At 70.6% G+C, this 55,661-nt stretch carries 57 protein-coding genes (1 of these 57 running past the window's edge); 39 read left to right on the top strand and 18 right to left on the bottom strand.

Annotation, left to right across the window (positions count from 1 at the left end; all coding sequences use genetic code 11):
• The 3 genes in view from ACWEN0_RS33465 to ACWEN0_RS33455 are tightly spaced (at most 12 nt apart) and all read left to right on the top strand, a layout consistent with a single transcriptional unit that may run on beyond the window.
• Positions 1 to 252: the 3' end of an ABC transporter ATP-binding protein gene (locus ACWEN0_RS33465; protein WP_451982728.1), read on the top strand. The gene continues 453 nt to the left of window position 1, outside the view; the window shows 252 of its 705 coding nt (coding positions 454-705); its start codon lies off the left edge, out of view; it ends in the stop codon at positions 250 to 252.
• Positions 249 to 1,451: an ABC transporter permease gene (locus ACWEN0_RS33460; RefSeq protein WP_451982725.1), complete on the top strand. Its 1,203-nt coding sequence runs from the start codon at positions 249 to 251 to the stop codon at positions 1,449 to 1,451. The genes ACWEN0_RS33465 and ACWEN0_RS33460 overlap by 4 nt, the downstream gene beginning before the upstream one ends.
• Positions 1,452 to 1,463: 12 nt before the next feature.
• Entirely contained in the window at positions 1,464 to 2,006 is a 543-nt protein-coding gene (locus ACWEN0_RS33455; protein WP_451982722.1) for a hypothetical protein, read from the top strand.
• Here ACWEN0_RS33455 and ACWEN0_RS33450 read toward each other — a convergent pair.
• The gene (locus ACWEN0_RS33450; protein ID WP_451982719.1) at positions 2,003 to 2,479 is read right to left on the bottom strand and encodes a TspO/MBR family protein; all 477 of its coding nucleotides are present in this window, start codon (positions 2,477 to 2,479) and stop codon (positions 2,003 to 2,005) included. The two genes, ACWEN0_RS33455 and ACWEN0_RS33450, sit on opposite strands and share 4 nt — an antisense overlap.
• A 60-nt stretch (positions 2,480 to 2,539) precedes the next feature.
• Between ACWEN0_RS33450 and hemL the strand changes: the two genes are divergently transcribed.
• From hemL to ACWEN0_RS33415, 7 genes are all read left to right on the top strand, one after another.
• Complete coding sequence (hemL, locus tag ACWEN0_RS33445) at positions 2,540 to 3,841, top strand: glutamate-1-semialdehyde 2,1-aminomutase (protein WP_451982716.1); 1,302 nt, start codon at positions 2,540 to 2,542, stop codon at positions 3,839 to 3,841.
• Positions 3,838 to 4,464: a histidine phosphatase family protein gene (locus tag ACWEN0_RS33440; RefSeq protein WP_451982713.1), complete on the top strand. Its 627-nt coding sequence runs from the start codon at positions 3,838 to 3,840 to the stop codon at positions 4,462 to 4,464. Before hemL ends, ACWEN0_RS33440 begins: the two co-directional genes overlap by 4 nt.
• Complete coding sequence (locus ACWEN0_RS33435) at positions 4,461 to 5,027, top strand: TlpA family protein disulfide reductase (protein WP_451982710.1); 567 nt, start codon at positions 4,461 to 4,463, stop codon at positions 5,025 to 5,027. The genes ACWEN0_RS33440 and ACWEN0_RS33435 overlap by 4 nt, the downstream gene beginning before the upstream one ends.
• Before the next feature lie 136 nt (positions 5,028 to 5,163).
• The gene (locus ACWEN0_RS33430; protein WP_451982707.1) at positions 5,164 to 5,937 is read left to right on the top strand and encodes a cytochrome c biogenesis CcdA family protein; all 774 of its coding nucleotides are present in this window, start codon (positions 5,164 to 5,166) and stop codon (positions 5,935 to 5,937) included.
• Entirely contained in the window at positions 5,934 to 7,535 is a 1,602-nt protein-coding gene (gene resB, locus ACWEN0_RS33425) for a cytochrome c biogenesis protein ResB (RefSeq protein ID WP_451982704.1), read from the top strand. The genes ACWEN0_RS33430 and resB overlap by 4 nt, the downstream gene beginning before the upstream one ends.
• A gap of 3 nt (positions 7,536 to 7,538) precedes the next feature.
• Positions 7,539 to 8,507: a c-type cytochrome biogenesis protein CcsB gene (ccsB, locus tag ACWEN0_RS33420; RefSeq protein ID WP_451982701.1), complete on the top strand. Its 969-nt coding sequence runs from the start codon at positions 7,539 to 7,541 to the stop codon at positions 8,505 to 8,507.
• Between the two features lie 76 nt (positions 8,508 to 8,583).
• Positions 8,584 to 9,933 carry a nucleotide-binding protein gene (locus ACWEN0_RS33415; protein WP_451982698.1) on the top strand — a complete coding sequence of 450 codons (1,350 nt, stop codon included), beginning with the start codon at positions 8,584 to 8,586 and terminating at the stop codon, positions 9,931 to 9,933.
• Here ACWEN0_RS33415 and ACWEN0_RS33410 read toward each other — a convergent pair.
• Positions 9,930 to 10,115: a hypothetical protein gene (locus tag ACWEN0_RS33410; RefSeq protein WP_451982695.1), complete on the bottom strand. Its 186-nt coding sequence runs from the start codon at positions 10,113 to 10,115 to the stop codon at positions 9,930 to 9,932. The genes ACWEN0_RS33415 and ACWEN0_RS33410 overlap by 4 nt on opposite strands.
• Before the next feature lie 548 nt (positions 10,116 to 10,663).
• Positions 10,664 to 10,876, bottom strand: coding sequence for a BldC family transcriptional regulator (locus ACWEN0_RS33405; protein ID WP_072474890.1), 213 nt, complete (start codon positions 10,874 to 10,876; stop codon positions 10,664 to 10,666).
• Positions 10,877 to 11,156: 280 nt separating this feature from the next.
• Between ACWEN0_RS33405 and ACWEN0_RS33400 the strand changes: the two genes are divergently transcribed.
• The 4 genes from ACWEN0_RS33400 (at position 11,157) to ACWEN0_RS33385 (ending at position 13,982) form a co-directional block, all read left to right on the top strand.
• Positions 11,157 to 11,630 carry an Lrp/AsnC family transcriptional regulator gene (locus tag ACWEN0_RS33400; protein WP_451982692.1) on the top strand — a complete coding sequence of 158 codons (474 nt, stop codon included), beginning with the start codon at positions 11,157 to 11,159 and terminating at the stop codon, positions 11,628 to 11,630.
• Positions 11,631 to 11,641: 11 nt separating this feature from the next.
• Positions 11,642 to 11,917, top strand: a complete 276-nt coding sequence (locus ACWEN0_RS33395) for a DUF4229 domain-containing protein (protein WP_451982689.1) — start codon at positions 11,642 to 11,644, stop codon at positions 11,915 to 11,917.
• Positions 11,914 to 12,990, top strand: coding sequence for a PLP-dependent cysteine synthase family protein (locus ACWEN0_RS33390; RefSeq protein ID WP_451982686.1), 1,077 nt, complete (start codon positions 11,914 to 11,916; stop codon positions 12,988 to 12,990). Before ACWEN0_RS33395 ends, ACWEN0_RS33390 begins: the two co-directional genes overlap by 4 nt.
• Before the next feature lie 188 nt (positions 12,991 to 13,178).
• The gene (locus tag ACWEN0_RS33385; protein WP_451982683.1) at positions 13,179 to 13,982 is read left to right on the top strand and encodes a DUF7405 family protein; all 804 of its coding nucleotides are present in this window, start codon (positions 13,179 to 13,181) and stop codon (positions 13,980 to 13,982) included.
• A 7-nt stretch (positions 13,983 to 13,989) separates the two neighbouring features.
• On the opposite strand, the gene ACWEN0_RS33380 is transcribed toward ACWEN0_RS33385, so the two are convergent.
• From ACWEN0_RS33380 to ACWEN0_RS33365, 4 genes are read right to left on the bottom strand one after another with little or no spacing between them, the layout of a single operon-like run.
• Entirely contained in the window at positions 13,990 to 14,859 is an 870-nt protein-coding gene (locus tag ACWEN0_RS33380) for a 1,4-dihydroxy-2-naphthoate polyprenyltransferase (RefSeq protein ID WP_451982680.1), read from the bottom strand.
• 49 nt (positions 14,860 to 14,908) lie between these two features.
• Positions 14,909 to 15,052, bottom strand: coding sequence for a hypothetical protein (locus ACWEN0_RS33375; protein WP_451982677.1), 144 nt, complete (start codon positions 15,050 to 15,052; stop codon positions 14,909 to 14,911).
• A gap of 52 nt (positions 15,053 to 15,104) precedes the next feature.
• On the bottom strand, positions 15,105 to 16,229 hold the full coding sequence (gene menE / locus ACWEN0_RS33370) for an o-succinylbenzoate--CoA ligase (RefSeq protein ID WP_451982942.1): 1,125 nt from the start codon (positions 16,227 to 16,229) through the stop codon (positions 15,105 to 15,107).
• Position 16,230: 1 nt separating this feature from the next.
• Complete coding sequence (locus ACWEN0_RS33365; RefSeq protein ID WP_451982674.1) at positions 16,231 to 17,154, bottom strand: 1,4-dihydroxy-2-naphthoyl-CoA synthase; 924 nt, start codon at positions 17,152 to 17,154, stop codon at positions 16,231 to 16,233.
• A gap of 51 nt (positions 17,155 to 17,205) precedes the next feature.
• On the opposite strand from ACWEN0_RS33365, the gene menD reads away from it, so the two are divergent.
• From menD to ACWEN0_RS33350, 3 genes are all read left to right on the top strand, one after another.
• Positions 17,206 to 18,891, top strand: a complete 1,686-nt coding sequence (gene menD, locus ACWEN0_RS33360) for a 2-succinyl-5-enolpyruvyl-6-hydroxy-3-cyclohexene-1-carboxylic-acid synthase (protein ID WP_451982671.1) — start codon at positions 17,206 to 17,208, stop codon at positions 18,889 to 18,891.
• 134 nt (positions 18,892 to 19,025) lie between these two features.
• On the top strand, positions 19,026 to 20,537 hold the full coding sequence (locus ACWEN0_RS33355) for a M1 family metallopeptidase (RefSeq protein ID WP_451982668.1): 1,512 nt from the start codon (positions 19,026 to 19,028) through the stop codon (positions 20,535 to 20,537).
• Positions 20,538 to 20,553: 16 nt separating this feature from the next.
• Positions 20,554 to 20,997 (top strand): DUF3592 domain-containing protein, encoded by a 444-nt coding sequence (locus ACWEN0_RS33350; RefSeq protein WP_451982666.1) that lies wholly within the window; start codon positions 20,554 to 20,556, stop codon positions 20,995 to 20,997.
• Between the two features lie 27 nt (positions 20,998 to 21,024).
• Here ACWEN0_RS33350 and ACWEN0_RS33345 read toward each other — a convergent pair whose 3' ends face one another.
• A complete protein-coding gene (locus tag ACWEN0_RS33345) occupies positions 21,025 to 21,861 on the bottom strand; it encodes an inositol monophosphatase family protein (RefSeq protein WP_451982663.1) in 837 nt (278 codons plus the stop codon).
• Between the two features lie 176 nt (positions 21,862 to 22,037).
• Between ACWEN0_RS33345 and ACWEN0_RS33340 the strand changes: the two genes are divergently transcribed.
• From ACWEN0_RS33340 to nuoN, 18 genes are all read left to right on the top strand, one after another.
• Positions 22,038 to 23,108, top strand: a complete 1,071-nt coding sequence (locus ACWEN0_RS33340; RefSeq protein WP_451982660.1) for a glycosyltransferase family 4 protein — start codon at positions 22,038 to 22,040, stop codon at positions 23,106 to 23,108.
• Between the two features lie 2 nt (positions 23,109 to 23,110).
• Positions 23,111 to 24,214: a glycosyltransferase family 4 protein gene (locus tag ACWEN0_RS33335; RefSeq protein ID WP_451982657.1), complete on the top strand. Its 1,104-nt coding sequence runs from the start codon at positions 23,111 to 23,113 to the stop codon at positions 24,212 to 24,214.
• Between the two features lie 31 nt (positions 24,215 to 24,245).
• Positions 24,246 to 24,935, top strand: coding sequence for a demethylmenaquinone methyltransferase (locus ACWEN0_RS33330; RefSeq protein WP_451982654.1), 690 nt, complete (start codon positions 24,246 to 24,248; stop codon positions 24,933 to 24,935).
• A gap of 10 nt (positions 24,936 to 24,945) precedes the next feature.
• Complete coding sequence (locus tag ACWEN0_RS33325; protein WP_451982651.1) at positions 24,946 to 26,232, top strand: geranylgeranyl reductase family protein; 1,287 nt, start codon at positions 24,946 to 24,948, stop codon at positions 26,230 to 26,232.
• 587 nt (positions 26,233 to 26,819) lie between these two features.
• On the top strand, positions 26,820 to 27,239 hold the full coding sequence (locus tag ACWEN0_RS33320; protein ID WP_284750520.1) for an NADH-quinone oxidoreductase subunit A: 420 nt from the start codon (positions 26,820 to 26,822) through the stop codon (positions 27,237 to 27,239).
• A gap of 4 nt (positions 27,240 to 27,243) precedes the next feature.
• The gene (locus tag ACWEN0_RS33315) at positions 27,244 to 27,792 is read left to right on the top strand and encodes a NuoB/complex I 20 kDa subunit family protein (RefSeq protein ID WP_451982648.1); all 549 of its coding nucleotides are present in this window, start codon (positions 27,244 to 27,246) and stop codon (positions 27,790 to 27,792) included.
• 3 nt (positions 27,793 to 27,795) lie between these two features.
• Positions 27,796 to 28,545, top strand: coding sequence for an NADH-quinone oxidoreductase subunit C (locus ACWEN0_RS33310; protein ID WP_451982645.1), 750 nt, complete (start codon positions 27,796 to 27,798; stop codon positions 28,543 to 28,545).
• Complete coding sequence (locus ACWEN0_RS33305; RefSeq protein ID WP_451982642.1) at positions 28,542 to 29,873, top strand: NADH-quinone oxidoreductase subunit D; 1,332 nt, start codon at positions 28,542 to 28,544, stop codon at positions 29,871 to 29,873. The genes ACWEN0_RS33310 and ACWEN0_RS33305 overlap by 4 nt, the downstream gene beginning before the upstream one ends.
• Positions 29,870 to 30,727 (top strand): NADH-quinone oxidoreductase subunit NuoE, encoded by an 858-nt coding sequence (gene nuoE / locus ACWEN0_RS33300; RefSeq protein WP_451982639.1) that lies wholly within the window; start codon positions 29,870 to 29,872, stop codon positions 30,725 to 30,727. Before ACWEN0_RS33305 ends, nuoE begins: the two co-directional genes overlap by 4 nt.
• Positions 30,727 to 32,007: an NADH-quinone oxidoreductase subunit NuoF gene (gene nuoF / locus ACWEN0_RS33295; RefSeq protein WP_451982636.1), complete on the top strand. Its 1,281-nt coding sequence runs from the start codon at positions 30,727 to 30,729 to the stop codon at positions 32,005 to 32,007. The genes nuoE and nuoF overlap by 1 nt, the downstream gene beginning before the upstream one ends.
• The gene (locus ACWEN0_RS33290) at positions 32,004 to 34,478 is read left to right on the top strand and encodes an NADH-quinone oxidoreductase subunit G (RefSeq protein WP_451982633.1); all 2,475 of its coding nucleotides are present in this window, start codon (positions 32,004 to 32,006) and stop codon (positions 34,476 to 34,478) included. The genes nuoF and ACWEN0_RS33290 overlap by 4 nt, the downstream gene beginning before the upstream one ends.
• On the top strand, positions 34,475 to 35,833 hold the full coding sequence (gene nuoH / locus ACWEN0_RS33285; protein ID WP_451982630.1) for an NADH-quinone oxidoreductase subunit NuoH: 1,359 nt from the start codon (positions 34,475 to 34,477) through the stop codon (positions 35,831 to 35,833). The genes ACWEN0_RS33290 and nuoH overlap by 4 nt, the downstream gene beginning before the upstream one ends.
• Positions 35,820 to 36,344, top strand: coding sequence for an NADH-quinone oxidoreductase subunit NuoI (nuoI, locus tag ACWEN0_RS33280; protein ID WP_451982627.1), 525 nt, complete (start codon positions 35,820 to 35,822; stop codon positions 36,342 to 36,344). Before nuoH ends, nuoI begins: the two co-directional genes overlap by 14 nt.
• On the top strand, positions 36,341 to 37,195 hold the full coding sequence (locus tag ACWEN0_RS33275) for an NADH-quinone oxidoreductase subunit J (RefSeq protein WP_451982624.1): 855 nt from the start codon (positions 36,341 to 36,343) through the stop codon (positions 37,193 to 37,195). The genes nuoI and ACWEN0_RS33275 overlap by 4 nt, the downstream gene beginning before the upstream one ends.
• A complete protein-coding gene (nuoK, locus tag ACWEN0_RS33270; protein ID WP_003081840.1) occupies positions 37,192 to 37,491 on the top strand; it encodes an NADH-quinone oxidoreductase subunit NuoK in 300 nt (99 codons plus the stop codon). Before ACWEN0_RS33275 ends, nuoK begins: the two co-directional genes overlap by 4 nt.
• An 11-nt stretch (positions 37,492 to 37,502) precedes the next feature.
• Positions 37,503 to 39,404 carry an NADH-quinone oxidoreductase subunit L gene (gene nuoL / locus ACWEN0_RS33265; protein WP_451982621.1) on the top strand — a complete coding sequence of 634 codons (1,902 nt, stop codon included), beginning with the start codon at positions 37,503 to 37,505 and terminating at the stop codon, positions 39,402 to 39,404.
• Entirely contained in the window at positions 39,404 to 40,954 is a 1,551-nt protein-coding gene (locus tag ACWEN0_RS33260) for an NADH-quinone oxidoreductase subunit M (protein ID WP_451982618.1), read from the top strand. Before nuoL ends, ACWEN0_RS33260 begins: the two co-directional genes overlap by 1 nt.
• Positions 40,955 to 40,956: 2 nt before the next feature.
• Positions 40,957 to 42,525: an NADH-quinone oxidoreductase subunit NuoN gene (gene nuoN, locus ACWEN0_RS33255; RefSeq protein WP_451982615.1), complete on the top strand. Its 1,569-nt coding sequence runs from the start codon at positions 40,957 to 40,959 to the stop codon at positions 42,523 to 42,525.
• A gap of 46 nt (positions 42,526 to 42,571) precedes the next feature.
• Here the strand turns inward: nuoN and ACWEN0_RS33250 are convergent, their stop codons facing one another.
• The 5 genes from ACWEN0_RS33250 to ACWEN0_RS33230 form a co-directional block, all read right to left on the bottom strand.
• Positions 42,572 to 43,252 (bottom strand): ESX secretion-associated protein EspG, encoded by a 681-nt coding sequence (locus ACWEN0_RS33250; protein WP_451982612.1) that lies wholly within the window; start codon positions 43,250 to 43,252, stop codon positions 42,572 to 42,574.
• Between the two features lie 2 nt (positions 43,253 to 43,254).
• On the bottom strand, positions 43,255 to 44,505 hold the full coding sequence (locus ACWEN0_RS33245; RefSeq protein ID WP_451982609.1) for a PPE domain-containing protein: 1,251 nt from the start codon (positions 44,503 to 44,505) through the stop codon (positions 43,255 to 43,257).
• Complete coding sequence (locus tag ACWEN0_RS33240; protein ID WP_451982606.1) at positions 44,505 to 45,131, bottom strand: DUF3558 domain-containing protein; 627 nt, start codon at positions 45,129 to 45,131, stop codon at positions 44,505 to 44,507. Before ACWEN0_RS33240 ends, ACWEN0_RS33245 begins: the two co-directional genes overlap by 1 nt.
• On the bottom strand, positions 45,131 to 45,556 hold the full coding sequence (locus ACWEN0_RS33235; protein ID WP_451982603.1) for a hypothetical protein: 426 nt from the start codon (positions 45,554 to 45,556) through the stop codon (positions 45,131 to 45,133). The genes ACWEN0_RS33240 and ACWEN0_RS33235 overlap by 1 nt, the downstream gene beginning before the upstream one ends.
• Positions 45,557 to 45,717: 161 nt before the next feature.
• Positions 45,718 to 46,374 carry a hypothetical protein gene (locus tag ACWEN0_RS33230; protein WP_451982600.1) on the bottom strand — a complete coding sequence of 219 codons (657 nt, stop codon included), beginning with the start codon at positions 46,372 to 46,374 and terminating at the stop codon, positions 45,718 to 45,720.
• A gap of 276 nt (positions 46,375 to 46,650) precedes the next feature.
• Here ACWEN0_RS33230 and ACWEN0_RS33225 point away from each other — a divergent pair, with 276 nt between their 5' ends.
• Together ACWEN0_RS33225 and ACWEN0_RS33220 are read left to right on the top strand one after the other, a co-directional pair.
• Positions 46,651 to 47,703, top strand: a complete 1,053-nt coding sequence (locus ACWEN0_RS33225; protein ID WP_451982939.1) for a polyprenyl synthetase family protein — start codon at positions 46,651 to 46,653, stop codon at positions 47,701 to 47,703.
• Between the two features lie 17 nt (positions 47,704 to 47,720).
• Positions 47,721 to 49,013 carry a sunset domain-containing protein gene (locus tag ACWEN0_RS33220; protein ID WP_451982598.1) on the top strand — a complete coding sequence of 431 codons (1,293 nt, stop codon included), beginning with the start codon at positions 47,721 to 47,723 and terminating at the stop codon, positions 49,011 to 49,013.
• A gap of 3 nt (positions 49,014 to 49,016) precedes the next feature.
• Here ACWEN0_RS33220 and ACWEN0_RS33215 read toward each other — a convergent pair whose 3' ends face one another.
• The 5 genes from ACWEN0_RS33215 to ACWEN0_RS33195 all read right to left on the bottom strand — a co-directional run bounded on the left by ACWEN0_RS33215 (position 49,017) and on the right by ACWEN0_RS33195 (position 53,969).
• Positions 49,017 to 49,346, bottom strand: a complete 330-nt coding sequence (locus ACWEN0_RS33215) for a VOC family protein (RefSeq protein WP_451982595.1) — start codon at positions 49,344 to 49,346, stop codon at positions 49,017 to 49,019.
• A gap of 96 nt (positions 49,347 to 49,442) precedes the next feature.
• The gene (locus tag ACWEN0_RS33210; RefSeq protein ID WP_451982592.1) at positions 49,443 to 50,507 is read right to left on the bottom strand and encodes a 2-oxoacid:ferredoxin oxidoreductase subunit beta; all 1,065 of its coding nucleotides are present in this window, start codon (positions 50,505 to 50,507) and stop codon (positions 49,443 to 49,445) included.
• A complete protein-coding gene (locus ACWEN0_RS33205) occupies positions 50,504 to 52,429 on the bottom strand; it encodes a 2-oxoacid:acceptor oxidoreductase subunit alpha (RefSeq protein ID WP_451982589.1) in 1,926 nt (641 codons plus the stop codon). The genes ACWEN0_RS33210 and ACWEN0_RS33205 overlap by 4 nt, the downstream gene beginning before the upstream one ends.
• 261 nt (positions 52,430 to 52,690) lie before the next feature.
• The gene (locus ACWEN0_RS33200) at positions 52,691 to 53,446 is read right to left on the bottom strand and encodes an enoyl-CoA hydratase (protein ID WP_451982587.1); all 756 of its coding nucleotides are present in this window, start codon (positions 53,444 to 53,446) and stop codon (positions 52,691 to 52,693) included.
• 76 nt (positions 53,447 to 53,522) lie between these two features.
• Positions 53,523 to 53,969, bottom strand: a complete 447-nt coding sequence (locus ACWEN0_RS33195) for an Lrp/AsnC family transcriptional regulator (RefSeq protein WP_026468878.1) — start codon at positions 53,967 to 53,969, stop codon at positions 53,523 to 53,525.
• Between the two features lie 83 nt (positions 53,970 to 54,052).
• On the opposite strand from ACWEN0_RS33195, the gene ddaH reads away from it, so the two are divergent.
• The gene (gene ddaH / locus ACWEN0_RS33190) at positions 54,053 to 54,880 is read left to right on the top strand and encodes a dimethylargininase (RefSeq protein WP_451982584.1); all 828 of its coding nucleotides are present in this window, start codon (positions 54,053 to 54,055) and stop codon (positions 54,878 to 54,880) included.
• An 81-nt stretch (positions 54,881 to 54,961) separates the two neighbouring features.
• On the top strand, positions 54,962 to 55,627 hold the full coding sequence (locus ACWEN0_RS33185; RefSeq protein ID WP_451982581.1) for a polysaccharide deacetylase family protein: 666 nt from the start codon (positions 54,962 to 54,964) through the stop codon (positions 55,625 to 55,627).
• Positions 55,628 to 55,661 lie beyond the last annotated feature (34 nt).

The following is a 55,661-nucleotide window of genomic DNA, read 5'->3' as shown; positions in this document are numbered from 1 at the left end:
CGCGTCGCCGTGGCGCGGGCGCTGGTCACCGGCCCGGCGATGCTGCTGGCCGACGAGCCGACCGGCAACCTCGACCGCCGCAGCACCGAGGACGTCCTCGGCGTCTTCGACCGGCTCAACTCCCTCGGCCGCACCATCGTCGTGATCACGCACGAGGACGAGGTCGCCCACCACGCGCACCGCGTCGTGCGGGTCGACGACGGCCTCATCGTGTCCGACGAAGTGACCCGCGCGGTGGGGGCGGTCTCGTGAACCTCTTCGAAATCCTGCGCTTCGCCGTGCGCGGGCTCACGGCCAACAAGCTGCGCTCGTCGCTCACGACGCTCGGCATCACCATCGGCGTCGCGGCGGTGATCCTGCTCGTCGCGGTCGGCAACGGGGCCTCGGCGGCCATCGCGGCCAGCATCCAGGGCCTCGGCACCAACGTCGTCAACGTCTCCCCGGCCCGCGGCGGCGGGCAGAGCGCGTCGGCGCGGCCGCTGACCGTCCAGGACGCGCACGCGCTCGTCGACCCCGTCGGCGCGCCGGACGTCAAGGCCGCCTCCCCGGTGGTCAACACCACGGCGACCGCCACCTACGGGCAGACGTCGTACGACATCTCCAGCGTCGCGGGCACCGAACCGGCGTACTTCACGACGACCAACCGCGACCTCGCCCAGGGCCAGCTGTTCACCGGCGAGGACGTCACGGCCGCGCGGAAGGTCGTCGTCCTCGGCCCGACGACCGCGCAGTCGATCTTCGGCACCGAAGACCCGGTCGGCAAGAACGTGCTGCTCAACAGCATCCAGTTCACCGTGATCGGTGTGCTGCAGGCCAAGGGCAGCACCGGGCTGCAGAACGCCGACGACGTCGCGATCGCGCCGATTTCGGCCGTCCAGAACTCCCTCGCCGGCTACGGCAGCCTCAACCAGATCGCCGTCCAGGCCACCAGCGCCGACTCGGTGTCGCTCGCCCAGTCCGAGATCACCGCGATCCTCAACGCCCGCCACGGCATCCGGCTCGGCGGCACCGCCGACTACCAGATCCAGAACTCCGAGCAGCTCCTCGCGACCCGGACGTCGGCGACCGAGACGTTCACCGTCCTGCTGGCCGCGGTCGCGGCGATCTCACTGCTGGTCGGCGGCATCGGCGTCACCAACATCATGCTGGTCACGGTCACCGAGCGGATCCGCGAGATCGGCATCCGCAAGGCCATCGGCGCGCCGCGCTCGGCCATCCTCGGCCAGTTCCTCGCCGAGGCGACCATGCTCAGCCTGTTCGGCGGGCTGCTCGGCGTCGCGATCGGGATCATCGGCAGCCGGTTCACCATCTCCGGGATCAAACCCGTCGTGGTGCCCTCCTCGATCCTGCTCGCCTTCGCGGTGTCCGCCCTGATCGGGCTGTTCTTCGGCAGCTTCCCGGCGAACCGGGCCGCCAAACTGAGGCCCATCGACGCCCTGCGTCACGAATAAGGAGTCTTTCGCATGTCTTCCTCCACCACGAACCCGCCGACCGCGGAGGAGATCGTCGCCAGCCCGGCGGTCGAAGGCGATCTCAACGCCGAAATGCGCCGGGCCGCGAAGCCGTTCTCCCGCACGACGCTGGTGCTGGCCGGGCTGGTCGTCCTCGCGATCGCCTTCGGCGGCGGGGCCTGGACGCACGCGGCGTTCGGCTCGTCGTCCGGCAGCGGGTCGACGCCGTCGGCGCGCCAGAACGGCGGCGGCTTCGGCGGCACCCAGGCCGGGGGCACGCAGGCGGGCACCGGCCAGCAGGGCGGCGGGTTCCGCGGCGGGGGCGGCCGCGGCACCACCGGGACCGTCGACCGCGTCGACGGCACCACGGTCTACGTCAAGACCGTGCAGGGCGACGACGTCAAGGTGTCCACATCGGACTCGACCACGGTCGGCGTCACCCAGCCGGGCAAGCTGGCCGACCTCAAGCCGGGCGCGACGGTGGTCGTGCAGGGCCAGGCGGGCCAGGACGGCACGGTGACCGCGCAGGCCATCACCCAGCAGGCGGCGCGCTAGTTCAGGACGACGATCGCGGCGGTGAGGGCCGTCGCGTAGAGGATCCAGGCCAGGTAGGGCACCAGCAGCGCGGCGGCGGCCTTCGAGCGGCGGCCGAACAGGACGATCGTCACGACCACGACGACGTCCAGCACGGCGATGTCGACCAGCGCCGCCTTCGCCGCGCCGCCCTCGAAGAACAGCGGGGTCCACAGGAGGTTGGCCAGCAGGCCGATGCCGTACGCGGCGAAGCCCCGCGTCTCGCCGTCCGTGCGCCAGTACAGCCAGCCGGCCAGCGCGATCATGACGTACAACACCGTCCATACCGGACCGAACAGGCCGGCCGGCGGCGCCCACGACGGCAGCTCGAGCCGGGCGTAGACGTCCTTGGCCGAGACGGCGGCCAGGGCACCGACGACCGCGACCACGGCGACGACGCCGAAGAAGCAGGCCAGCACCAGCCACGGGTTGCGCTGCGGGACACGTTCGGTCACCGGCTGTTCCCCTCCCGGGCGGCGTCCGGCCATCTTAGGCGGGTTTGCCACACTGGACAGGTGAGCAACGGAACCGAGCAGTCCAAGGCATGGTTCGAACGCGCGAAGGTGGCCGTCCCGGGCGGGGTGAACTCGCCGGTCCGGGCGTTCAACTCGGTCGGCGGCACCCCGCGGTTCATGGTCCGCGGCGAGGGCCCGCACCTGTGGGACGCCGACGGCAACCGCTACGTCGACCTGGTGTCGTCGTGGGGGCCGATGATCCTGGGCCACGCCCACCCGGCGGTGGTCGAGGCGGCGCGCGCGGCGGCGGTGTCCGGGCTGTCGTTCGGCACGCCGACGATCGGCGAGGTCGAGCTGGCCGAGGAGATCATCAACCGCGTCGAGCCCGTCGAGCAGGTGCGCCTGGTCAACTCGGGCACCGAAGCCACGATGAGCGCGATCCGGCTGGCCCGCGGGTTCACCGGCCGCTCGAAGGTCGTGAAGTTCGCCGGGTGTTACCACGGTCACGTCGACGCGCTGCTCGCGCAGGCCGGCTCCGGCGTCGCGACGCTCGGGCTGCCGACGTCGCCGGGCGTCACCGGGGCGCAGGCCGCCGACACGCTGGTGCTGCCCTACAACGACCTCGACGCCGTCCGGAAGTCCTTTGTGGACAACCCGGGGGAGATCGCCGCGGTGATCACCGAGGCCGCGGCCGGCAACATGGGCGCGATCGCGCCGGACGAAGGCTTCAACGCCGGGCTGCTGGAGATCGCCCGCGAGCACGGCGCCCTGCTCATCATGGACGAGGTCATGACCGGCTTCCGCGTCTCGCGCGCAGGCTGGTTCGGCCTCGAAGGCGTGGCCGGGGACCTCTACACGTTCGGCAAGGTGATGTCCGGCGGGCTGCCGGCGGCGGCCTTCGGCGGCCGCGCCGACGTGATGGCCAAGCTCGCCCCGGGCGGGCCGGTCTACCAGGCCGGGACGCTGTCCGGGAACCCCGTCGCGGTGGCCACCGGCCTCGCGACGCTGCGCGCGGCCGACCACGCCGTGTACGCGGCCCTCGACGCCAACGCGAAGCGCCTCGGCGACCTCTTCCACCGCGAACTGGGCAACGCGGGTGTCGCGCACCACGTCCAGTACGCGGGCAACCTGGTCAGCGTGTTCTTCGGCGACCGGCCGGTCCGCGACTACGCGGGCGCGCAGGCGTCCGAGACCTGGCGCTACCCGGCGTTCTTCCACGCGCTGCTCGACGCGGGCGTGTACGGGCCCCCGAGCGCGTACGAGGCCTGGTTCGTCAACGCGGCGATGGACGACGAAGCGTTCTCGGTGATCGAAGCGGCTCTGCCCGCGGCGGCTCGCGCGGCGGCGGAGGCGGTCAAGTGACCACCGTCGTCCACCTGCTTCGGCACGGCGAAGTGCACAACCCCGAGAAGATCCTCTACGGCCGCCTGCCCGGCTACCGGCTCTCCGAGCGCGGACAGCGGCAGGCGCTCACGGTCGCCGAGGCCGTCGCCGGCCACGACCTCGTGCACGTCGTCGCGTCGCCGCTGCAGCGGGCACAGGAGACGGCCCGCCCGATCGCCTCGGCGCACCGGCTCGACATCGCGACCGACGAGGGCCTGATCGAGGCCGGCAACCAGTTCGAGGGCCTGCACGTCGCGGTCGGCGACGGCGCCCTGCGGGAGCCGAAGCACTGGCCGAAGCTGGTCAACCCGTTCAAGCCGTCGTGGGGCGAGCCGTACCTCGAGATCGCGCACCGGATGCTGGGCGCGGTCCACCGCGCGCGGGACGCGGCCCTCGGTCACGAGGCTTTGTGTGTCTCGCATCAGCTGCCGATCTGGACGCTCCGGCGGTTCCTCGAGGGCAAGAAGCTGTGGCACGACCCGCGCCGCCGCCAGTGCTCGCTGGCGTCGCTGACGTCGCTGGTCTTCGACGGCGACGAGCTGCGCGAGATCGTCTACAGCGAGCCGGCGGGCACCACCGACCCGAAGGTGACCGGGGCATGAAACGGCTTCTTGGCGCGGCGCTCGTCGTGCTGGCCGTGGCCGGGTGCAGCAGCGGCAAGGACGCGGTGGTGCAGGGGAGCAGCTTCAGCTTCGTCTCCCCGGGCGGCAAGGTCGACATCACGTACGACCTCGCCCAGCGGCAGACCGCGCCGGTGCTGGCGGGCGAGGACCTGATGAACGAGGGCAAGCAGCTGTCGCTCGCGGACTACCCGGGCAAGGTCGTGGTGCTCAACCTGTGGGGCCAGTGGTGCGGACCGTGCCGCACGGAGGTCCCGGAGATGGAGGCGGTCGCGAAGCAGGGCGTCCAGGTGGTGGGCATCGACGTCCGCGACCCGGCACGCGAGGTGGCCCAGGACTTCGTCCGCGACCGCAAGCTGACGTACCCCTCGATCTACGACCCGGACGGCCGGGTACTGCTCAAGCTGAGCGGCTACCCCCGCAACATCATCCCGTCGACGATCGTGCTGGACAAGCAGCACCGGGTGGCGGCGGTGTTCCTGCGGCCGGTGCTGGCCCAGGACCTCCTCCCGGTGACCCAGCGGCTGACGGCCGAGCAGGCCTGACGCGGCCCCGCACTTCCCGGGGAGCGTCCTCGAGGCCGCGGAACCCGCGGGACCAAGGTCCTGAACTGCTGTGACCGAGGTCCTGTGAACCGGCCCCGGAGTTCTCACCGGGACCTCACTGCCTACCCTCAACGGGGTGAACTCCGTTACCGAGCTGGCGATCTCCGGACCGCTGCTGCTCGCCGCGGGCGTCGCGCTGCTGGCCGGAACGATCTCCTTCGCCTCGCCGTGCGTGGTGCCGCTCGTGCCGGGGTACCTCGCGTACCTCGCCGCGCTGGTCGGCGCGGACGCCCCCGCGGTCAGCGCGGACGAAGACCGCAAGAAGGGCCGCTGGGCCGTCTTGGGCGCCGCGCTGCTGTTCGTGCTCGGGTTCACCGTCGTCTTCGTCGCCACGCTGGGCACCCTCGTCTGGCTGGCCGACACCCTCGTGGTCAACCAGGACCTGCTCCAGCGCATCGGCGGGGTCCTCACCATCGCCATGGCGCTGGTGTTCCTCGGCTGGATCCCCGGCCTGCAGCGCGAGGTCCGCTCGCACCGCGTCCCCGGCGGCGGGGTCTGGGGCGCTCCGCTGCTCGGCGCGATCTTCGGCCTCGGCTGGACGCCCTGCATCGGCCCGACGCTGTCGGCCGTCACGACGCTGGCCAGCGCGACCGGCGGCGCCGAGGTCCGCGGCTACCTGCTCATCGCCGTCTACTGCCTCGGCCTCGGGCTGCCGTTCCTGCTCATCGCGCTCGGCGCCCGCTGGGCCGTGCGCGCCACCGACTGGGTCCGCCGGCACGGCCGCCAGGTGCAGGTCTTCGGCGGCGCGCTGCTGATGATCGTCGGCATCCTGCTGGTCACCGGCGTGTGGGGAGATCTGATGGGCTGGCTGCGCAACGAGCTCGCGGGCAACCTGGAGCTGCCGCTGTGACCACCACGGAAGCGCCGCCCGCGGCCCCGAAGCCGCCGCGCAACACGCCGGTCAAGCGCGCCTTCGCCTTCCTCCGCAACACCTGGCGCGGCCTGACGTCGATGCGCACCGCGCTCGTCCTGCTGTTCCTGCTCGCCCTGGCCGCGCTGCCGGGTGCGCTCCTGCCGCAGCGCAAGCTCAACGCCCCCAAGGTCGACGAGTACATCAGCGCGCACGGCTGGTGGGGCACCCTGCTCGACAAGCTCGAGTTCTACGACGTCTACTCCAGCATCTGGTTCTCGGCGATCTACCTGCTGCTGATGATCTCCCTGGTGGGCTGCCTGACGCCGCGCACCTTCGAGTACGTCAAGGCGATGCGCGCCAAGCCGGTGCTGACCCCGCGCAACCTGGCCCGGATGCCGCACTACCGGCTCGGCCGGGGCAAGTCCGACGTCGACGCCGAGATCGCGGCCGTCCACAAGCGACTGTCCGGCTGGCGCCGGGTCGAGCGGGAGGAAGCCGACGGCGTCCGCACGATCTCCGCCGAACGCGGGTTCCTGCGCGAGACCGGCAACCTGCTCTTCCACTTCAGCATGCTGGGCCTGATCGTGTTCTTCGCGCTGGGCAAGCTGTACGGCTACGAGGGCCAGGTCATCGTCCAGGCCGACGGCAGCACGTTCTGCAACTCCGGCATCTACAACTACGACTCCTTCAACGCGGGCCTGCGCGTCGACGGCACCGACCTCGACCCGTTCTGCGTGAAGATCAACGACTTCACCGTGCGGTACACCCCGGCCGGCGAGCCGGAGTACTACCACTCGAACATCCAGTACCAGTCCGGCGAGGACCTGGAGACGAACACCTGGAAGCCCTACGGCCTCGAGGTCAACTCGCCGCTGCGCACCGCGGGCGACCGCGTCTACCTGCTCGGCCAGGGCAACTCGCCGCAGTTCACGGTGACCTTCCCGAACGGGGAAAAGCGCACCCAGAACACCCAGTGGCGCACGGTCGACCCGACGACGATGCTCGCCGAGGGCGCGACGAAGTTCGACCAGCCCGGCATCACCGACGAGGTGCAGCGGCGCACCCGCCAGCTCGCCATCACCGGCCTGTTCGCGCCGACGGCGTTCATGCACGGGAACGTGCTGACGTCCTCGGCGCCGGAGGTGAAGGACCCCGCGGTCGCGGTCGACATCATGCGCGGCGACCTCGGCCTCGACGCCGGGCGCGGCCAGTCGGTGTTCGAGATCGACCAGTCCCTCGTGGACGACGGCCGGCTCAAGAAGGTCGCTCGCGAGAACCTGAAGGTCGGCCAGGAGATCACGCTGGACGACGGCACGAAGATCCGCTTCGACGGCGTCAACCACTGGGTCTCCCTGCAGGTCTCCCACGACCCGACGCAGGGGTTCGTGCTCGGCTTCGCCATCGCGATGTTCCTCGGCCTCGGCGCGTCCCTGCTGGTCAAGCGCCGACGGCTGTGGGTCCGGGTCAAGCCGGGCACCGAGGACGACCCGGGTACCGTGATCGAGGTCGCCGGACTGGCCCGCACCGACCAGGCGGGGTACGGCGAAGAGTTCCACCGGATCAGTGAACGCCTGATCAGTGGTCAGAAGGGCTGAGGCATGCCGATCAACGAGACGCTGTCGACCTACAGCGACTGGCTGTACACCACCGCCGCCGCGATCTACGTCGTCGCCCTGATGATGACGCTGGTCGAGCAGGGCTTCGGCGCCAAGGGCCGGCTCGCCACCGAGCGGGCGAAGCTCCGCGCGCGCGAGCTCGTCGGCGCCGGCGGGCCGCCGGCCGAGGAGGCCCAGGCCGCGCAGCGCACGTCCGGCCGTCCCGAGCGGATCGGCAAGATGGGCGCGTCGCTGCTCGTGCTCGGCGCGCTGCTGCAGCTGTCGGCGATCGTGCTGCGCGGCCTCGCCGTGCACCGCGCGCCGTGGGGCAACATGTACGAGTACGGCATGGCGGTCACCTTCATCACGGTGGTCACCTGGATCGTCGTGATGGGGAAGTTCCCGGTCCGCCACCTCACCGGCTTCCTGCTGCTGCCCGTCGTGATCCTGATGTTCATCAACGGCACGCTGCTGTACACCACGGCGGCGCCGGTGCAGCCCGCGCTCCAGTCGTACTGGCTGGTCATCCACGTCTCGGCGGCCATCATCGGCTCCGGCGTCTTCCTGGTGCCGGGTGTCGCGAGCGTCCTGTACCTGTTCCGCTCGGCCTACGAGAAGGACGAGACGAAGTTCGCCCGGTTCGCGTCGAAACTGCCCGCGGCCGACGTCCTCGACCGGATCGCCTACCGGACGACCATCTTCGCCTTCCCGGTCTTCACCTTCGGCGTCCTGTGCGGCGCGGTTTGGGCCGAGTCGGCCTGGGGCCGGTTCTGGGGCTGGGACCCCAAGGAGACCGTCGCGTTCATCGCCTGGGTGATCTACGCGGCCTACCTGCACTCGCGGGCGACCGCGGGCTGGCGCGGCGCCCGGGCCGCGGCGATCAACATCGTCGGGTTCGCCGCGATGATCTTCAACCTGTTCTTCGTGAACCTCGTCACGGCGGGCCTGCACTCGTACGCCGGGGTGGGCTGAGCAGAACGCGGGGCCGCCGACTACCGTCGTCCTCAGGGGGAGTGATGTCGGGCGGAGTGCGCGGAGGTTTACACCGGTGACCGGACCCAATGAAGAATCGGCTCCTGGCCACCCCGAACAGGCCGAGCCGGCCGCTGCGCCGCAGCAGCAGCCGGGGCTGTTCGCCGAGGACCGGACGGACTCGCACCCGCATCCGGAGACCTCGGGTGCCTACGACGTGCAGCCGACGCAGGCCGTCACGCCGCCGCCCAACCCCGCGGTGTCCGGGCCCCACCAGGTGCCCAACCCCGCGGTGTCGGGCCCGCACCAGGTGCCCAACCCGGCCGTTTCGGGCCCGCACCAGGTGCCCCAGGGCCAGTACGGCTACGACCAGAACCTGCCGCCGCTGCAGCCGCAGTACGCGCAGGGCCAGTACCCGCAGCAGCAGCAGCAGCAGCCGTCCGGGCTCCCGCAGCCCCAGGGCGGCCGGCACGCGGCGCCCCCGCAGGGCCACGGCCACGACCTGTCGACCGCGCACCTGGTCAAGCAGGTCAAGCGGCCGCCGCAGTCCGGCTGGCGCAAGGCCGTCTACGTCGGGTCCGGCAAGCTGATCAACCCGGGCGAGAGCCCGGCGGACACCCAGCGCCGCGACCTCATCGCGCGCGTCAACCAGCCGCTGCGCGGGTGCTACAAGATCGCGATGCTCTCGCTCAAGGGCGGCGTCGGCAAGACCACGGTGACGACGACGCTGGGCGCGACGTTCGCCTCGCTGCGCGGCGATCGCGTGGTGGCGGTGGACGCCAACCCGGACCGCGGCACGCTGTCGCAGAAGCTCCCGCTGGAGACGACGGCGACGGTCCGCCACCTCCTGCGCGACGCGGCCCGCATCACGCGCTACAGCGACGTGCGGTCGTACACGTCCCAGGGCTCCAGCCGGCTGGAAATCCTCGCGAGCGAGCAGGACCCGGCCGTTTCCGAGGCCTTCTCCGAGGACGACTACCGGCGGACGGTCAACCTGCTGGAGCACTTCTACAACATCGTGCTCACCGACTGCGGCACCGGCCTGATGCACTCGGCGATGAAGGGCGTCCTGGACGTCGCGGACGCGCTGGTCGTGGTGTCGTCGGGCTCGGTCGACGGGGCCCGCAGCGCGTCGGCGACGCTGGACTGGCTCGAGGCCCACGGCTACGGCGAGCTGGTGAAGCGCTCGGTCGCGGTGATCAACTCGGTCCGTCCGAAGGGCGGCTCGGTCGACCTGGACAAGCTTTCGGCGCATTTCGGCGCGAAGGTCCGGGCGGTCTGCAAGATCCCGTTCGACCCGCACCTGGAAGAAGGCGCGGAAATCGAGCTGGACCGGCTTTCGGGTGACACGCGCCTGGCCCTGCTGGACCTGGCGGCGACGGTGGCCGACGGCTTCGCGACCCCGCTTTCGCAGGGTTACCGCTAGTCGTCTTCGTCCCGGCGCTTGCGCTGCTGTTCGGCCAGCTGGCGCAGGAAATCGGGATCGTCGTCCGGGGCGATCGGGGCCCGGCGCGGAGCCGAGGTGACCCCGATCCGCTGGCCGGCGAACGACCGCCACAGGAGCAGGGCGACGACCAGCGCGCCGACCGCCGCGAGCAGAGCGAGCATGCCGGATCCTTCCGTGTGGGTCCCCCGAGGTTAACCCGTCGGACCGGGTTTCGGCCCGAACCCCGTCGAGCGGGGTGACGACCGGAACACGAAAGGCCGCACCGGGGCGGGAAAAGGTTTCCCATTACCTGAATACGGCTCCGCTGCGCGGATGGTTCGCAGGAAGCCGTGAGGCCTCGCGACCCGGGCGATTCGGCGCAGAAGTACCCGAACGGCTTGCGACAGCGCTCGAACGGGCTGCGAGTGCCGCGCGGGCCGGCGGGAGTGGCCGCGCAGGATCGTCGATCGCACCTGCGGCGGGGCCTGTTCGCCGCGCGGGCCGAGGGCTGGCGGGAGTGGCCGCGCAGGATTGTTGATTGCACCTGCGGCGGGGCCTGTTCGCCGTGGGGGCCAGGGCGCGGCTGGGTTCGCCGGGCGCGGTCCATCCCCGCGGCGTCAGAACATCGTCTGTCGGGGCACCCGCGGCGGCGGGGTCCGCGAAACACGAAGGGCCGCGGCGGGGCGGGGGAGGTCCCCCGTGCCCGTCACGGCCCCGGCGTCCAGGTGGATCAGGCCTTGCGAGCCGGTTCGCTGGCGTCCGTGGTCAGCTCCGCGAGGAGCTCGTTGACCTCGGACTCCCGGAACCGCCGGTGCCCGCCCGGGGTGCGGATCGAGCCGATCCGGCCCGCCGTCGCCCACCGGGTCACCGTCTTCGGGTCCACCCGGAACAGCGCCGCCACCTCGCCAGGGGTGAGCAGGCGTCCGCCCATCGTCGCGGTCATTTTCCGCCTCCTTAACGACCTCACTGCTATACCGGAGGCGTCCGGGCCCTTCTGGCCCGTTCCGCCGGGGTAGCCAACACGGCAATCGTTGCACTTCACCCGTCGGGTACTCGAACGGTTGTCCAAGAGTAAAGAGCCCTTAAAGGTCAAAACGGACACCTTGCTTACGTTCTGCAACTAAATTTCCGGTGACGTGACGCGCGAAGACGTCATTCCACCGGGGCATCGGCGGCCGGGCGTGGTGCCAATGGGGGATTGTCCAACCGCATAGAGTGATCCCGTGGATCAGTTGGACCGGAAGATCATCGCGGCCTTGCGCATCAACGGACGGGCCACCTACGCCGATCTCGGGCGGGCCGTCGGGCTGTCGGCGTCGTCGGTGCACGAGCGCGTGGGCAAGCTGGAGGCCGCCGGCGTGATCACCGGCTACCACGCGGTCGTCGACCCGAGCTCGGTCGGCCTCGGCGTCACCGCCCTCGTCGGCATCCATCCGACCGACACCGCGACCGACGAAGACGTCGCCGACGCGCTCGGTGAGCTCGACGAGGTCGAGAGCTGCTACGCGGTGGCCGGGGACGAGGCCTTCGTCGTCAAGGTGCGCGTGCCGACCGTCGACGAGCTCGAGCGCACGCTGGGCCGCCTCCGCCGCATCCCCGGCGTCGGGCGGACGAACACCACCGTCGTGCTCTCGACGCGCTTCGAAGGCCGTCCGAACAACGCGGGCCTGCAGAAGGACCGTGCGGGCGGGGCGTAACCTGCGTTGATGTGAGCACCAACTTGCCGCGTGACCTGACGCTGTACCTCCTGGCGCGGTTCGTGCTGGTCGGGGTGATCGCGTGGGGCCTGACCCTGGCGACCGTGCCCCTGCTGGTCGCGCTGGTCGTCGGCCTGGTCGTCGGGCTGCCGCTGGGTCTGCTGCTGTTCCGCCCGCTCAACGCCCGCGTCACGGCCGGCCTGGCGAAGCGCAACGAGAAGCGCGCCCGGGCCCGCGCCGACCTGCGGGCGCAGCTGCGCGGCGACACCCCCGGCCGCACCGAATGAGCCACGCGCGCAGCTGGGTCCGCGAGGCCGTCCGGATCATCGAGGCCGACGCCAACCGCAGCGCCGACACCCACCTGCACGTCTTCCCGCTGCCCCCGGAGTGGGGCATCGACCTCTACCTGAAGGACGAGTCCGTCCACCCGACCGGCTCGCTCAAGCACCGGCTGGCCCGTTCGCTGTTCCTGTACGGGCTCGTCAACGGCCAGATCGGGCCGGACACCGTGCTCGTCGAGGCCTCCAGCGGGTCGACTGCCGTGTCCGAGGCCTACTTCGCCCGCATGCTCGGCCTGCGCTTCATCACCGTCGTGCCGCGGCGCACGTCGAAGGAGAAGGTCGCGCTCATCGAGTTCTACGGCGGCGAGTGCCACTTCGTCGACGAAGCGCCAGCGATGTACCCCGAGGCGGAGCGGCTCGCGGCCGAGTGCAACGGCCACTACCTCGACCAGTTCACCTACGCCGAGCGCGCGACGGACTGGCGCGGCAACAACAACATCGCCGAGTCCGTCTTCGCGCAGATGCGCTCGGAGCGCCACCCGGTGCCGACGTGGATCGTCGTCGGCGCGGGCACCGGCGGCACGAGCGCGACCTTCGGCCGGTACGTCCGCTACAAGCGGCACACGACGAAGATCTGCGTCGTCGACCCGGAGAACTCGTCGTTCTACGGCGCTTGGGAGACGGGCGCGCTCGACTACGCCACCGGCATGCCGTCGCGGATCGAGGGCATCGGACGGCCGCGCTGCGAGCCGTCGTTCGTACCCGGCGTCATCGACGAGATGTTCCGGATCCCCGACGCCGGTTCGCTGGCGGCCATCCGGCTGCTGCGCGAGCGCACCGGGCACTGGGCAGGCGGCTCGACCGGCACGAACCTGTACGGCGCGTTCCGGCTCATCTCCCGGATGGTCGAGGACGGCCAGGCGGGCAGCGTCGTGACGCTGCTGTGCGACGGCGGCGAGCGGTACGCGCACACGTACTACAACGACGAGTGGCTCGACCAGCAGGGACTCGACCTGGCGCCGCACGCGGCCCTGTTCGAGGAGTTCCTGACGACCGGGAAGTTCGTCCCCGAAGACTGATCCCTTGTGGACGGCCGGGTACCTGGGTTTTCCCCGCATACCCAGGTTCTTCTCGTCATGGTGACGGGCCCGCGGGAAGATCTACGGTCGCTCCGCGCCGACGAGGGGCGGCGGGTCCCCGGAAGTCGCCGTGTCCGTTGTCCCGGAACGTCCCGTGTCGAAGTGGCCGCTCGCGCACCGCTCCGGCGGTGACGCGGGAGCGAGCATCGCGGGAGATCCTGTCCCGTCCGGTCGACCGCCGGACCGCCCTGCGCCGCACCGGGGCGATGGCCGCGCTCGGCACGCTCGACCTGGTGTCCGGCTTCGCCCGGGTGCCGGTGCGCCTGGCCTGGGCCGACACCGACGTCGCCTTCCCCGACGTCCAGTTCGACCTCGGACCGTTCATGCCGCCCGCGCAGACGATGGACGGCGTCCCGGTCGGGATGCCGCCGATCCGCACCACGTTCGTCACCGCGCGGCTGAGCCGGGCACAGTCCAAAGCGGACGCCGGCCGGATGGAAAGCGCTTTGCGCGCCATCGAAAGCAACTACCCGTACGCGCCGGGCGGCGTCTGCACGCACGTCGCCTACAGCGACAGCTACTTCGCGCGGTTCCCCGCGGCGCCGGTGAACGCGAACATGCCGCGCACGCTCGCCGGGCCCACCGACGTCGCGCCCGGGGCGCGCGTCCTCGAGCTGCGGCGGCCCGAGTTCACCGTGCCGCTGGTGCTGGAGGACAACGACGTCCTGTTCACGATCCGCGGCGACGACTGGAGCTACGTGGCCGACGTCGTCGCGTGGCTCGGCGGCAGCGGCCGGCTCGTCGGCCGCCCGATCGCCTCGCCGCGGTTCGACGCGGGCATGACGATCACGTCGTCGCGCGCGATGTGCGTGCAGATGGGGCTGCCGGGATTTCGGCGCGGACGGTGGAGAACCTGCAGGGCGCGTTGTTCCGCAAGCTGCGGGTGCACACCCGGGCCGCGGCGCTCGTCGCCGCCCGGGACCTCCGGCTGATCGAGGTCTAGAAGCTCAGCGCGACCGCGGCCAGGATCGCCCACGCCAGCATGGCCAAGCCCGTGTCCCGCAGCGCCGGGATCAGCGCGCGCCCCTGCTGCCCGCTGCCCACCGCACGGACCGACTTCAGCAGCATCGGCGCCGTCACCAGTGTGATCAGCACCAGCGGCCGGTCGATGCCGAGGACGATGCTCAGCACGTACGGCACCGCGAGCAGCACCAGGTACAGCCGGCGCGTCCCGCCGTCGCCCAGGCGCGTGGCGAGGGTGCGCTTGCCGGACTCGATGTCGGTCGGGATGTCGCGGAGGTTGTTGGCCGTCAGGACCGCCGTCGAGAAGGAGCCGACCGCCACCGCGCAGGCGAGCGCGGCCCAGCTGACCCGGCCCGCCTGGACGTAGACCGTGCCGAGCACGCCGGCCAGCCCGAAGAACACGAACACGGCGATCTCGCCGAAACCGTAGTAGCCGTAGGGCTTCTTGCCGCCCGTGTAGAACCACGCGCCGAGGATGCACAGCGCGCCCATGACCAGCAGCCACCAGTGCCCGCTGGAGAGCACGAGGACCAGGCCCAGCACCCCGGCCAGGCCCAGCGCGGCCAGGGCGGACCGCAGCACGGCTTTCGGCGCGGCGACGCCGGAGCCGACCAGCCGCAGCGGGCCGACGCGGTTCTCGTCCGTGCCGCGGACGCCGTCGGAGTAGTCGTTGGCGTAGTTGACGCCGACGATCAGCGAGAGCGAGACCAGCAGCGCCAGAACCGAACGCCACCACGAGAACCCGTCCAGCGCGATCGCCGCGCCGACGCCCGCCACGACCGGGGCCACCGCGTTCGGCAGCGTCCGGGGCCGGGCCCCCTCGATCCATTCGCTCACTGTCGCCATGGCGCCATTCAACGCCATCTCGATCACCCGGCGACGGGAACCCGGGGAGTCAGTCCGTGGTGGGCAGCTGCCAGGTGAGCTGGCCGCTGTTGGGGTCGGCCCCGGGGCCGTCAGCCAAGGCCGCGCCCGCGGGAAGGAGTACCCCCAGCGTGACGGCGGCGCCGATGAAAGCGGTTCTGATCCAGCGCGTCATGGTGAGTAGCCAAGCGGGTGCACCCCGTGCATGTCAACGGCGGTCCCGCCATTCAGCCGCGCGAACCCGACGTAAGTCGCGCTTTCACGGCCTCGCGGTCGATCTTGCCCGGTCCGCGCAGCGGCAGCTCGGCGTCGTATTCGACGTGCTTCGGCGTCGACGCGGCGCCCAGCTCGGCCCGGACCGCGGCGCGCAGGTCGCCGGGTTCACCGGCCGGGACGACCAGCGCCACCACGGCCTCGCCCCACTCCGGGTCGGGCACGCCGACGACGCACGCGTCGCGCACGCCCGGCTGTGCGCAGAGGACCCGTTCGATCGCGTGCGCGGACACCTTCACGCCGCCGGTGTTGATCATGTCGTCGGCGCGGCCGAGGACCTCGATGCGGCCGTCGTCGTGCCGGACCCCGCGGTCGGACGTCGTGAACCAGCCGTCGTGGAAGGCCGCCGCGGTCAGGTCCGGCCGGCGCCGGTAGCCGTGGGCGAGGACGTCGCCCGCGATGCGGATCCGTTCGCCTGTCACGTCGACCTCGACGCCGTCGAGCGGGAAGCCGTCGTAGACGCAGCCGCTGGCCGTCTCGCTCATCCCGTACGCGGGCACGATCCGGACGCCGGCGTCGGCCGCGCGGTCCCGCAGGGAGGCCGACGTCGCGGCCGCGCCGACCACGATCGCGTCGAACGTCTTCGCCGCGGCCAGCCCCGCACCGCCGTCGTCGAGCAGGCGGACGAGCTGGGTGGGCACCAGCGCCGTGTAGCGCGGGCCGCCGTCGAGCTTCGCCGCCGCGGCCGCGAAGTCGTCCGGCCGGAAGCCGGTGCCGGTCAGGAAGGCGGGTTCGGTGCCCGCGAGCAGCGACCGGACCAGCACCTGCAGCCCGCCGATGTAGTGCGCCGGCGTGGCCAGCAGCCACTGTCCGGGGCCGCCGAGGCGCAGGTGCGTGGCTTCGGCGGACGCGATCAGGGCGCGGGCCGACAGCAGCACGCCCTTGGGGGCGCCGGTCGACCCCGACGTGGCGATGACCACGGCGGTGTCCGGCTCGGCGGGCTCGTCCGGCGCCATCGCGTCCCGCAGCGCCGGGTCGGTGAACGGCAGCACGGCCGGGCCGCCGCCCAGCGCGTCCGCGATGGCGTTCTTCAGGGACTCGAGCGCCTCCGGAGAGCCGTCGAGTCCGATCGGGAGCAGTTCAGTAGTAATAGGGGACGTCCTTGAAGTCGGGGTCGCGCTTCTGCAGGAACGCGTCACGGCCTTCGACGGCTTCGTCCTGCATGTACGCCAGCCGGGTGGTCTCGCCGGCGAACAGCTGCTGGCCGACCATGCCGTCGTCGGTGAGGTTGAACGCGTACTTCAGCATCCGCTGGGCCGTCGGCGACTTGCCGACGATCTCCCACGCCCAGGTCAGCGCCTCTTTCTCGAGGTCGGCGTGCGGGACGACGGCGTTCACCGCGCCCATCCGGTGCATCTGCTCGGCCGAGTACTCGCGGCCGAGGAAGAAGATCTCGCGGGCGAACTTCTGGCCGACCATCTTCGCCAGGTAGGCCGAGCCGTAGCCGCCGTCGAACGAGCCGACGTCGGCGTCGGTCTGCTTGAACTTCGCGTGCTCGGCCGAGGCGAGCGTGAGATCGCACACGACGTGCAGGGAGTGCCCGCCGCCCGCCGCCCAGCCCGGCACGACCGCGATCACCGGTTTCGGCAGGAACCGGATCAGCCGCTGGACCTCGAGGATGTGCAGCCGGCCGGCCCGTGCGGGGTCCACCGTGTCGGAGGTCTCGCCGCTCGCGTACTGATAGCCGGAGCGTCCGCGAATACGCTGGTCACCACCGGAGCAGAACGCCCACCCGCCGTCCTTGGGCGAGGGGCCGTTGCCGGTGAGCAGGACGCAGCCGACGTCCGAGCTCATCCGGGCGTGGTCCAGCGCCCGGTAGAGCTCGTCGACGGTGTGCGGGCGGAAGGCGTTGCGGACCTCCGGGCGGTCGAACGCGATGCGCACGACGCGCTTGCCGCCCCGGTTCTCAGCGGAGCGGTGGTAGGTGATGTCGGTGAAGGCGAAACCTTCGACCTCGGTCCACGCGGCCGGATCGAACAGCTCGGAAACTCGGGCGTCATCCACGTTTGGGAGAATAGGACCTGTGGACATTTGCGATCAGTCTGGAGCCTGCCGGTGAACCCTTCCACCGCGCAGGCCAGGGTCATCGTCGACGAACTCGTCCGCAACACCGTTTCGCACGTCGTCCTCTGCCCGGGCTCCCGCAACGCGCCGCTGTCCATCGCGCTGTACGACGCGGCGGCGGCCGGGAAGCTCCAGCTGCACGTCCGCATCGACGAGCGTGGCGCCGCGTTCCTGGCCCTCGGCATCGCCGCGCGCACCGGCCGCCCGGTGGCCGTGCTCTGCACGTCCGGCACCGCGGCGGCGAACTTCCACCCCGCCGTCCTCGAGGCCGACCGGGCGGGTGTCCCGCTGATCGTGCTGACCGCCGACCGGCCGCCCGAGCTGCGGGCCGCGGGCGCGTCGCAGGTGATCGACCAGCACCAGCTCTACGGCGACGCCGTCCGCTACTTCGACGAGCTGGCCGTCGCCGAGCGGCGGGCCGGCCAGAACTCGTACTGGCGCAGCCAGATCTGCCGGGCGTGGAACGCCGCCTACGGCGAGTGGCGCTGCGGCCCGGTGCACCTGAACATCCCGTTCCGCGAACCCCTCGTGCCCGACCTCGACGACAGTGGTGCTGCCGGTGAGTGGTACGAGTCCCTCGACGGCCGTCCCGACGGCTCCCGCTGGACCGAGCTGCCGGACTTCGGCGCGCTGCCGTCGTTCGTCGTGCCCTCGGCGCGCCACGGCCTGGTGATCGCGTGCGACACCGGCGTCCAGGCCGCCAGCGAGTGGGCCGAGCAGCACGGCTGGCCGGTCGTGTCGGAGACCGGCGGCCTTGGCCTGTCCGGCGGCACGGCGATCTCGTCCGGCGCGTGGCTGCTGGGCGTCGAGGAGTTCATCACCAAGCACAAGCCGGAGCAGGTCCTCTGCCTCGGCCGGCCGACGGTGTTCCGGCAGATCCAGAAGGTGATCTCGGACGCCGACGTCGAGGTCCTGCTGGTCCGCCCGGACTCGGACTGGCCGGCGCCCGCGCACAACGTCCGGCAGGTCGGGCAGTGGTTCGACGAGCCGACGAAGCCGGCCGACCCGGAGTGGCTGGCGAGCTGGCGCCGCGCCGACGCGGCCGCGTCCTCGGCGGTGGCGTCGGTGCTGGCCGCGGAGCCGTGGCCCTCGGGCCTGCGCCTGGCGTCGGAGCTGGTGGACGCGCTGCCGGCGGACTCGCTGCTGGTGGTCGGCTCGTCCAACCCGACGCGCGACGTCGCCCTGGCGGGCCGCCTGCGCCCGGACGTCCTGGTGCACCGCAACCGCGGCGTCGCGGGCATCGACGGCACGGTCTCGACGGCCATCGGCGCGGCGTACGTCCACCGCGGCCCGTCGTACGCCCTGCTGGGCGACCTGACGTTCCTGCACGACGCGTCCGGCCTGCTGACCGGCCCCGCGGAGCAGCGCCCGGACCTGACGATCGTGGTCTGCAACGACGACGGCGGCGGCATCTTCTCGCTGCTGGAGCAGGGCGCGCCCGAGCACGCGGCGAGCTTCGAGCGCGTCTTCGGGACGCCGCACGGGGCCGACCTCGGCGCGTTGTGCGCGGGGTACCGGGTGCCGCACGTGGTGGCGGAGACGCTGACGGAGTTCCGCGCAGCCCTGCGGCCGGCGCCGGGTCTGCGGGTCGTCGAGGTGCGCGTCGACCGGTCGCGGCACCGTGACCTGCACGCCCGCCTGCGGGCGGCGGTGTCCACCGCGGTCTCGGCCGGCTGATCGGGACATAACGCCACGTCAAGCGGTTTCCGATCTTGATCCCAGTAGGCAAGAACCTTCCTTCGGCTGTACCTGGCCCCTTCTTGGCTGGCTACGTTCGAGCGCGCTGATCCTCACCCGTTGGAGGGATTCGAATGCGTGCAAGAACTCGCACCGGCCTCGGCGCGCTCGCGGCCGGCGTCGCCTCGGTGCTGCTCGTGGGTACCGCCAGTGCGGCCCCGGCGCCCGGCGCACCCGGTGTCGGTGACCCCTACTACCCGAACGCCGGCAACGGCGGCACGGACGTCCTGCACTACGACATCCGCCTGACCTACCAGCCCGCGACCGACGTCCTCGCCGGGACGACGACGCTGCTGCTCACCGCCACGCAGGACCTGTCGCGGTTCGACCTGGACTTCGCGCTGAAGGCGTCGAGCGTGCGGGTGAACAACCGCCCGGCCCAGTTCACGAACCAGACCGGCAACGGCGAACTGGTCGTCACGCCCGCGCAGCCGCTGCTCAAGGGCCAGACCGCGACCGTCGTCGTCGCCTACTCGGACACGCCGTCGACGGAGAAGGTCGACGGGCTGAACGCGTGGAAGAAGGGGTCCTTCGGCGCGCTCGGCGTCGACGAGCCGCAGAGCTCGGCGTGGTGGTTCCCGGCCAACGACCACCCGACCGACAAGGCGACCTACGACGTCTCCATCGAAGCCCCGGACGACAACGTTGCCGTCACCAACGGAACCCTGGTCCGGACGCAGAAGAGCCGCGCCGGCTGGACGCGCTGGCAGTGGCGCAGCACGAAGCCGCAGGCCACGTACCTGACGTCGTTCATCGTCGGCAAGTACGAGCTGAACCAGTCGACGACCCCGGACGGCAAGCCGTTCATCACCGCGTACGGCTCCGACCTGGGCGACTCGCTGTACGCGGCGAAGGCCAGCGTCGAGCGGACCCCGGAGATCGACGAGTTCCTGGCCACCCAGTTCGGCCCGTACCCGTTTGAGGCTGAAGGCGGTGTCGTGACCAGCGGCATCACGTTCTCGCTGGAGAACCAGACCCGGCCGACCTACGGCGTGCGCAACTTCCGCGCGGGCTCGAACACGACGCTGATCGCGCACGAGAACGCCCATCAGTGGTTCGGCGACAACGTCTCGCTGGGCCGCTGGAGCGACATCTGGCTGAACGAGGGCTTCGCGTCCTATGCCGAGTGGCTGTGGTCGGAGCACGAGGGCGAGGGCACCGTCGCCGAGCTGGCGCAGTACACGTACGACTCCAACCCGGCCGACGGCGACCTGTGGAAGCTCGTCCCGGCCGACCCGGGCGCGGACAACCAGTTCGACAACGCCGTCTACGACCGCGGCGCGCTGACGCTGCAGGCGCTGCGGACCGCCGTGGGCGACGACGCGTTCTTCACCATCCTGAAGACGTGGCAGGCGCAGCGGGGCGGGTCGAACGGGCGGATCCTGGACTTCATCGCGCTGGCGGAGAAGGTCTCGGGCAAGCCGCTGCACGACCTGTTCCAGACCTGGCTGTACACCGCGGGCAAGCCGTCCGTGGGCCCGAACGGCGCGGCGGCTTTCGCGGCCCGGACGGCCTCGGTGAAGCCCAAGTCGTTCGACCAGATCCAGCAGAACCACCGGAACCTCGCCGCGGAACACGCGGGGTAGCCGCTACGCTCGCGGCGTGAGCACGAGAGGTGAGCGGGTGAGGCGCGTCGGGTGGTGGGCCACCCTCGGCGTCGCCTCGCTCCTCACCGTGATGTGCGTCTGCCTGCTCTTCGCGGCGATCCGCAACGACGGCGCGATCGAAGCCCAGCTGGGCACGGCGAACGCCACGGTGGACTCGGTGGCGTTCGACCGCACGATCATCCACTTCGAAACCCCGGACGGCATCGTCCACAGCCCGTCGAACGGCGTCCTGTACCCGGACGGCCTGGCCGCCGGTCAGCTGGTCCGCATCGAGTACGACGCGTCGGACCCCGAGCTGGCCCGGGTCGCGGGTCGCTCGGCGACGTTGACGCTGCTGCCGCTGGGGAGCTTCGTGTTCTTCACGTGGCTGGTGGCCGGGCCGCTGCTGTGGTGGATCCGCCGGGTGAACAAGCGCACGAAGGTGCCCGCCCCGGCCTGACCCGGAGCGTCAGTTTCACGGGAAAGTTCATCCCGCGTGGGCCGTCTCCTGCCACCAGCCCAGCACCTCGTCCGCCACTCCGGGGGCCGCGACCAGCAGGCCGTCCGTCGGCAGCGCCGTGTCCTCGCCGTGCTTGTCCAGCACCACCGCGCCGGCCTCGATGGCCATCGCCACCGAGCCCGCCACGTCCCATTCGTGGTAGCTGTGCAGCACCGCCGCGGCCGCGTGCCCCAGCGCGACCTGGGCGATCGACAACGCCGCCGACCCCAGTACCCGGACCCCGGCGTGGGCCGCCGCCGCGCGCTCGATGAAGCCGCCCATCCCCGGCCACGGGCCCTTCCGGGCCAGCTCCGTGCAGACGATCGCGCCCGCCGTCACGCAGCGGTCGGCCAGCTGGACCGGCTTGCCGTTCGCGCGGGCCCCTCGTCCGCGCGCGGCCGCGTAGATCTGGGCCCGGTACGGGTCCGCCACCACGCCCACCACCGGTCCGGACGCGTCGACCAGCGCCAGGCTGTACGCGCACCACGGCACGCCCGCGACGTAGTTCGCCGTGCCGTCCACCGAGTCCACCACCCAGCGGTACTCGGCGACGTCCGCGCCGTGGTCGGCGCCGAACTCGTGGCCGACCACCGGGATGCCCGGGAACTCCGCCGTCAGCACGCGCCGGGTGTGCCGCTCCAGGATGCGGTCGGTGTCGGTGACCCAGTCGAACGGCGAATCCAGTGTCGAGGGGTGCGCACCGCGGCCGGCGGTCGCGGTGATCACGTCGGTGGCGTCGTTGGCCAGCCGCCCGGCCACTTCGAGCGCCCTCGACAGCAGGCCGGGCTCGACGGGCCGCGGCGGCCGGGAGGACAAGAGGGTCATGCCTGCTTAGTCTGGGCCAGCCTGGTTTCCGGGACACGACCTTGAGATGACATGTCGTAGCCGATCTGTTCCGGAAGCGTTGGCCGCCGTGTCACGCGGCCGCCAGGATCGGGTGCGATCGTCGGATCGTGCGAGTCGCCATAGTCACCGAAAGTTTCCTGCCCCAGGTGAACGGCGTGACCAACTCCGTCCTGCGGGTCGTCGAGCACCTGCGCGAACGCCGGCACGACGTGCTGATCATCGCGCCCGGCCCCGGCCCGGACTCCTACCGTGGCGCCCCGGTGATCCGGATCCCGGCCCTCGACTTCCCCGGGGTCAACTCCCTGCCGATCGGCCTGCCGACGCGCACGGTGCTGAACGCGCTCACCGCGTTCGGCCCGGACGTCGTCCACCTCGCGTCGCCGTTCGTCGTCGGCGCGCGGGGCCTGGCCGCGGCGCGCCGGCTGCGGGTGCCGTCGATCGCGGTCTACCAGACCGACATCGCCGGCTTCGCCGCCGCGTACGGCTTCGGCATCGCCGCGCGCGCCGCGTGGCGCTGGGTGCGGCGGCTGCACTCGCGCGCCGACCGGACCCTCGCCCCGTCCAGCGACTCGGTCGAGCAGCTGGAGCTGCACGGCGTCCCGCGCGTGCACCGCTGGGCCCGCGGCGTCGACATCGAGCGGTTCTCCCCGGCGCACGCCGACCCGGACCTGCGGGCCGAGCTGGCGCCGGACGGCGAGCTGCTCGTCGGGTTCGTCGGACGGCTGGCGCCCGAGAAGGAGGTCGACCGGCTGGCCGCGCTCGCCGGGATGCCCGGGATCCGCGTGGTCGTCGTCGGCGACGGGCCCGAGCTCGAAAGCCTGCGGGAGCAGCTGCCCGACGCGGCCTTCCTCGGCGCGAAGTACGGCGAAGACCTCTCCGCGGCGTACGCGAGCTTCGACGTCTTCGTGCACACAGGCCCGCACGAGACGTTCTGCCAGGCGGTGCAGGAGGCGATGGCGTCGGGCCTGCCGGTCCTCGCGCCGGACGCGGGCGGCCCGAAGGACCTCGTCCTGCCCGGCCGCACCGGCTACCTGCTGCCCGCCGACCGCGAGCGGTTCGGCCCCGCGCTCGTCGAGAAGGTCGGCGCGCTGCGGGACCCGGCGCTGCGGGCGAGGCTCGGCGAGAAGGCGCGCAAGGTCGTGCTGGGCCGCACCTGGCCGGCCGTCTGCCGCGAGCTGATGGGGCACTACGAAGCCGTGCAGGGCCGGGCCGCCCGCGCGGCCTGACGATGCACATCGTCCAGCTCGCCAACTTCTACGGGCCGCGCTCGGGCGGGCTGCGCACGGCGCTGCACCACCTCGGCGCGGGGTACGTCGCGAGCGGCCACAGCGTCACACTCGTGGTGCCCGGTACGCGCTACGCCGACGAAGTCCTGCCGACCGGCGTGCGCCGGTTCTCGCTCCCGGCGCCGAAGATCCCCGGCACCGGCGGCTACCGGGCCGTCGACCCGCACCGCGTCCGCGCGGTCCTGCGAAGACTCGAGCCGGACCGGCTGGAGGTGTCGGACCGGTTGACGCTGCGGGGGATGGGTGGCTGGGCGCGGCGGCACGGCGTCCCGAGCACGGTGATCTCCCACGAGCGCCTCGACCGGCTCCTGGAGCAGTTCCTGCTGCCCGAGCCGGTGGCGCGCCGCGTCGCGGACGTCGCGAACCGGCGGATGGCGGCGAGCTACGACACGGTCGTCTGCACGACGGCGTTCGCGCGGGCGGAGTTCGACCGGATCGCCGCGCCGAACGTCCACCGGGTGCCGCTCGGCGTCGACCTGGCGACGTTCCGCCCCGCGATGCGCGACGACGGCTGGCGCACCGACCTCGCCGGGGGAGCGGACGCCCTGATCGTCCACTGTGGACGTCTGTCGCCGGAGAAGCACGTGGAGCGCAGCGTGGACACCGTCGCTTCGCTGACCGAAGCCGGTGTGAAGGTCCGGCTGGTGGTGGCCGGGGACGGCCCGCGACGGCGCGCGCTGGAGCGCCGGGCGCGGGGCCTGCCGGTGACGTTCCTGGGGTTCCTGTCCGGCCGCGGCGACGTCGCCCGGCTGCTGGCCAGCGCGGACGTCTCGCTGGCGCCGGGCCCGCACGAGACGTTCGGGCTCGCCGCCCTGGAAGCCCTGGCCTCGGGGACGCCGGTGGTGGTGTCGGCGTCGTCGGCGCTGCGGGAGATCGTGCGGCCGGGCTGCGGCGCGGCGGTGGACGACCACGCGCCCGCGTTCGCCTCGGCGGTCACCGACCTCCTCGACAGCCCCGAAGACCTGCGCCGCGCGGCCGCCCGGGCCCGCGCGGAGGAGTTCACCTGGCCCGCCGCCGTGGCCGGGATGCTGGCCACCTTCCGCTGAACGTCCCGGCGCACCGGTCTAGATTCGTGTCATGTCACGCGCAAGCCTGGACAAGGACCCGCACGAAGTCGCCGCGATGTTCGACGGCGTCGCGTCCGGGTACGACCGGGCGAACTCGTTCATGACCTTCGGCTTCGACCGCCGCTGGCGCACCACCACCGCCCGCGTGCTCGACGCCCGCCGCGGCGAGAAGGTCCTGGACCTGGCCGCCGGCACCGGGGTGTCCACGGTCGAGTACGCCCGCGGCGGCGCCTGGTGCCTGGCCGCGGACTTCTCGTTCGGCATGCTCCGCGCGGGCAAGCACCGCAACGTGCCGATGGTGGCGGCTGACGCGCTCAACCTGCCGTTCGCCGACGAGAGCTTCGACGCCGTGACGATCTCCCTCGCGCTGCGCAACTTCGTCGACCCGAAGGCGGCGCTGACGGAGATCGCCCGCGTGGTGAAACCGGGCGGCCGCCTGGTGATCTGCGAGGTCTCGACGCCGCCGTTCGCGCCGATCCGGTTCGTCCACCGGCGGTTCATGCTGCGGCTGCTGACCTGGGTCGGCAAGCGGACGTCGTCGAACCCCGAGGCCTACTCCTACCTGGCCGAATCGATGCTCACCTGGCCCGACCAGCGGACCCTCGGCGAAATCATCGCGAGCGCGGGCTGGACCGACGTCGAGTGGTTGAACCTCACATTCGGCGTCGTGGCCATCCACCGGGCGCGCAAGCCTGCCTAGACTCGCGAGTATGACGCGACGCACCGCAGACCAGGACGCCGAAGTCATCGTCGTCGGCGCCGGGCCCGCTGGGTCCACCGTGGCCACCTACCTGGCACGAGCGGGCGTCGACGTCCTGCTGCTGGAGAAGACCGAATTCCCGCGCGAGAAGGTCTGCGGCGACGGCCTGACCCCGCGCGGCGTCAAGCAGCTCATCGACCTGGGCATCGACACCAGCGAGGACGCCGGCTGGGTGCACAGCCGCGGCCTGCGGATCCTCACCGGCGACCTCACGCTCGAACTCGACTGGCCCGACCTGACGAGCTACCCGCCGTACGGCGTTTCGCGGACCCGTCACGACTTCGACGACCTGCTCGCGAAGCTCGCGGTGAAGGCGGGTGCGCGGCTGTACGAGCGCACGACGGTCACCGGCGCGATCACCAGCCCCGCCGGGCGTGTGGTCGGCGTCGAGGCGAAGGTCGGCCCGGAGCGGACGCCGGTGCACTACCGCGCGCCGCTGGTCCTGGCCTGCGACGGCGTGTCCGCGCGGCTCGCGCTGAGCGTCGGCATCCAGAAGAACGAGAAGCGCCCGATGGGCGTCGCGGTGCGCCAGTACTACAAGAGCCCGCGCCACGACGACCCGTTCATCGAGGGCCACCTCGAGCTGTGGGACCGCTCCGACCCGCGCGACCCGAAGCTGCTGCCCGGCTACGGCTGGGCGTTCCCGCTCGGCGACGGCACGGTGAACGTCGGCCTCGGCATGCTGTCGACGTCGGCGTCGTTCCGGAACACGGACTACCGCGCGCTGCTGCGCCAGTGGCTCGACGGGACCCCGGAGGAGTGGGGCTACCGCGAGGAGAACGCGATCGGCAAGGTCGGCGGCGCCGGGTTGCCGATGGGCTTCAACCGCACCCCCCACTACCGCGACGGCCTCCTGCTGCTCGGCGACGCGGGCGGCATGGTCAGCCCGTTCAACGGCGAGGGCATCTCGGCGGCGATGGAGTCCGCGCAGGTCGCGGCGGAGGTCGTCGTCCAGGCGCTGGCGCGTCGTGAAGGCCCGTCGCGCGAGCGGGCTTTGGAGGCGTACCCGCGGGCCGTCGGCGAGCTGATGGGCGGCTACTACCGCCTCGGCAACGTCTTCGCGAAGATCATCGGCAAGCCGAAGATCATGCACGCCTGCACCAAGTACGGCCTGCGCATCAACAAGCTGCTGCCGCTGGTCTACAAGGGCCTGTCGGGCTGCTACGACGCGAAGGGCGGCGACGGCGTCGACCGCCTCATCGCCGCCCTCGCCCGCGCCACCCCCACCCCGCGCTGACCCCACGCCCGTGCGCTCCGGGGCATCACGCGTGATCGGCAAGGCATCACGCGTGATCAGAGGGGCATCAGCGTGATGCCCGCCCAATCACGCGTGATGCCTCTCCAGACACGCGTGATGCCTCTCCAGACACGCGTGATGCCCCTGCGGGCACAGTCTTTCCGCACGCGCGGACACACGAGTGGCCTAGCAAGTTGGCCGTGCGGCCAGTGGGATAGCTCACACCGTGATGTCCGGATTGTCCGGTCAAGAAGTGATCTTGCGGAGACTTCGCGCAGGTCGCACGCGCGCCGTCATCGAGCCGTGACAACGTTGGCGCAGGAACTTAGGGTGCCCTTATAACACGGGGCCCTAGGGACAAGAGTGTGAGTCGCGTCCTAGACTCCCCCCATGCTTTGTGAATCGCTTCACATCCACGACGAGTGGCTTGTGAACTATTTCACAAGCGGGCCCCGGCGCAGCCACGGGCCGTAAGGAGACCCTGACCCTCGGCGGTGTGACCCAGGTCCCTTAGGGTGCCGACGAGGCCAAGCGGTTCCCCACCACAAGCACAACCGCATCGGCGCGGAAAGGATGGCGAAGACCCCGTGCTGACGTTGCTGACCCGAACCGACACGGTGCAGCTGGCGCAAGAGGCCCCGAGCCTGAAGCCCTACTTGCCCATCGTGATCCTGTTCGTCCTGGCGCTCGGTTTCGCCGTGCTGTCGGTCCTGCTGGGCCCGCTCGTCGGACCCAGCCGGTACAACAAGGCGAAGCTCGAGGCGTACGAGTGCGGCATCGAACCGTCCCCGCAGCCGCTCGTCGGCGCCGGGCGGATGCCGGTGGCCTACTACATCACCGCGATGCTGTTCATCCTGTTCGACATCGAGATGGTCTTCCTCTACCCGTTCGCCGTGCAGGCGAACGCGCTGGGCACGTTCGGCCTGGTGGAGATCCTGCTGTTCATCGCGACGGTCGGCTTCGCGTACGCCTACGTGTGGCGGCGCGGCGGCCTGGATTGGAACTAGACCCATGGGCCTCGAAGAGAAACTCCCCAACGGCATCCTGCTGGCCAGCCTCGAAGGTCTCGTCAACTGGTCGCGGAAGAACTCGATGTGGCCGGCCACCTTCGGGCTCGCCTGCTGCGCGATCGAGATGATGACCGTCGGCGGTTCGCGCTACGACATCGCCCGCTTCGGCATGGAGCGCTTCAGCGCGACGCCGCGGCAGGCCGACCTGATGATCGTCGCCGGCCGGGTCACTCAGAAGATGGCGCCGGTCCTGCGCCAGATCTACGACCAGATGGCCGAGCCCAAGTGGGTGCTCGCGATGGGCGTCTGCGCCTCCTCGGGCGGCATGTTCAACAACTACGCGGTCGTCCAGGGGGTCGACCACGTCGTGCCGGTCGACATGTACCTGCCCGGCTGCCCGCCGCGGCCGGAGATGCTGCTGGACGCGATCCTCAAGCTGCACGCCAAGATCCAGGACGAGCCGATCAACGCCCGCCGCGCCGCCATCCGCGCCGCCAGCGGGGCCCGCACCGAGCTCGTCCCGTCGTCGATCAAGTACGCGAAGAAGTAAGCGATGACTGAAACTCCTGAGACCGGCGGCGAGCAGTCCAGCGCCGACCGTCCCGAAGGCGGCCTCGAGCCGCAGGGCGTCCGTCCCGCCGAACCGGTCGTCACCGGCCGCGAACGCCAGGGCATGTTCGGCGTCCACGGCACCGGCGACACCTCCGGCTACGGCGGCGTCCGGCTCCCGGCCTACAGCCCCGCGCCGGCCGAGCGCCCGTACGGCGGCTGGTTCGACCAGTTCGCCGACGAGTTCTACGCGGCCCTGTCGGACAACAAGATCCCGGCCGACGCCATCCTGCAGACGACGGTCGACCGCGGCGAGATCACCTTCTACGTCGCCCGCGAGCACCTGGTCGCGATCGCGAAGGTGCTGCGCGACGACGGCGGGCTGCGCTTCGAGCTGCTGTCCTCGGTGTCCGGTGTGGACTACGGCGTCGACGTCCCGCAGCGGCTGCACTCGGTGTACCACTTCACGTCGCTGACCTACCGCCGCCGGATCCGGCTCGAGGTCACCCTCGACGTCGAGGACCCGCACGTGCCGTCGCTGGTCGGGATCTACCCGACGGCCGACTGGCAGGAGCGCGAGACCTGGGACATGTTCGGCATCGTCTACGACGGCCACCCGGCGCTCACCCGGATCCTCATGCCGGACGACTGGGACGGCCACCCCCAGCGCAAGGACTACCCGCTCGGCGGGATCCCGGTCGAATACAAGGGCGCGGAAATCCCGCCGCCGGACCAGCGGAGGTCGTACTCGTGACTGTCAACGACGAAACCACCGAAGTCCCCGAAGCGGATTCCCGCGACACCACCGAAGGCCGCGTCTACTCGGTCTCCGGCGGCGACTGGGACGACGTCGTCGCCGACGCCCAGCACGACGAGCGCATGGTCATCAACATGGGCCCGCAGCACCCGTCGACGCACGGCGTGCTCCGGCTCGTGCTGGAGATGGAGGGCGAGACCGTCACGCAGCTGCGGTCGGTCATCGGCTACCTCCACACCGGCATCGAGAAGAACTGCGAGTACCGGACCTGGACCCAGGGCGTCACCTTCGTGACGCGCATGGACTACCTGGCCCCGCTTTCGACGGAGATGGCGTACTGCCTCGGCGTCGAGAAGCTGCTGCAGATCGAGGCCCCGCGCCGCGCGCAGCTGCTGCGCGTGATGCTGCTGGAGATCAACCGCATCGGCTCGCACCTCGTCTACATCGCCACCGGCGGCATGGAGCTCGGCGCCACCACCGCGATGACGCTCGGCTTCCGCGAGCGCGAAGAGGTGCTGCACCTGCTGGAGCACCTGACCGGCCTGCGCATGAACCACGCGTTCATCCGCCCCGGCGGTCTCGCGCAGGACATGCCCGAGGACTACCACGAGAAGGTCAGCGAATTCATCAAGACGATGAAGAAGCGCCTTCCGCTGTACGACAAGCTGTTCACCGGGCAGCCCATCTGGCGGAACAGGCTCAAGGGCGTGGGCTACCTGCCGGTCGACGCGTGCCTCGCGCTCGGCGTCACGGGCCCGGTGCTGCGCAGCGCCGGCCTGCCGTGGGACCTGCGCAAGACCGAGCCGTACTCCTGCTACGACGAGTTCGAGTTCGACGTCCCGGTCGACAACGGCGCCGACTGCTGGTCGCGCTACCTGATCCGCGTCCACGAGATGCACGAGAGCCTCAAGATCATCGAGCAGTGCCTCGAGAAGCTCGAGCCGGGCCCGGTCATGGTCGAGGACAAGAAGATCGCGTGGCCGGCGCAGCTGTCCATCGGCAGCGACGGCATGGGCAACTCGCTCGAGCACGTCAAGAAGATCATGGGCCAGTCGATGGAGTCCCTGATCCACCACTTCAAGCTGGTCACCGAGGGCTTCAAGGTGCCGGCCGGGCAGGTCTACACGTCGGTCGAGTCGCCGCGCGGCGAGCTGAGCGCGCACCTGGTGTCCGACGGCGGCACCCGGCCGCTGCGGGTCCACGTGCGCGAACCGAGCTTCGTGAACCTGCAGTCGATGCCCGCAATGGCCGAAGGCGGCCTGGTCGCGGACGTGATCGCCGCGATCGCCTCGATCGACCCCGTCATGGGGGGAGTGGACCGATGAGCACAGCAGTTCCCGAGCCCGGGCCGAACTACGCGGACACCACGCACGCCGCGGCCGGGCCCGACACCGACGTCGTCGCCATCGCGCCGGACCCCGATGTCGCCGCCGGGATCATCACGGAGACGCCCCTCGAGGACATCTTCGACGCCGACATCCACGCGAAGGCGCAGGAGCTGATCGCGCGCTACCCGCAGTCCCGCTCGGCGCTGCTGCCGATGCTGCACCTCGTGCAGTCCGTGCAGGGCTACGTCAGCCAGGAGGGCATCGCGTTCTGCGCGAAGCAGCTCGACCTGTCCGACGCCGAGGTCAGCGCGGTCGCGACGTTCTACACGATGTACAAGCGCAAGCCGTGCGGCGAGCACCTCGTGAGCGTCTGCACCAACACGCTGTGCGCGGCCATGGGTGGCGACGCGATCTACAAGAAGCTCCAGACGCACCTCGGTTCCGAGGAGAACCCGCTGGGGCACAACGAGACCGCGGGCACGCCGAACGAGCCGGGCTCGCTCACCCTCGAGCACGCCGAGTGCCTCGCGGCCTGCGACCTCGCCCCGGTCATCCAGGTCGACTACGAGTACTTCGACAACCAGACCGAGGAAAAGGCCGTCGCCCTGGTCGACGCGCTGCGGGCGGGCAAGAAGCCGGCCCCGACGCGCGGCGCGCCGCTGTCGAGCTTCAAGAACGCCGAGCTGCAGCTCGCGGGGTTCTTCCCGGAGAACGAGACGGCCTTCCGCCGGGACGTCGACGGCCCCTCGCAGGCCGTCGAGACGCTGCGAGGCGCGAAGCTCGCGCAGGACCGCGGCTGGGTCGCCCCGGTGGCTTCCGATGTCCCTCTCCCGGAAGTGGAGAAGAAGTAATGGCTGACCCCATCACTCCGGTTCTGACCAAGCGCTGGCTGTCGCCGAACTCCTGGCAGATCGGGACGTACGAAGCGCTCGAGGGCTACACCGCCGTCCGCAAGGCCCTCGCCGGGACGCCCGAGCAGCTCGTCCAGCTGGTCAAGGACTCCGGCCTGCGCGGCCGCGGCGGCGCGGGGTTCCCAGCCGGCATCAAGTGGTCCTTCATGCCGCCGAACTTCGACAAGCCGCACTACCTGGTCATCAACGCCGACGAGGGCGAACCCGGTACCTGCAAGGACATCCCGCTGATGATGGCGGACCCGCACTCGCTCATCGAAGGCTGCATCATCGCCTCGTACGCGATGCGCTCCAACCACTGCTTCATCTACGTCCGCGGCGAGGCGCTGCACTGCATCCGCCGCCTCAACGCGGCGGTCCGCGAGGCCGAAGCGGCCGGTTACCTGGGCGAGAACATCCTCGGCTCGGGCTTCGACCTCAAGATCACCGTCCACGCGGGAGCGGGCGCGTACATCTGCGGTGAGGAGACGGCGCTGCTCGACTCGCTGGAGGGCCGTCGTGGCCAGCCCCGGCTCAAGCCGCCGTTCCCCGCGGCCGCGGGCCTGTACGCGGCGCCGACCACGGTCAACAACGTCGAGACCATCGCGAGCGCGCCGTTCATCGTCAACGGCGGCTCCAGCTGGTTCCGCGAGATGGGCCGCGAGAAGTCGCCCGGCCCGAAGATCTACTCGATCTCCGGCCACGTCGAGAAGCCCGGCCAGTACGAGTGCCCGCTCGGCACCACGCTGCGCGAGCTCCTGGACATGGCGGGCGGCATGAAGGACGGGATCCCGCTCAAGTTCTGGACCCCGGGCGGCTCGTCGACCCCGATGTTCACCGCCGAGCACCTCGACGTCCCGCTGGACTTCGAAGGCGCGGCGGAAGCCGGGTCGATGCTCGGCACCACGGCCGTCCAGGTCTTCAACGAGACCGTGTCGGTGCCGTGGGCCGTGATGAAGTGGACGCAGTTCTACGAGCACGAGTCCTGCGGCAAGTGCACGCCGTGCCGCGAAGGCACGTACTGGCTGGCCCAGATCCTCGAGCGCATGGTCGAGGGCCACGGCACCGAAGAGGACATCGACACCCTCCTCGACGTCTGCGACAACATCCTCGGCCGGTCGTTCTGCGCCCTCGGCGACGGCGCGGTGTCGCCGATCCAGAGCGGCATCAAGTACTTCCGCGACGAATTCCTGGCTCTGTGTGAGTCGAACAAGCGTGAGCTGGTGGGAGCAGAGGCATGACGATCGCCCCCGACAAGCCCGAGACGACCGAGACGCCGGTCCCCGAAGGCCACGTGAAGCTGGTCATCGACGGCGAAGAGGTCATCGCCCCCAAGGGCGAACTGCTGATCCGCACGGCCGAACGCCTCGGCACGGTCATCCCGCGGTTCTGCGACCACCCGCTCCTCGACCCGGCCGGCGCCTGCCGCCAGTGCCTCGTCGAGGTCGAGATGGGCGGCCGGCCGATGCCGAAGCCGCAGGCGTCCTGCACGATGACCGTCGCCGACGGCATGGTCGTCAAGACCCAGCTGACGTCGCCGGTCGCGGACAAAGCCCAGCAGGGCGTGATGGAGCTCCTGCTCATCAACCACCCCCTGGACTGCCCGATCTGCGACAAGGGCGGTGAGTGTCCGCTACAGAATCAGGCCTTGGCCCACGGCCGGACTGAATCTCGATTCGTGGATACGAAGCGGACGTTCCCGAAGCCACTGCCGATCTCCACGCAGGTGCTGCTCGACCGCGAACGCTGCGTGCTCTGCCAGCGCTGCACCCGGTTCTCCCGCGAGATCGCCGGCGACCCGTTCATCGAGCTCCTCGAACGCGGCGCCCACCAGCAGATCGGCACCGCGGAGACGGCGGACGTCCTCGACATGGCGTCGCGGACGACGTCCGGCCAGCCGTTCCAGTCCTACTTCTCCGGCAACGTCATCCAGATCTGCCCGGTCGGTGCTCTGACGAGCGCCGCCTACCGGTTCCGCTCCCGCCCGTTCGACCTGGTGTCCTCGCCGAGCGTCTGCGAGCACTGCTCGTCCGGCTGCGTCGAGCGCACGGACTTCCGCCGCGGCAAGGTCCAGCGCAAGCTGGCCGGCGACGACCCGGAAGTCAACGAGGAGTGGATCTGCGACAAGGGCCGCTTCGCCTTCCGCTACACGACGGCCGAGGACCGCATCCGGCGTCCGCTGGTCCGCAACCGCGAGACCGGTGAGCTGGAAGAGGCGTCCTGGACCGACGCGCTGCGCGCCGCCGCGACGGGGCTCACCGAGGCCCGCGCCAACGGCGGCGTCGGCGTCCTGCCCGGCGGCCGGCTGACCGTCGAGGACGCCTACGCGTACTCGAAGTTCGCCCGCGTCGCGCTGCAGACCAACGACGTCGACTTCCGGGCCCGCGCCCACTCGGCCGAGGAGCTCGCGTTCCTCACCTCGCACGTCGTGGGCGTGACGCCGGAGTCCGGCGTCACCTTCGGCGAGATCGAGCGGGCCCGCACGGTCCTGTGCGTCGCCTTCGAGCCCGAGGACGAGGCCCCGATCGTGTTCCTGCGGCTGCGCAAGGCGGCCCGCAAGAACCGCACCCGGGTCGTCCACTTGGGACAGTGGACGACGTCGTCGGTGCGCAAGACGTTCGGCGAGCTGCTCGCCTGCGTCCCGGGCGCCGAGGCCGCCGCGATCGAAGGCATCGCCAAGCACGCGCCGGACCTCGACGAGGCCCTGCGCGGCGAGAACGCCGTCGTCCTGGTCGGCGAGCGCGCCGCCCAGGTGCCCGGCCTGTTCTCCGCGCTGCACGACCTGGTGGAGCGCACTGGCGTCCGGCTCGCGTGGATCCCGCGCCGCGCCGGCGACCGCGGCGCGCTGGCCACCGGCTGCGTGCCGACGCTGCTGCCGGGCGGGCACCGGGTGGGCGACGACTCGGCCCGCGTGGCCGTCGAAAACGCCTGGGGCGTCCCGATCCCGGCCACGCCGGGCCGCGACGTGACCGGCATCCTGCAGGCGGCTTCGGGTCGCGACCTCGGCGGCCTGGTCGTCGGCGGCGTCGACCCGTACGACCTGCCGGACCCGGACCTCGCGCTGCGCGCGCTGGACAACGCCGGGTTCGTCGTCAGCCTCGAGCTGCGCCACAGCGCGGTGACCGAGCGCGCGGACGTCGTGCTCCCGGTGGCGGCGTCCGACGAGAAGGCGGGCAGCTACCTCAACTGGGAGGGCCGCACCCGCCCGTTCGACGTCACCCTCGAAGGCACCGGCGCCCTGCCGGACTGCCGGGTGCTCGACACCCTCGCCGTCGAGATGGACGCCGACCTGTTCACGCAGACGCCGGCCGCCGCCCGCGGCGACTTCGAGAAGCTCGGCCCGGCCTCGGCGCTGCGCTGGGGGAACGTCGAGGCGGAGACCGGGGGCGCCACGGCGGCCCCGGGTGCCGGCCAGGCAGTCCTGTCGAGCTGGCGCCAGCTGATCGACAACGGGTCCCTGCAGGACGGCGAGCCGCACCTGAAGGGCACCCAGCGCACGCCGGTCGCGCGGCTGTCCGCGAAGACCGCCGAAGGCCTCGGGACCACCGTGAAGGTGAGCACCGAGCGCGGCGCGATCACGCTGCCCGTGGAGATCGCGGACCTGCCCGACGGCGTCGTGTGGCTGCCGGGCAACTCCGACGGCTCCGCCGTGTTCAAGACGCTCGGCGCCGGCCATGGCGCCGTGGTGAACCTCGCTGGGGGTGAGCAATGATCCCGCTGCTGACACAGGTCACGGACGTGCCCGTGGGCAGTGTGCCGGACGCGGCGACGCGGGCGGCGCTGCTGGCGGACGACCCGTTGTGGCTGATCCTGATCAAGTGCGTGGTCATCCTGCTGATCGGGCCGATCTTCACGATCTTCCTGATCGTCTGGGAGCGCAAGGCCGTCGGCCGGATGCAGAACCGGCCCGGCCCCAACCGCGTCGGCCCCGGCGGCTACCTGCAGTCCCTCGCGGACGCGATCAAGCTGCCGTTCAAGGAACAGATCATCCCGGACACGGCCGACCGCAAGGTGTACTTCCTCGCGCCGGTCGTGTGCGTGGTGCCCGCGCTGATCGCGCTGTCGGCCATCCCGTTCGGCCCGGTGGTCTCGATCTTCGGCGAGCGGACCGTGCTGCAGCTGCTCGACCTGCCGGTCAGCGCGCTGGTGATCCTGGCCTGCTCCTCGATCGGCGTCTACGGCATCGTGCTCGCCGGCTGGTCGTCGGGCTCGCCGTACCCGCTGCTCGGCGGCATGCGCAGCGCGGCGCAGGTGATCTCCTACGAGATCGCGATGGGCCTCTCGATCGTCGCGGTGATCCTGCAGGCCGGGTCGCTGAACCTGGCCGACATCGTCGGCGCGCAGCACAAGGTGTGGTTCCTCTACCTGGTCCCGAGCTTCGTGATCTACCTGATCTCGATGGTCGGCGAGACCAACCGCGCCCCGTTCGACCTCCCCGAGGCCGAATCGGAGCTGGTCGGCGGCTTCCACACCGAGTACAGCTCGATGAAGTTCGCGATGTTCTTCCTCGCCGAGTACGTCAACATGGTGATCGTTTCGGCGTTCGCGACCACGCTGTTCCTCGGCGGCTGGATGGCCCCGTGGCCGCTGTCGCTGATCGGGAACAACGTCCTCAACACCGGCTGGTGGCCGCTGCTGTGGTTCTTCGCGAAGATGTTCGTCCTGCTGTTCGGGTTCATCTGGCTGCGCGGCACGCTGCCCCGCCTGCGCTACGACCAGTTCATGCGCCTGGGCTGGAAGGTCCTGGTCCCGCTGAACCTGGTGTGGATCGTCATGGTCACCTTCGCGAAGGTCATCACCTGGAACACCGTGTCGATCATCGTCGCCGCGGTCGCGATCTTCATCGTCGTCGCCCTGTTCTTCTACGTCCGCGTGTCGGGCCGTGAAGAGGAGAGCGAGACCGTGCCGGTGACCGGCGGCGGCTTCCCGGTCCCGCCGCTCGACCTCAAGGTCCCGCAGACCACCCCGCGTCAGAAGGCTTTGGCCAAGGCCGAGGCGAAGGCGGCCCGCCGCAAGCCGGCGGCCGTCGGTACCGCAAAGGAAGGAGCGCAAGATGGGGTTCTTTGATCCCGTCAAGGGCTTCGGCGTCACCTTCGGGATGATGTTCAAGAAGGTCGCCACCGAGGAGTACCCGGAGGCGGGCGCGCCCGCCGCGCCGCGGTACCACGGCCGGCACCAGCTGAACCGCCACCCGGACGGCCTCGAGAAGTGCGTCGGCTGCGAGCTGTGCGCGTGGGCGTGCCCGGCGGACGCGATCTTCGTCGAGGGCGGTGACAACACCGAGGAGGCCCGGTACTCGCCGGGTGAGCGGTACGGCGCGGACTACCAGATCAACTACCTGCGCTGCATCGGCTGCGGCCTCTGCATCGAGGCGTGCCCGACGCGGTCGCTGACGATGATCAACTTCTACGAGCTGGCCGACGACGACCGCCAGCGGCTGATCTACACGAAGGAAGACCTGCTCGCCCCGCTGCTGCCCGGCATGGAGCAGCCGCCGCACCCGATGCGGCTCGGCGACAACGAGCAGGACTACTACGTGAACGGCCCCGAGCTGGCGCGCGGGGAGGCCTCGAAGTGATCACCGCCCTTCTGGCCCAGACCCCGACCGGCGCGGCCGCGGGCGTCACCACCGGTGAGGCCATCGCGTTCTGGATCCTCGGGCCGCTCTCGCTGCTCGGCGCGCTCGGCATGATCTTCTCGCGCAACGCCGTTCACTCGGCGTTGTGGCTCGTGCTGACGATGCTGAGCCTGGGCGCGCTGTACATGATCCAGTCGGCGCCGTTCCTGGGCTTCACGCAGATCATCGTCTACACGGGCGCGATCATGATGCTCTTCCTGTTCGTGCTGATGCTGGTCGGCCGGGAGAGCTCCGACTCGGTCGTCGAGGTCCTGCGCGGACAGCGGCTGGCCGCGACGGTGCTCGGCATCGGGATCGCCGCGCTGCTGGCCACGGGCATCTACCGGGCCATGGAGAACGTCACCCCGGCGACGCCGCTCGACTCGACGACGTCGGCGGGCGGTGGCCCCAAGGGCCTCGGGAAGCTGATCTTCACCGACTACCTGTTCCCGTTCGAGCTGACGTCGGCGCTGCTCATCACGGCCGCGATCGGCGCGATGGTGCTGGCCTTCACCGACCGGCACGCCAAGGGCGGTAAGAAGACGCAGAAGGAACTGGTCGTCGACCGCTTCCGCGGCGAGCACGACCGGCCCTCGCCGCTGCCCGGCCCGGGTGTCTTCGCCACCGCCAACTCCGTCGCCACGCCGGCGCTGCTGCCGGACGGCTCGATCGCCCCGGAGTCGCTCTCGGCGATCATCGAGTCGACCTCGGCGATCGAGCTGGCCAAGGAACGCAAGCTCGTCTCGGACGACGTCGAGCACCCGGACGCGCACGCGCTGGTCGGTTCGGAACCCGAAGGGGAGAAGGAATGACCCCGACGTACTACCTGCTGCTCTCGGCGCTGCTGTTCGCGCTCGGCGCGGTCGGCGTGCTGGTGCGGCGCAACGCGATCGTCGTGTTCATGTGCATCGAGCTGATGCTCAACGCCGTGAACCTGTCGCTGGTCACGTTCGCCCGGATCAACGGCGGGCTCGACGGCCAGATCATGGCGTTCTTCGTCATGGTCGTCGCGGCCGCCGAGGTCGTGGTCGGCCTGGCGATCATCATGGCCATCTTCCGCACCCGGCGCTCGGCCTCGGTCGACGACACCAACCTGCTGAAGTACTAGGAGACCCCCGAGTGACCGCATCATCGTGGCTGCTGGTGGCCCTACCGGCTCTCGGCGCCCTGATCCTCCTGCTGGCAGGGAAGCGCGCCAAGGCATGGGGGCATCTGCTCGGCTGTGCCACCGTCACCCTGGCTTTCATCTACGGCGTCATCCTGTTCTTCAGCGCGAACACGAGCACGGCGACCGACGTCAAGGTCTACTCGTGGATCCCGGTCGGGGCGCTGCAGGTGGACTTCGGGCTGCGGATCGACGCGCTGTCGCTGACGTTCGTGCTGCTCATCACCGGCGTCGGCATGCTGATCCACTACTACTCGATCGGCTACATGGCCGACGACGAAGGCCGGTACCGCTTCTTCGCGTACCTGAACCTCTTCGTCGCGTCGATGCTGATCCTGGTGCTGGGCAACAGCTTCGTGACGCTGTACCTCGGCTGGGAAGGCGTGGGTCTCGCCTCGTACCTGCTCATCGGCTGGTACCAGGGCCGCCCGTCCGCCGCGACCGCGGCGAAGAAGGCGTTCCTGATGAACCGCGTCGGCGACGTCGGGCTCGCGCTGGCGATCTTCATCATGTTCAAGTACGCGGGCTCGACCGGCTACGCGCAGGTCTTCCAGGCGGTCACCGACGGCAAGTTCTCGCCGGCGGCGATCACCGCGATGGCGATCCTGCTCCTGCTGGGTGCCTGCGGTAAGTCCGGCCAGTTCCCGCTGCAGGCCTGGCTCCCGGACGCGATGGAGGGCCCGACCCCGGTCTCGGCCCTGATCCACGCGGCGACGATGGTCACGGCCGGCGTCTACCTGGTCGCCCGCTCGAAGGACATCTTCAACGCCACCGAAGACGGCCGCCTGATCGTCACGCTGGTCGGCACGGTGACGCTGCTGCTCGGGTGCATCATCGGCTGCGCGTACGACGACATCAAGAAGGTCCTCGCGTACTCGACGGTCAGCCAGATCGGCTACATGATGCTGGCGGTCGGCCTCGGGCCCATCGCGTACGCGCTGGGCATCATGCACCTGGTCGCGCACGGCTTCTTCAAGGCCGGGCTCTTCCTCGGGGCCGGGTCGGTCATGCACGGCATGAACGACGAGGTCGACATGCGGAAGTTCGGCGGCCTGCGCAAGCACATGCCGATCACCTTCATCACCTTCGGCCTCGGCTACCTGGCCCTGATCGGCATCCCGCCGCTGTCGGGCTTCTTCACCAAGGACGCGATCATCGAGGCGGCGTTCGGCCAGGGCGGCTGGCGCGGCTGGGTGATGGGCGGCGCGGCCCTGCTGGGCGCCGGGCTCACCGCGTTCTACATGACCCGCCTGATGGTGATGACGTTCTTCGGCAAGGAGCGCTGGAAGGACCTCAAGAGCGCCGACGGCCACGACTTCCACCCGCACGAGTCCAAGGCGATCATGTGGGTCCCGATGGCCGTGCTGGCGGTCGGTTCGGTCGGGGCCGGTGCGTTCTTCGCCCTCGGCGACCGCTTCGCCCACTGGCTGACCCCGTCGGTCGGCGAGCTGGAAGAGGCGCACAACTCGCCGCTGAGCGCCGGGGTGATCTCGGTGGGCGCGATCGTCTTCTCCCTGCTGGGTGTCCTGATCGCGTACCTGATCTTCCGGCGTGACGTGCCGGTCGAGCGCCCCGAGCGCGTCTCCTTCGTCACCCGGGCCGCGCGCAAGGACCTCTACGGCAACGCCCTCAACGAGACGCTGGTCGCCCGCCCGGGCACCTGGCTCTCGCGGGCGCTGGTGTACGTCGACAACCGCGGCGTCGACGGCGCGGTCAACGGCCTCGCCGCCGGGCTCGGCGGCGGCTCCGGCCGGCTGAGGCGGCTGCAGACCGGGTTCGTCCGGTCCTACGCGCTGTCGATGCTGGGCGGCACGTTCCTGCTTCTGGCGGCTCTCCTGCTGGTGAGGTTCTCCTGATGACCTGGTTGCTGATCCTCATCCTGGTGCCGCTGCTCGGCTCCCTGGTGCTGGCGTTCCTGAAGGGGAACGACCGTGCCGCGGTGCTGGCCGCGCTGGCGTTCTCGGTCCTCGAGTTCCTGCTGATCATCCCGTTCTGGCTCAGCTACTCGCCTTCGGGCGCGCGGCTGCAGATGACGTCGAGCTTCGACTGGATCCCGAGCTTCGGGGTGCACATCGCGTTCGGCACCGACGGCATCTCGCTGATCATGATCGCGGTGATCGCGCTGCTGGTGCCGATCGTCGTCGGCGGGCTCGGCACCATGGACAAGCTGCCGGCGGGCCGCAGCGCGGGAGGCTTCCTGTCGCTGATCCTGCTGCAGGAGGCGCTCACGATCGGCGTCTTCGCCGCGACCGACGTCTTCCTGTTCTACGTGCTGTTCGAGATCATGCTGATCCCGATGTACTTCCTCATCGGCGGCTACGGCGGCGCGAACCGGCAGTACGCGGCGGTGAAGTTCTTCCTCTACTCGTTCCTCGGCGGCCTGATCATGCTGGCGTCGGCGATCGGGGCGTACTCGCTGGCGTCGGACAAGCTCGGCAAGGGCACGTTCGACTGGGCCACGCTGGTGACGGTGGTGCGCGACGCGCCGACCGGCACGCAGGTCTGGCTGTTCCTCGGGTTCTTCCTGGCCTTCGCGATCAAGGCGCCGCTGGTGCCGTTCCACACCTGGCTGCCGGACGCGGCGGGGGAGGCGCCGATCGGCGTCGCCGTCCTGCTGGTCGGCGTGCTGGACAAGGTCGGCACGTTCGGGTTCCTGCGCTACTGCCTGCCGATGTTCCCGGAGGCGAGCAAGACCCTGGCACCGCTGGTGCTGGTGCTCTCGGTGATCGGCGTCCTCTACGGCTCGATCCTCGCCGCGGGCCAGCGGGACATGAAGCGGTTCATCGCCTACGTCTCGATCGCCCACTTCGGGTTCATCTCGCTGGGCATCTTCGCGTTCAACGAGCAGGCGATGGTCGGCTCGGCGACGTACATGCTCAACCACAGCCTCGCCACCGGCATGCTGATCGTGGTCATCGGCCTGGTCGTCGCGCGCGGCGGGTCGACCCGCATTTCGGACTACGGCGGCATGGCCAAGGTGACCCCGGTGCTGGCGGGCCTGTTCCTCCTCGCCGGTCTGTCCACCTTGTCCCTGCCGGGCACCAACTCGTTCGTCTCCGAGTTCCTGGTGCTCATCGGGTCCTATGTGGACCAGCCGGTGTACACGATCCTCGCCACGGTCGGCATGGTCCTCGCCGCGGCGTACGTGCTCTGGCTCTACCAGCGCGTCATGCAGGGCCCGGTCCGCGGTGACGCCCTCGTGGGTGTCGGCGGGGGCCCGGGCACGGCGATCGCGCCGGAGCTGGGCGCGAAGAAGGCGATTCGCGACCTGGGCGGCAAGGAGATCGCACTCCTCGCGCCGCTGGTCGTGCTGATCATCGTTCTCGGCTTCTACCCGAAGCCGGTGCTCGACACAGTCACCCCGACGGTGCAGCAGACGCTGTCCGCGGTCCAGGGAGGCAAGTAACCGTGCTCGACATCCTCCTGACGCAGGCGGAGCCGCCGATCGCGACGCCGTCGGTGGACTACCCGGCGGTGCTGCCGTTGCTGATCGTCCTCGGCGCGGCGTGCGTGAGCGTGCTGGTCGAGGCGTTCGCCGCGAAGCGCTCGCGGTTCGGCCTGCAGGTCGGGCTGAGCCTGGTGGCGATCGTCGCGGCCGGCGTCAGCCTGATCGTCTACGCCACGGGCAGCGCGCCCGCGGGCGGCGTCAAGACGTTCAGCGGGGCGATCTCGATCGACCGGCCGGCGCTGTTCCTCTGGGGCACGCTGCTCGCCCTGAGCGTCGGCGCGGTGCTGCTGATCTCCGACCGCGTGGTCGAGCCGGGCGGCGCGCTGGTCGCGCAGGCCGGCATCCGCCCGGGCACGGTCCAGGACCGCGCGCAGACGGCGACGACCATGCAGACCGAGGTCTTCCCGCTGACGCTGTTCGCGCTCGGCGGCATGATGGCGTTCTGCGCGGCGAACGACCTGCTGACGATGTTCATCGCGCTGGAAGTGCTTTCCCTGCCGCTGTACCTGATGTGCGGCCTGGCCCGGCGCCGTCGCCTGCTGTCGCAGGAGTCGGCGGTCAAGTACTTCCTGCTCGGCGCGTTCTCCTCGGCGTTCTTCCTGTACGGCCTCGCGCTGCTCTACGGCTACGCGAACTCCGTGAAGCTGGCGGACATCGCGGCCGCGGCGGCGGGTTCGGACCGGTCGGACACGCTGCTGTTCGCGGGCCTCGGCCTGCTGGTCGTCGGCCTGCTGTTCAAGGGCTCGGTCGGCCCGTTCCACACGTGGACCCCGGACGTGTACCAGGGCGCGCCGACGCCGGTGACGGCGTTCATGGCGGCCTGCACGAAGGTCGCCGCGTTCGGCGGCATCCTGCGGGTGCTGTCGGTGGCGTTCTCGTCGACGTCCTGGGAGTGGCGCGGGGTGCTCTGGGCGGTGGCGATCATCTCGATGGTGATCGGCGCGGTGCTGGGCCTGACGCAGACGGACGTCAAGCGCATGGTGGCGTACTCGTCGATCGCGCACGCGGGCTTCCTGCTGGTGGGCGCGATCGCGATGACTCGCGACGGTTTGTCGAGCACGCTGTTCTACCTGCTGGCGTACGGCTTCACGACGATGGCGGCGTTCGGGGTGATCAGCCTGGTGCGCGATTCCTCGGGCGAAGCAACGCACCTCTCGGCGTGGGCGGGTCTGGCGAAGCGTTCGCCGCTGGTGGCCGGCGTCTTCACGTTCCTGCTCCTGGCCCTCGCCGGTATCCCGTTGACGTCCGGTTTCGTCGGGAAGTTCGTGGTGTTCTCGGCGGCGCTTTCGGACGGCATGGCCCCGCTGGTGGTGGTCGCCCTGGTGTTCAGCGCGGTGGCGGCGTTCTTCTACCTGCGGGTGATCGTCCTGATGTACTTCTCGGAGCCGGCGGCGGACGGCCCGTCGGTTTCGGTCCCGGGCTTCGGCACCGGCACGGCGATTTTCCTCGGCACGGCCGTGACGCTGGTGCTCGGCCTGGTCCCGGCGTTCGCCCTCTCGTGGGCGGGCTCGGGCGGCTTCGCCTTCTGAGTTTCTCCCTTGGCCGCCACCCCCTGTGCTCGGGGTGGCGGCCTTTTCATTTGAGCTTCCGGCTGATCTCGCGCGGATCACCGGGCAGGACGCTGATGTAGCCGTCGGCGAGCGCGATCCCGACGCGCCCGGCGTCGAGGTCGAGGTAGCTGAGGGTCTTGCCCTCGGCGTGCAGCTGCCCGACGCCGAAGTACCGCTGCTGGAAGAACGCGTCGAGTTCTTGGGCTTCCCGGCTGCGCGCGGGGGCGTCGTCGAAGATGTCGCTGACGTCCTGCGCGCCCTGGAAGTCCTCCTGCGGCAGGGAGAACGGCCTGATGTTCGCCGCGGGGTACTCGGGCAGCCGCGCGACGAGGGCGTCGACGGGATGGGTGTCGGGGGAGACCCCGGCGAGTTCGACCCGTTCCCCCCGGCACACCACGGCGACGGTGGTGCGGTTCTTGGCGGCGACGAGCACGCCGATCTGCGCGTCGGTGTCGCGCGCGTACGCGAAGAGCTCCTGCGCCGGGTTGTCGATGAGGTGCAGGAGGTCTTCGAATTCGGGCGTGAAGCCGTCGCCTTGGGTGAAGCCGTATTCGCTGAGCTCTTCGAAGGCTTGGCGGTTCACCTGGGTTCGCGCGCTGGGCGGGATGTACCGCAGGCCCCCGGCGAAGATCGGGTGCGGGTCCCCGCAGCCGACGCCGCGCATGGCGGTGAGCAGGGTGTGCAGCGAGAATTCGGCGTTGAGCACGGCTATTTGGCCCGGTTCTCGCCGATCACCGGCGGCATGGGTTTTTCGGTGAACCCGCCGAAGGTTTCGTCGGGATCCGGGTTCTGGAGGTACGGGGCCTTCTTCTTTTCGCGATCTTCTTCCTTGCCACGGCCGCCCATCTGGCCACCCATGGGCATGCCGTTGGCCCCTCGTTGCCCGGCAGCCCCCCGCGCGGCAGCGGAGTTGGGGAAGCGTTCTTCGGGCATGCGGGCACCGCTGGCCGCGCCCGGGCCGCGTGTTCCGTACCCGGCGCCTGTCCCTGTCCCTGGTGCTGCGCCGGTTCCTCGCGGGCCGTATCCGGTGCCTGTTCCTGTCCCGGTGTTCATTCCGCTGCCGTACCCGCCCGGCCCGTAGGGGGTGTAGCCGGTACTCCCGCCGAGATTGCTGACGGGCTGCCCGGTGGGCCCGAACTCGTACCCACCCTGAGCGGCAGGAGGCATGACGGGCTGAGGGACGTAGTTGTTGGCATGGGTGTTGTCCGAGCCACCCCCGGGCGGCCGGACTTGGTTCGGTGGTTGATTCGTGCGCTGGACCTGGTTCTGCCCCGGCGGCTGCACGACCTGCCGGTTCTGCGGCGGAACCTGAGACTTCTGCGGCGGAACCTGAGGCTGTCGCGGATTCCGCGCCCATTCCCCGGTATCGGTCGGTCCAGCGGTCTTGTTCTGCTGGTTCTGCGTTCCCGCACCGGGCGTGCTCATGGAGACCGGAGCCCCGGAGTCGGCAAGCTGCGCGTACTGGGCGGGCATCTGCCCCCCATTGGTACTGCTGGCGGAGTGATAGGCACTGAAGGCGTCGATATTGGCCTGCGAATCAGCCTGCCACCCGGCAACCTTGGTGTTGTAGGAGCCAAACCCCTTACCGTTGAGCACATCAGCAACATCCCGAGCAGTGAGCTCAGGCGGCTGAGGAGCAACAGGCTTGACGGAGTTCTTGGCAGTACCAAAGGCATCCATCTGAGCCCCGACAGCAGTCTGGGCATTCTTCAGATGAACAGCATCATCAGCGGCGGCTTGGACAAGCGGAAGCGTGGCATCGGCGGCGGCGCTGCCGGCAGCGCCCTGCCAGCCGGACATGGTCTTGGCCCGCAGAGCACTGATTCGCTGAGCGCGTTCGATCATCCGGGTGGTCAGCTGGGTGGCACTGTCCTGAGCATCAGCGAGCGACCCAACACCATTGCCCCCGGTGATCTGCTCATAGATCTGGGCGGCGGTCAGCGGTCCCTCGGTAACCATCACTTCGCTCCACGAAGGTTCTCGAGCACTTGCGACGCGATCCCATGGGCCGCATCGCAGGGGTCCTTCTTGCCAATATTGCTTTCGGATTGAGCGACGTGGATATCCACAACCTGGGTGTCGCTCACCCCCAGCGCGACAGCACAGCGGCCGCGAGTCGATCGCTCGTCGCTGACGCCGTACGCCACGATGGGAAAGCCGTCGATGGCAGCCAGGGGAAGGAAGAATTTGTATTGCTTGTCCTTCGCCGCGTACACGCTGGTAAGGCCGAGCTGGTCCGCGTCCGTGAAGATGACTGCGACGCCTGCTTGCGAGACATCGGCGGAATCCCAAGCGCAACTCGGTCCCGCGGGCCCCTGCAGATCGGCTTTCCCGGAAACTCCATCGCCCAGCAGTTCTGCGGCCTGAGCGGCCTTCAGCGCGTCGCAGGGTGCCTGCTTGAATCGGGTCACGTCGATCGGGCTCGGCACCTTCGGAACGCCCGGGCCCGGCACGGCACTGCTCGACTCAGTGGAAGAGCTGGTGCTGGCGCCGTTGCTCGAGGGTGAAGGCTTACCTGGGTTCACCGTCGAGCACGCGGTCGCGGCGAGCAGCAAGGCGCTCAGCATGAGTACAAAGCGGCGCATCAGAGACTGCCTCCGGCATGCTTGATTTCGGTGGTGTGGTCGTCTTCGGCGCTCGCATACCGCCCGAGAGCGGTCTTGAACTTGGCGGCCATGTTCCGGCAGTACTCTTCACGCTGAGCCAGCGTGTCCAGGAGCGAGTTTCCGGACTGCTGAATCTTCTCGGCATTGTTGCCGCTCGCGTACTCGGTTCCCGGTCCCTCGGTACGCGCGAGCACGATCGCATGCTCCTGGTCGAGCTTGAACTCGTTCGCCAGGTCGTTCCACTCCCGCACCAGTTCGTGCAGGGTGGCCTCGTCGTACTGGAACCCCGCTCCGCCGGCCCCAGCTCCGGCCTCGCCCCCGTAAGACCCCGCCTCCGGCACGATCGGCCGCAAGGGCGCGCGCCGTGTGTTCGGGTCGTACGCGGGTGGTTGCCCCTCACTCATCGTGGAACCCCGTCGTCATCAGCTCTCCCCTAGCTTGCAGTGTGCTCCGCCCCGGGCACCCTGCGTATCCGACGGCCAGCAGACTACCAGGGTTCCCACCGTCGAAAGCCGGGAAAGAAACGAGGGCCGCGGCAAGCGAGCCGCGGCCCTCGGGTGTGCCTCTACGGCGTTGGTGAACAGGACGTATGGCCCAGCACCACCTGGCCGCTGATGCCCGACGCCGGGAGGAAGTCGATCCGCAGCATCGTCAGGCCGATGCTGCCGTCGCCCGGGAGGTTCTGGATGTTGAACACCGCGTTCGCCAGGACCGTTCCGTTCGACTTCTTGAGCGGCGCCGTGTAGCCGACCGGGACCGGGCTCGGGGGGTTCGGGATGCCCGACATCCCGCCGAAGCTCCAGTTCGCGTTCGTCTGCGTCTGGGTTGCCGTGCACTTCACCGTGAACGTCGCCAGCTTGACGCGCGGGCCGCCCGCGCTGACCAGGGCGGACAGCTCGAAGTTCTTGCCCGTTGCCGTCGAGGTGGTCGTCGTGGCGTCCGTGTTCGGGTCCGTCACCGTCGTCGTGCAGGACGACGTGCCGCCGCCGAACGTGATGCCCGTTTTCGAGACCGGCTGGGCCGTCGCGCTCGTCGGGCCGTCCACCGAGCAGTGACCCTGCGTGGGCACCTTGATCGTCGAACCGGCCTTCGTGAACTCCGCCGAGCCGATGTTCGCCACGCCCGGTTGCGGAGCGGCCTGTGCCGGTGCCGCGGTCACGGCGAGCCCGGTCACCAGCAGTGTCCCGGCGAGCGCGGCCCGCCTCGCGATGGTGTTGCGCATTTCGCGTCCTCCTTGCCGACCGGGGAGAGCCACGCTCTTCCTCCGGCTGAATATCCGCTCGCCGGAGACGTCCGTTGCGCCGGAAACCGCTGATCACCCCTTCGTGGATCATGAACCACCCGTTGGTGAGCCCCGGGGTATCCGGACGGGGGGCCGTTCGCGGGTGTCGCGTTCATCACCGTTTCCGCTGGACAGCGGGTAAACGACCGCGCGGGGTAGCCACTACGCTCAAGGCATACCCGACCGGTGCACGAGTAGAGCGGAGCCGACGTGTCTGTGCCTTCCCCAGCCCCCGGGGCGGGATCCCTCCCCGCTGCGCCGGGTGGCGCCCTCGAGGACCTGCGCGCGTCGGTGGGCCTGCAGATCTCCGACGAGGCCCTGCTGCGCGCCATCGCCGGCGGGCTGGCCGAGGTCGAGAAGCTGCTGCGCGAGGTCGTCCGCAGCGACGTCCAGGCCGTCAACGACGCCGCGTTGCACCTGGTCGAGGCCGGGGGCAAACGTTTTCGTCCGCTGTTCACGCTGCTCGCCGCCCAGTTCGGGCCGAAGCAGGACGACCACGTCGTGATCGCCGCCGCCGCGGTCGAGCTCGTGCACTTGGCGACGCTTTACCACGACGACGTCATGGACGAGGCGGACATGCGCCGCGGCGCCGAGAGCGTCAACGCGCGCTGGGACAACACCATCGCCATCCTCACCGGCGACTTCCTCTTCGCGCACGCGTCGCGCCTGGTCGCCGACCTGGGCACGGACGCCGCGCGGATCATCGCCGAGACCTTCGGCGAGCTGGTCACCGGCCAGATGCGCGAGACCGTGGGCCCCGGACCGGGTGACGACGCCGTCGCGCACTACCTCACCGTGATCGCCCAGAAGACCGGCTCGCTGATCGCCACGTCCGGCCGGTTCGGCGGGATGATGTCCGGCGCCGCCGAGGAGCACATCGAGGCGCTGCGCCGCTTCGGCGACATCATCGGCACCGCGTTCCAGATCTCCGACGACATCATCGACATCGCGTCCCCGTCCGACGAGCTCGGCAAGGCGCAGGGCACCGACCTGCGCGAAGGCGTCCGGACGCTGCCCATGCTCTACGCGCTCGCGGACCCGGGCACCGACCCCCGGCTGGTCGAGCTGCTGTCCGGGCCGATCGCCGAAGACGCGCTCGTGCGGGAGGCCCTCGAGCTGCTGCGCGCGAGTAGTGGCCTCGAACGCGCACGCGTCACCCTTTCCGACTACGCTCAGCGCGCGCGAGCCGAGCTCACCGCGCTGCCGGCGTCACCCGCCCGGGACGCGTGCGAGTCGGTCGCCGACTACCTGGTCGCGCGCACGCACTAAACAGGGGCAGGAAAGAGATGTCCATTTTCGGACAGGTTTGGCTGTGGAGCCTCGCCGCGTTCTTCGTCGGCGTGCTCCTCACCTGGCTGGTGCTGGTGCTGCCGCTCCGCAAGAGCGTCCGCAAGCTGGAGAGCGCGCTGGCGCAGGCCCACGCCGACGCCGCGCGCACGCCCGCGAACGCCGCCGGGCTGGGGCTGGCGGCCGCGCCGGGCACCGAGGTGTTCGCCCGGCCGGAGCCGCGGCCCGAGCCGGAACCGCGGCCCGAGCCGGAGCCGGCGCGGCAGGAGACGTCGTACCCGGGCACGCTCGTCGCGCCCGGGCCGTTCAACCGCGACGAAATCCACGACGACATCGACGAGGACTTCGCCGAGCTGGACTCCCAGGTGCCGCCGGGCACGCTGCCGGAGCCGGAACCCGAGGACGCCTACCGCGCGCCGGAGCCGGAGCCCGAGGGCGACGACCCGTACCGGAGCGCGGCGACGCAGTATCTGTCGCCGGTCGGCGAAGCCGAGCACGAGGACCCGTACCGCGCGTCCGCGACCGAGTACCTGGTCCCGGAGGGGGAGCCCGAGGCCGAACCGGCCGCGCCGGCGCTCTCGCGGCTCGAGCAGCAGCTCGACCCGGACCCGGCGGCGGGCTCGCTGTTCCAGGCCCCGGCCGAGGACGCGCCGGCGCCGGACTGGTTCGACCACGAGCCGCCCGCCGAGCGGTCGCCGTTCGAGGAGCCGGTGGAGCGCACGCGCTACCTGGGTTCCGTGGGCGCTCCGGCGGAGGCCGAGGAAACCGCCGAAGAGGCCGAGCCCGCCGAGCCGCCGCAGTACGCGTTCGGCGGCGACGACGTGGCGGCCAACGGCGACCTCGACGTCCCGGCGGAGACCCCCGCCGAGGCGACGCAGGTGCTCCCGAAGCGGCAGCCACGGGAGGCGCTGCGCGGCGGGTTCGAGCCGCCGCAGCCGATCGAGCCGTCGATGCGCACCGTCGAGCGGCGCGAGACCGACCTCGCCGGCGCGCACAGCGGCTCGCTGTTCGAGCCGTCGGTGCAGCCGAACCAGGCGGCCCTCGCGGCGCCGGAGCCACCGCCCGCGCGGCAGGCGGCGGGCGACTCGGTGCCGCCCGGCCCGTTCGGCCCCGGCTCGGCGATGCCGCGCCCCGGTGGCGGCCGCCCGAGCGACGGCTTCGAGGTCAAGGCCAGCGTGACGGCCTTGCGGTACTGCACCGAGGACTCGGCGCAGTTCCCGAAGATGGTCGCCGAGGTGTGGTTCCGGACCGCCGAGGACGCCGAGCGCGTCGGGTTCCGCCCGCTCAGCTGACCTTCAGGCGGCCTGGAACAGGACCAGGGCCGCGCCGCCGGGATCGGTGACGACGACCAGCGAGCCGACCGGCAGGTCCGTGCGCTCCCGGAGGATTTTTCCGCCCAGCTCCACGGCTTTCGCCGCAGCGGCGTCCACATCGGACACCGGCGCGTAGGGCAGCCACTGCGGCGCGCGGGCGTCGTCCGGCGCCAGCTCGGTGAGGCCGCCCCACGGCACGCCGTCGTCGGTCAGCAGGGCGCCCGAGGTCTGCCAGCCCAGCAGCTCGCCGAAGAACCGGCGGCTGCCGTCCACGTCGGATGTCCGGACGTCGAAGAACACGAACGGTCGCATGACCTGAAACTTAGGACACGTGTCCTAAGTCAGGCAACCCCGAATACGCCGAAGGCCGCCATGCACCGGGCATGGCGGCCTTCGGAGAAGCGGGACTTACGCGACGGTCCAGGTGTCCTTGCCGCGCAGCAGGCCCTGCAGGTCCGGCGTGCGGGCCGCGCGGGCCTCCTCGACCTGGGCGCGGGCGCCGTCGTCGTAGGTCGGGCGCTCGACCTGGCGGAGGATGCCCGTCGGGACGTGGTTCAGGTTCTGGTCGCCGAGGCGCGAAAGCGCGAACGCGTACGACGTGTCGGAGATCGACGGGTCGTGCACCACGACGTTGTCCTCGCCGATGTCCGCGACCTTCGCGACGTCCAGGCCGCCCCAGTCGCCGCGCTTGACGCCGAACTCCTGGTTCGGGCCGAACCGGATCGGCTCGCCGGCGCGCAGCGGGATGAGCCGGGTGGCGGCCTCGTCGGCGTCCTTGAGGACGTCGAACGCGCCGTCGTTGAAGATCGGGCAGTTCTGGTAGATCTCCACCAGCGCCGACCCGCGGTGCTTCGCCGCGGCCTCGAGGACCTCGGTGAGGCCCTTGCGGTCGGAGTCCAATGCCCGGCCCACGAACGACGCCTCCGCGCCGATCGCCAGCGAGAGCGGGTTGAACGGCGTGTCCACCGACCCCATCGGCGTCGACTTGGTGACCATGCCCTGGCCGGACGTCGGGGAGTACTGGCCCTTGGTCAGGCCGTAGATCCGGTTGTTGAACAGCAGGATCTTGATGTTCACGTTGCGGCGCAGCGCGTGGATCAGGTGGTTGCCGCCGATGGACAGCGCGTCGCCGTCACCGGTGACGACCCACACCGACAGGTCCGCGCGCGTGGTCGCGAGCCCGGTCGCGATCGACGGCGCGCGGCCGTGGATCGAGTGCATGCCGTAGGTGTTGAGGTAGTACGGGAAGCGCGACGAGCAGCCGATGCCCGAGATGAAGACGATGTTCTCGCGCTTGAGGCCGAGCGTGGGGAGGAACGACTGGACCGCGTTCAGCACGACGTAGTCGCCGCAGCCGGGGCACCAGCGGACCTCCTGGTCCGACTTGTAGTCCTTGGCCTTCTGCGGCTCTTCGGTGGTGGGCACAAGGTCCAGGCCGCCGAGAGTGGGAAGCCCGATGTCGATTGCGGTCATTTCGCCGCCTCCGTCGCAACGCCGGTGATGATCTCCGAGAACAGGTCCTGCAGCTCTTCGGCCTTGAAGGCCATGCCCGCGACCTTGGTGTGCGAGTGCACGTCCACCAGGTACTTCGCCCGCAGCAGCAGGGAAAGCTGGCCGAGGTTCATCTCCGGCACCACGACCTTGTCGTAGCTGCGCAGGATGTCGCCGAGGTTGGCCGGCAGCGGGTTGAGGTGACGCAGGTGCGCCTGCGCGATCGGCATGCCGAGCTTGCGCACCCGGCGGCACGCGGCGCCGATCGGGCCGAACGACGAGCCCCAGCCGAGCGCCAGGACGCGCGCCTTGCCACCGGACGGGTCGTCGACGACCACGTTCGGGACGTCGATGCCGTCGATCTTCGCCTGCCGCAGCCGGACCATCTTGTCGTGGTTGGCCGGGTCGTAGGAGATGTGGCCGGTCTTGTCGGCCTTCTCCAAACCGCCGATGCGGTGCTGCAGCCCCGGCGTGCCCGGGATGGCCCACGCGCGGGCGAGCGTCTCGGGGTCGCGGACGTACGGCCAGAACTCGCCGGAGTCGTTGTCGGCGTTGGGCTCGGTCGCGAACTCGACGGTCAGGTCGGGCAGGTTCTCGACGTCCGGGATCATCCACGGCTCGGAGCCGTTGGCGATCGCGCCGTCCGAGAGCAGCAGCACCGGCGTGCGGTACTTCAGCGCGATGCGGGTGGCCTCGATGGCCGCGTCGAAGCAGTCCGCGGGGGACAGCGGCGCGACGATCGGGACCGGCGACTCGCCGTTGCGGCCGAACATCGCCTGCAGCAGGTCGGCCTGCTCGGTCTTGGTCGGCAGGCCGGTGGACGGGCCGCCGCGCTGGACGTCGATGACGACCAGCGGCAGCTCGACCATCACGCCGAGGCCGACGGCTTCGGACTTCAGCGCGACCCCCGGGCCGGACGTCGAGGTGACACCGAGCGCGCCGCCGTAGGACGCGCCGAGCGCGGCGCCGATGCCGGCGATCTCGTCCTCGGCCTGGAACGTGACGATGCCGAAGTTCTTGTGCTTGGACAGCTCGTGGAGGATGTCCGAGGCCGGGGTGATCGGGTACGTGCCGAGCAGGATCTGCAGGCCGGAACGCTGCCCGGCGGCGACGATCCCGTACGCCAGTGCGGTGTTGCCGGTGATCTGCCGGTAGGTGCCCTGCGCCAGCTTCGCCGGGGCGACCTCGAACGTCGTCGCGAACGACTCGGTGGTCTCGCCGTAGTTCCAGCCCGCGCGGAAGGCCAGGATGTTGGCCTCGGCGATGTCGGGCTTCTTGGCGAACTTCTCGCGCAGGAACCGTTCGGTGCCTTCGGTGGGCCGGTGGTACATCCAGGACAGCAGGCCGAGGGCGAACATGTTCTTGCAGCGCTCGGCGTCCTTCTTGCCGAGGCCGGTGTCGGCGAGCGCGCCCTGGGTCAGCGTCGACATGGCGACCCGGTGCACCTGGTAGGGAGCGAGCGTGTCGTCGTCCAGCGGGTCGGTCGCGTAGCCGACCTTGGTCAGGTTGCGCTTGATGAAGTCGTCGGTGTTGAGGATGATCGTCCCGCCCTGCGGGACGTCGCCGAGGTTCGCCTTCAGCGCCGCCGGGTTCATCGCGACGAGCACGTCGGGGCGGTCGCCGGGGGTCAGGATGTCGTAGTCGGCGAAGTGGACCTGGAAGCTCGAGACGCCGGGAATGGTGCCTTGCGGGGCGCGGATCTCGGCGGGGAAGTTCGGCATCGTCGACAGGTCGTTGCCGAAGGCGGCCGCTTCGGACGTGAAGCGGTCACCGGTCAGCTGCATGCCGTCACCCGAGTCGCCCGCGAACCGGATCACGACCCGGTCCAGCTTGCTGACCTCGGTCTGCCTGGTCGCGGCGAGCGAGCCGTGACCAGCGCCGTTGCCGTTCGCACTCGTGCTCATGGGTCAGGGATTCCCTCTCTCCCGACGTTGCGGCGGTCAGTCGCCGCCCGGTGCGCCGACGGTCGGATCACCAGGCACTACCACGAGGTTAGCTCGCGCACGACAACGATGTTCCTAGTGTCCCGGGCGCCGGACGACCTCATTACTGCGCTACGGCTTCTTCTGTGCTGGTCCGACAAATATCTGTGACCGATGGTAACGGGTAAACGCCTCTTCTCGCTGTGACACGGGTCTCGGGGGAGGGGAGTCCACCTGGTGGGATCAGGAATGGGACCGGATCCGTGCCCGCATCGCTTCGAGCCGTTCGGCGAACTCCGGCGAGGCCAGCGAAGCCAGCTGCGGCTGGATCTCGACGTCGACGGCGTCGGCGTGCGCGGCCAGCGACGCGGTCGCCCGGAGGCTGCGCTTGGTGGCGAGCAGCGCCTCGCGCGGCGCGGCGACGGCAGGCGCGGCGAGCTCCCGCGCCGCCGCGACGAGGTCGCCTTCGACGACCTCGAGGACGAGCCCGGCGCGGACGGCGGCCGCGGCGTCGAGTGACTGACCGAACAACGTCATCGCCGCGGCCTGCTGCGGGCCGGCCAGCCGCTGCGTCATCCACGTCATGCCGCCGCCGGGGTGCAGCCCCAGCTCGAGGAATCGGGCGACGAACTTCGCGCGCGGTCCGGCGATCCGGACGTCGGCGGCCAGCGCCAGGTTCAGCCCGGCCCCGACGGCCGCCCCGTTCACGGCGGCGATCGTCGGCAGCGCGCAGCGGGCCACGGCGAGGAAGCCGTCGTAGATGGCACGCAGGCCGGTCTCGTCGGCCTGGCCCAGCGCGGTGAGATCGGCGCCGGCGCAGAAGGCGGGCGGCGTCCCGGTGACGACGACGGCGTGCACGTCCGGGTCGCGTTCCGCGGCTTCGACGGCGGCGGCGAGCTGGGCCGAGAGGTCGAGGGTGAGCGCGTTGCGGCTGCCGGGCGCGTCGACGGTCAGCAGCGCGACGCCGCCGGAGTGCTCGCTGACGATGCTGTCGGTCATCGGGGCAGGGTACTGGCGGCGCTGATCGGCAACCTGCTGATGATCGGCACGACAGCGCTGTTCGGCGGGCCGGGGCTCACTCCTCCGGCGTCGGCGGGCGCTCCAAGAGCCGCGAAAGCACGACCGTCGACACGGTCCGGTCCACGATCTCCAGCCCGCGTAACCGCTCGAGCGCCGTCTCCAGGTGGTGGATGTCCGCCGCTCGCAGGTGGACGATCGCGTCCGCCGCGCCTGAGACCGTGTACGCCGCCACCACCTCCGGCAACGGCTCCAAGCGCGCGCGGATGCGGGCCGGGGTGATGTTGCCCTGGCACGTGACCTCGACGAACGCCTCCGTTCCCCAGCCCAGGGCCTCCGGGTCGACCACCGCCGTGAAGCCGCGGAGGATGCCGGTTTCGAGGAGGCGGTCGACGCGCCGCTTGACCGCCGGGGCCGACAGGCCGACCACCTTGCCGATCTCCGCGTAGCTGGACCGCGCGTTCGCCACGAGACACGAAACGATTCGCTGGTCGATGGTGTTCACACGCAACACTTAGCACAGATGTGCGCAGCGAACAGCGATTGATTGCGATATTAGGCAGCCCTTACCCTGCAATCATGCAGGCGATGCGCGTACCGACCACCCGTCGATACCTGATGTGCCCTCCGCGCCACTTCGCGGTGGACTACGTGATCAACCCCTGGATGGACCCGACCCAGCCGGTCAGCGCCGACGTCGCCATGGCGCAGTGGACCGAGCTGCGCGACACCTACCGCCGCCTCGGGCACACCGTCGAGGAGATCGACGCCCAGCCCGGGCTGCCCGACATGGTCTTCGCCGCGAACTCCGGCACCGTCGTCGACGGCCGCGTGCTCGGGTCGCGGTTCCGCGCGCCGCAGCGCGCCGCCGAGGCCGAGCACTTCCGCCGCTGGTTCGTCGAGCACGGCTACCGCGACATCACCATGCCCGAGAAGATCAACGAGGCCGAGGGCGACTTCGCCTGGACCGGCGCCCTGCTGCTGGCCGGCACCGGCTTCCGGACGGACCCGGCCGCGCACGCCGAGGCGCAGGAGGTCCTCGGCGTCCCGGTCGTCTCGCTGCACCTGGTCGACCCGCGCTACTACCACCTCGACACGGCGCTGTTCGTCCTCGCCGAGGCGACGGACACCACCCGCGCGCAGATCGTCTACTACCCGGAGGCCTTCTCGGCCGGCTCGCGTCGCGTGCTGCAGCGGCTGTTCCCGGACGCCGTTTTGGCGACGCGTGAAGACGCAGAGTGTTTCGGGCTCAACGGAGTGTCCGACGGACGCAACGTCGTATTGCCCGTGGAGGCCACCCGGTTGGGTGAACTTCTGGCCGCGCGAGGGTACGAGCCGGTCTACGTCGACATCTCTGAGCTGCGGAAAGCCGGCGGCGGCCCGAAGTGCTGCACGCTGGAGATCCGCAAAGGCTGATTGCCGCCGAAAACCTGTAACTCCCCCGTTTGCCACCGCGATTAATCGAAGTAACAAATCGACTACTCGCGGTGGCAGGCGGTGGGAGCAGTGGCGGTCAACCTCGCCGTGCACGGGATCGGCCGGCCGGCCCGGCAGCTCGATCCCGGCGAGGACGAGCGCTGGGTGACGGTCGAGCAGTTCGACCGGGTGCTCGACGCGGTCCAGGACCGGACGGACGTCCACCTGACCTTCGACGACGGCAACGAGTCCGACGTCGAGATCGCCCTGCCGCGGCTCGTCGACCGCGGGCTGACGGCGGAGTTCTTCCCGCTCGCCGGCCGCCTCGGGCAGCGCGGCTACCTCGACCGCGACCGCCTGCGCGAGCTCGCGCGCGCCGGGATGGAGATCGGTTCGCACGGCTGGGAGCCGCGGGACTGGCGCCGCCTCGACGACCGGCACGCCCGCCGCGAGCTCACCGACGCCCCGAAGCTGCTCGGCGACCTCTGCGGCCGCCCGGTCCGGCGGTTCTCGCTGCCGTACGGCGCCTACGACCGGCGCGTGCTCGCGCGGCTGAAGCAGGCGGGCGCGACGCGGGTGTATTCGAGCGACGGCGGCGCGACGAGCCGCGACGGCTGGCTGCAGGCACGCACGGAGCTGAGCCACGACGTCGACGGCGACTGGCTCGACGAGGTGCTCGAGGCGGGGCACCGGCGTGCCGCGGAGTGGGTGAGCCGGTTGTTCCGCCGCGCTGGGCGCCGAGGCTGATTCCGGCGCGGTGGCCGGTGGGTGGTGAGCTGTT

This window comes from Amycolatopsis sp. NPDC004378 (assembly GCF_053602455.1).
This window is presented reverse-complemented; position numbering and strand designations above follow the sequence as displayed.

What these genes read in the sequence shown, in the direction of transcription:
- ACWEN0_RS33455 (WP_451982722.1), top strand. Translation starts at nt 1,464, where the DNA reads ATGTCTTCCTCCACCACGAACCCGCCGACCGCGGAGGAGATCGTCGCC.
- ACWEN0_RS33435 (WP_451982710.1), top strand. Translation starts at nt 4,461, where the DNA reads ATGAAACGGCTTCTTGGCGCGGCGCTCGTCGTGCTGGCCGTGGCCGGG.
- ccsB (WP_451982701.1), top strand. Translation starts at nt 7,539, where the DNA reads ATGCCGATCAACGAGACGCTGTCGACCTACAGCGACTGGCTGTACACC.
- ACWEN0_RS33410 (WP_451982695.1), bottom strand. Translation starts at nt 10,115, where the DNA reads ATGCTCGCTCTGCTCGCGGCGGTCGGCGCGCTGGTCGTCGCCCTGCTC.
- ACWEN0_RS33405 (WP_072474890.1), bottom strand. Translation starts at nt 10,876, where the DNA reads ATGACCGCGACGATGGGCGGACGCCTGCTCACCCCTGGCGAGGTGGCG.
- ACWEN0_RS33390 (WP_451982686.1), top strand. Translation starts at nt 11,914, where the DNA reads ATGAGCCACGCGCGCAGCTGGGTCCGCGAGGCCGTCCGGATCATCGAG.
- ACWEN0_RS33380 (WP_451982680.1), bottom strand. Translation starts at nt 14,859, where the DNA reads ATGGCGACAGTGAGCGAATGGATCGAGGGGGCCCGGCCCCGGACGCTG.
- ACWEN0_RS33375 (WP_451982677.1), bottom strand. Translation starts at nt 15,052, where the DNA reads ATGACGCGCTGGATCAGAACCGCTTTCATCGGCGCCGCCGTCACGCTG.
- ACWEN0_RS33355 (WP_451982668.1), top strand. Translation starts at nt 19,026, where the DNA reads ATGCGTGCAAGAACTCGCACCGGCCTCGGCGCGCTCGCGGCCGGCGTC.
- ACWEN0_RS33345 (WP_451982663.1), bottom strand. Translation starts at nt 21,861, where the DNA reads ATGACCCTCTTGTCCTCCCGGCCGCCGCGGCCCGTCGAGCCCGGCCTG.
- ACWEN0_RS33335 (WP_451982657.1), top strand. Translation starts at nt 23,111, where the DNA reads ATGCACATCGTCCAGCTCGCCAACTTCTACGGGCCGCGCTCGGGCGGG.
- ACWEN0_RS33330 (WP_451982654.1), top strand. Translation starts at nt 24,246, where the DNA reads ATGTCACGCGCAAGCCTGGACAAGGACCCGCACGAAGTCGCCGCGATG.
- ACWEN0_RS33325 (WP_451982651.1), top strand. Translation starts at nt 24,946, where the DNA reads ATGACGCGACGCACCGCAGACCAGGACGCCGAAGTCATCGTCGTCGGC.
- ACWEN0_RS33315 (WP_451982648.1), top strand. Translation starts at nt 27,244, where the DNA reads ATGGGCCTCGAAGAGAAACTCCCCAACGGCATCCTGCTGGCCAGCCTC.
- ACWEN0_RS33310 (WP_451982645.1), top strand. Translation starts at nt 27,796, where the DNA reads ATGACTGAAACTCCTGAGACCGGCGGCGAGCAGTCCAGCGCCGACCGT.
- nuoE (WP_451982639.1), top strand. Translation starts at nt 29,870, where the DNA reads ATGAGCACAGCAGTTCCCGAGCCCGGGCCGAACTACGCGGACACCACG.
- nuoF (WP_451982636.1), top strand. Translation starts at nt 30,727, where the DNA reads ATGGCTGACCCCATCACTCCGGTTCTGACCAAGCGCTGGCTGTCGCCG.
- ACWEN0_RS33290 (WP_451982633.1), top strand. Translation starts at nt 32,004, where the DNA reads ATGACGATCGCCCCCGACAAGCCCGAGACGACCGAGACGCCGGTCCCC.
- nuoH (WP_451982630.1), top strand. Translation starts at nt 34,475, where the DNA reads ATGATCCCGCTGCTGACACAGGTCACGGACGTGCCCGTGGGCAGTGTG.
- nuoI (WP_451982627.1), top strand. Translation starts at nt 35,820, where the DNA reads ATGGGGTTCTTTGATCCCGTCAAGGGCTTCGGCGTCACCTTCGGGATG.
- nuoK (WP_003081840.1), top strand. Translation starts at nt 37,192, where the DNA reads ATGACCCCGACGTACTACCTGCTGCTCTCGGCGCTGCTGTTCGCGCTC.
- ACWEN0_RS33260 (WP_451982618.1), top strand. Translation starts at nt 39,404, where the DNA reads ATGACCTGGTTGCTGATCCTCATCCTGGTGCCGCTGCTCGGCTCCCTG.
- ACWEN0_RS33245 (WP_451982609.1), bottom strand. Translation starts at nt 44,505, where the DNA reads ATGGTTACCGAGGGACCGCTGACCGCCGCCCAGATCTATGAGCAGATC.
- ACWEN0_RS33240 (WP_451982606.1), bottom strand. Translation starts at nt 45,131, where the DNA reads ATGCGCCGCTTTGTACTCATGCTGAGCGCCTTGCTGCTCGCCGCGACC.
- ACWEN0_RS33235 (WP_451982603.1), bottom strand. Translation starts at nt 45,556, where the DNA reads ATGAGTGAGGGGCAACCACCCGCGTACGACCCGAACACACGGCGCGCG.
- ACWEN0_RS33230 (WP_451982600.1), bottom strand. Translation starts at nt 46,374, where the DNA reads ATGCGCAACACCATCGCGAGGCGGGCCGCGCTCGCCGGGACACTGCTG.
- ACWEN0_RS33220 (WP_451982598.1), top strand. Translation starts at nt 47,721, where the DNA reads ATGTCCATTTTCGGACAGGTTTGGCTGTGGAGCCTCGCCGCGTTCTTC.
- ACWEN0_RS33215 (WP_451982595.1), bottom strand. Translation starts at nt 49,346, where the DNA reads ATGCGACCGTTCGTGTTCTTCGACGTCCGGACATCCGACGTGGACGGC.
- ACWEN0_RS33210 (WP_451982592.1), bottom strand. Translation starts at nt 50,507, where the DNA reads ATGACCGCAATCGACATCGGGCTTCCCACTCTCGGCGGCCTGGACCTT.
- ACWEN0_RS33205 (WP_451982589.1), bottom strand. Translation starts at nt 52,429, where the DNA reads ATGAGCACGAGTGCGAACGGCAACGGCGCTGGTCACGGCTCGCTCGCC.
- ACWEN0_RS33200 (WP_451982587.1), bottom strand. Translation starts at nt 53,446, where the DNA reads ATGACCGACAGCATCGTCAGCGAGCACTCCGGCGGCGTCGCGCTGCTG.
- ddaH (WP_451982584.1), top strand. Translation starts at nt 54,053, where the DNA reads ATGCGCGTACCGACCACCCGTCGATACCTGATGTGCCCTCCGCGCCAC.